The sequence below is a fragment of the Lacticaseibacillus sp. 30 genome, assembly GCF_053819265.1.
Genome location: NZ_JBSOQX010000011.1, coordinates 57,672 through 101,275, shown reverse-complemented (window position 1 = coordinate 101,275; position 43,604 = coordinate 57,672). Strand labels below are relative to the sequence as shown.

Below are 43,604 nucleotides of genomic sequence, written 5' to 3'. Positions count from 1 at the left end.
AAAGTACCAAGGACCCTGCACATTTAAACGAAACTTTGTTCAGTTTTCAAAGGACGACCTTGTCAAAAGACAACTTTGATATATTATCACAAGCAATCAATGCTTGTCAATAACTTTTTTTCATACCTGATCGGTAATCGTTGTTGCTCATTTACGACGCTTTTTATCATACCAACGGTTTGCGCCATCGTCAACAACTTTTTCAATTAAAAATTACTCTCCGAATGTTTGCGAATAATAGCACAATATTATCCGTGATTTGCGCCACTTATATCCTGGTGACCGTCATATCTTTCGGAAAATAAAAAATGCCGCCACAAGGGCGACATATCATGATTGGTTATGGCCGCAATGTTGGGAACAAAAGGACATCGCGAATGGATGGTGCATCAGTCAGCAACATGACTAAGCGATCAATCCCGATTCCGAGACCACCAGTTGGCGGCATGCCGTATTCCAAAGCTTCAACGTAATCGTCATCGATACCTTGTGCTTCGTCATTACCAGCACTCTTTTCAGCTGCCTGCGCTTCAAAACGCTGGCGTTGATCAATTGGATCGTTTAATTCTGTAAAGGCATTGGCGTATTCACCGCCACCAACAAATAGTTCAAAACGTTCAACAAACCGCGGGTCTTTTGGATTCTTCTTTGCCAGTGGTGAAACCTCGATTGGATGGCCCGTGATGAAGGTCGGCTGAATGAGCGTCTCTTCGACAAACTGATCGAAGAAGGCACTGATAATATGGCCCACCTTCCAATAAGGTTCATAGTGAACATCATGTTCATCGGCAAGTTTACGCGCATCATCGACACTCATTTCAGGCCAGAAGTCCACGCCAGTCTTGTCTTTAATGGCGTCCAACATATTAATCCGGGCAAACGGTGCGTCCAGATCAATCGCCATTCCCTGATAGGTGAGCTTCCCGGTATCTAGCACCTTATGCGCAGCAAACCGGAAAATCCCTTCAGTTTCGGTCATAACATCTGTCAAATCCCAGTAGGCGGCATAAGTTTCAAGTTCAGTGAACTCGGGATTATGCTTGGTATCAATCCCCTCATTCCGAAAAACTCGGCCAATTTCATAAACACGTTCCATGCCGCCAACAATTAGACGCTTTAAGTGCAGTTCAAGAGCAATCCGCAAATATAAATCAATATCAAGTGCATTGTGATGAGTCACGAATGGACGAGCATTCGCCCCGCCAGCCTGATTGTGTAAGACTGGTGTCTCGACTTCCAAGAAACCATTGTTGTCCAAGTATTCACGGACAGCACTGACAATCTTGGTTCGCTTAACAAAACGATCAAAGCTGTCCTCATTAGAAATAAGATCAAGGTAACGCTTCCGATACTTTTGCTCGACATCGGTCAGGCCATGCCACTTATCAGGTAATGGGCGGAGTGCCTTAGCAAGATGGGTCACATGGTTGGCTTTAACCGTCAGCTCGCCAGAATCAGTTTTCATGACTTCACCGCTGATACCAAGAATATCGCCAAGATCGGCCTTTTTGAAGATCATGTAGTTGTCATCGCCAACGACATCTTTACGTACATAGATCTGCATCTTCCCGCTACGATCACGAATATCCGCAAATCCAACCTTGCCTTTGCCACGTTTAGACATCATCCGGCCGGCAATTGTCACTTCTGGTTTTTCATCCAACAGTGTCTCTTTATCATCTTCACCGAATTCTTCGCGTACTTTCGCTGCGGTATGGGTCCGGTCAAATCGGTGCCCGAATGGATCGATGCCCACTTCACGCAAGGCTTCCATCTTTTCTCGCCGCGCAATCATTTGGTCATTCATTTCTGGTTGCTGTCCGTTATCCTTAGCCAACACATGTTCCTCCGTTTCAATTTTTACCACTCTTTGATGATGACAATTTTACATCCAAAAAGCAACCTACTCTAACAAAAAGACACTCGTCACTGACCAACAAAAGTGGACAGGCGTGTGTCAATGAAACACTGCTAATTTATGCTTTAGCTTGCCGTTCGCGAGCGCGCTCTTCGGTTTGTTCAACAAAATCATCAAAGATGTGATCAACCTCTGCCTGCGTATCAACCATGTTCACCGCGGCTTTGGTTTTAGCCGAGCGCGGAATTCCCTTCAAGTAGTAGGCTGCCTGCATCCGAAATTCCCGAACAGCCTGATGTTCGCCATGAAGGTCAACCAGCCGTTGTAATTGCAGCTTTGCTGTCGCAATTTTCTCGCGCGGTGTTGGTTCCGGGATCAATTCGCCGTCTTCCAGATAAGCCGACATCTGTTTCAATACCCACGGATTACCTAATGCCGCACGGCCAACCATAACAGCATCAGCACCAACCTCGTCTAACATCCGCTTAGCATCCTGCGGGGTACGAACGTCACCGTTGCCCATGAACGGAATCGTGAGGTGCTGCTTCACTTCTTTCAAAATGTTCCAGTCCGCATGACCAGCATAAAGCTGTTTACGGGTACGACCATGCATGGCAAGCGCCGCGGCACCGCCCCGTTCTGCAGCTAGGGCATTCTGAACAGCATAGACATGCTTCTCGTCCCAGCCAGTCCGCATTTTGACTGTCACTGGTTTAGAGACGGCATCTGTTACGGCTGCAACCATTTCATAAACTTTTTCAGGATCCAGCAGCCAGTGCGCCCCGGCATCTGTCTTCGTCACTTTAGGGACTGGGCACCCCATGTTGATGTCAATGATGTCGGCTGCCGTGTTTTGGTCCACAAACTTAGCCGCATTCACTAAAGTCTCTTTGGTACCGCCAAAAATCTGAATAGAAATCGGGTGTTCACGCGGATCTACAAATAACATATTCAGAGTTTTTTCGTTTTTATACATGATCCCACGGTCGCTGATCATTTCACAGACCACTAACCCGGCACCGAATTCTTTAGCCGTTACCCGAAAGGCCGCGTTAGTCACACCCGCCATTGGTGCAACAACTAAGCGATTCGGAATTTCAACATCGGCAATATGCCACATACAGGCCACCTCTTTCTTGCTTGCGCCTTGCTAACTTTACTTAAAATAAGTGTCAACTGCAACTATTCGTTTCGGGCCATCAAGGCTTCCAAGTCCGCCACACTATAATGATATTGATTGCCACAGAACTTGCACGTGGTTTCTGCACCACCGTCCTGATCAATCATTTCCTGTAATTGAGCATGCGGTAAAGTTGCCATAATATCGCCAAAATGTTCTTTTGAACAATTGCAGGCAAATTTTAACGGCTGCGCATCAAGAAATTGGACTGGTTCGTCACCGGCAATTCGCTGAATAATTTGCTCTGGTGTCAGGCCGCTTTTTAATAATTCAGAAACCAACGGTAATGTTTTGACGTTGGCTTCAAGTTCAGAGAGCTCCGCATCGTTGGCACCAGGCAAGGCTTGCAACATGAAACCGCCGGCCACCTGAATCGTGTTGTCGGCATTGACGAAGACTGACAGGCCAACTGCAGCCGGAATTTGCTCTGACTTGGCTAAATAATAGGTAAAATCTTCTGCCAACTCACCAGAAACCAAAGGAACTTGCCCAGTGAAAGGATCGCCGACGCCAATGTCTTTCGTCACTGCTAGTAAGCCACGTTTGCCAACAGCCCGCGCAACGTCGATTTTACCAACCAGATTCAGCGGCAAGTTAACGTGCGGTTCTTCAACATAGCCGCGTACTGTGCCAACATTGGTACCATCCGTGACGAGTGCGCCAACGGGACCGTCGCCTTTAATGCGAACCGTCAGCATATCGTCTGCGTTTTTCAGCCCGGAAGCCGCTAACAATGCTGTGGCAACAAGCGTCCGACCAAGTGCAGCCGATGAAGCGCTCCAAGTATCATGGCGCCGCTGCGCTTCACGCACTGTTTGAGTCGCATCAGCAGCGAAAATTCGAAAATGTTCATCACGCGACAATGCGCTCGCGATATAGTCACTCATGTAGGGTCCTCTTTTCTGAAAGGTAAACGTGGCTATTTTACCAGAGATGGGTGTTATTGAAAAGATGCGGCTATCGTAGTCGCCTGAACAAGCGTGGATAAACAACTTTTATATTTGACGCAAAGCTCTGTCCATTTCTTTCCATAAAAAATACCCCGCCTTTCTATCAGCGAGGTATTGATTGTTACTAATCAAAGCTTTGGTCACGTTCGGCCTATGTACCGGCCAAGTGAAAAGCTCAAGATGTCATTTGAATTTAGTTCAGGCCTGTTGCCAAAGTCCAAGTTAACGTGGTTTCGTACGTACCGTTATTAACGACTGATGTCTTAGGCAGAACCAGTTTGATATTGGTCTTGTCCCAGCCAAAGACGTTAGCGCCTTCACCTTCACCTGTAGCCGCATGTGCAACCTGATGATTGGTGTCAGTGCCACTCAAAGTCATCGTTGTTGTTTTGCTGATGTCAGTCAATGGTACCAATGCACCAACCGGCGTGAAGCCATCATCTTGCGATTCGTTGGTTAAACCGTAGACATTACCGGTCTGACCATAAGCCGTGTTCAGCATGGTCAATGTCGCATTGTCAATGGTCTTGCCAGTATCGGCACCATTATCGTCCTTCAATGAAAGTGGGCCATCTGCCTTGACGCTCAGTGTCCAATCCCCGGCTTTACTGTCAGTTTGGCCAGTTTTATCTTCAGCGTTCTCAGCATCAGTACGTGTCGTTTGCTTATCAACAACCGTTGTCCAAGCCTTGCCCTTAACATTAGCCAAAGCGGTGTCATCAGTATTAAGGACAGCGGTCAAGTTTGTATTACCGCTCTTATAACTTGGATAGCGAGTATTGTCAGCCCGCCCTGTGTTTTGTCCGTCAGCAGTGAAAACCGGGTAATCTGAGAAGAACTGTTCGTGGTTACCAAAGTCCAAAATCTTAGGAACCATTTGCAGTCGCAGGTAACCGGTGTTACCGGTTGGCGGCAGTTGACCAAAGGAAATCCCCGCGGTTGTCTTGGCGTCTTGCGGTAGTGCCTGACCACCGTTAACGCCTGCATTACCTTGAACAGTAGCTGCTTGCGTTGCCGCTGGGGCAGCGATTGCCAAACCGGCAAGTAAAGTTGCACCCGCGACCAACGCACTTGTCATTTTAGTGAATTTCATTTTGAAATTCCTCCTCTTAAAATTTTTTACATCATGGATTTATCCACGGTATAAAACAGTTTCAATAAGCGATAGCTTGACGATCAGAAAAGATTGACCGTCTTCCAGGTATTAAAATCGTTGTATGTCTTGATCGTAAAGACAAGACACGTCACAAAGGCGATGGGCAGCAGGATGGACAGACCAATCCAAAACCACTTGACGCGTCGGTAGGAAAATTTAGCGATCAGTGCTTTCAACAGCATCACCTCCTTTGCTGCGGCGAACGTGCCGATAAATAAAGAAACTAATCAGTAGTAAAACAACCAACACAATTACAAGCTTGACCCAAAGCCATTTTCGTTGGGCAATTTGGTAAGCAGTTGCCGAACTTGTAACCAGTTCCCCTGAACCAGTGATTTTGACGTACCGTGTGTCTTCTCGTACCTGTTTGCCTTGTTTCAGTCGACTCGTCAGTTTATATTCACCTGCCACTGATTTTTGTCCGGTTATCAGTCGTGTTACATCAAAGACTGTTTGTGGCGCGATTCGTGGCAACTCCCGGGTGACAGTTAATGAGAAAAAGCGACTCGTTGCGCTTGTCAGATTAATCTTGGCTGAAACATCCTTTAAAAAAATTCGCTTAGGATTTTGTACTTGAGATCGCAACTGAAATCCTGATCGTTTTTGTACCAAAGATATCTGCCCCATCCTTAAGTTGCTAACGCTGCCAGCAACATGACCGTTGTGCAAGACGAGGCCAAGCGTATAAGCAATTCGGTTTTGGACACTTGTATCTGTTGTTGATGGTGCTAAGGCTGACAAGCGAATTGCTGACAAATAAGTTCCTCGTGGCTGCCCTTTCCCCGGCTTCAAAACAATTGGCAGTTGTCGCGTTTCTCCCGGCTTGAGCTCAAATTGACGATCAATCTTCACTAAGTCACTCCCGGCGATCGGTAGATATTTACGATTCGCCTGAGTGGCTTTTACATAACTAACAACGCCATTAGCTCCTGTTTGCGCATCAAGAATTTCGGCATTCACTTTTAAGATTTGTGCGCTAGCGTTGTATGCCTGTACTGTAATGGTTCGTCGCTCACTTTTAGGAAGATCGAGATCGAAGTAGCCAGCGCCTTTACCAACATGATTGTCACTAGGTAAAACTGGCGCGACCATCAGTGCTTGCTGGCTGTTAGAGACGGCAGCGCTTACAAGATTTGTAAAAGTAAACATGTTCATCAAAGCAATACCAAGAACACCGATGAGGACTAATCGCAAGGCTTGCCAGTCGTTCTTCATCGTGGACGAAGCTTGAAAGTCCATAGCAGTCCCCCCAGACTGGCTAATAGCAAGACGCCTGTCCCGATCGTTGCATAAAGCCAGTGATTGACTGGTTTCTTGATAGCACGTTCGTTGATACTCTTAGCCTGAACGTTACTAACCTTCATCGTCTTCTTAAACGTCCAGCTCATTGGAAAACGATTTTGCGTGTTCAAGCCTTTGAGTGTGACCTTAATGTGATAGGTGCCGGGCTTCATTGATTCATAACTCCATGAGACTGGAAAGACCATCTTCGAGTTAGGCGCAATCATGAAATTATCAGCTTTGTAGGTTTTAACGTCGCCGCCGTCCATGCCGACTGCCACGCTGACATTTGCTTTTGAAATCGCCATCGGTTCGACATTACGCAACGTTACGCCAAGTGCGGGATGTTTTTGAAATAAGATTGGGTTTGTTTCGTCATACTTGACGTTCGGAAAAACTTCATAATTCTGCCCACGTAAAACCACTCCAACTGAGTAAGCATAGTTCGAGCCAACCGCGTTGCCGCCAGATTCGCCTTTATCGACATGTTCGATGAAATGCCAATCACCATAAATCATGCCATCATATCGCTGTTTTGGCATTTTGATGGTTGCACTGATGACCTTCATCTGTTTCGGTGCTAATTGAATCGTGGCGCCACCTTTGTCTAAGGTTGCAACGGTTGTAAATGGCGTTTTCAGACTTCGGTCAAGATTCTTCGTGCTCGGTGTAAAGTCGATACCGCCGCCATCTTGGGTATAGGCGTTTCGTAAGTCGCTCTTGACTGTGATGTTCTTATCAGAAATATTTTGAACTCGCATCTGGATGGTGTGCTTTGTATCTTTTGGATACACCAAATCAAAATAATTCAGTTTCATATTTGCTTGCGCATCAGGCAAAACCGGCTGCACTTCAAAGTCAGTTGTTTCGGTTTTACTGGCGGCGGCCACGCTTTGCGGTGCGAGACCGACCAGTATGCATGCCGCGGCAGCGATCAGCCACCGCCCTCGTTTCCATTGCAAAAGTTATTCCTCCTATGGTAAAAGCGACAAATTCCAAGTGAGCGTTGTATGATAGCGGGTCTGATACCGTGGTGTGCTTGCTGGCACATGTAACCCAACACTTGTCGCGCCGCTATCGTTGTCACCAAAGTTAATCCGCCATGTGCCATATCCGCTATTGTCATACAACGTCCCGGTCGGATCTTTATCAGTGCTGGCATCATTGCGATAATGACCACCCTTTTTAACTTGTGCTAAAACAGTTGGACTGGTGGCTGTCGGATTCAAGGAAAAATCGTCAGGTGCTTGATAATCCATCGTGTCTTCCTGCGCCCAAGTTGGATTTGAAGTTGCATCTGTTCGTTTCAGTTTAGGATTCATCAGATGCAGCGTCGCATCGGTCAAAGTTTGAGCAACCTGTAAGTTTGGATCTTGACTGTTTGGTTTCGGAGTTGACTTAAATTGACCGTCCTGTTGCACACTCAGTTGCCAACCTTTTGTGCCATAGTAATCTTCAACTGTGACGCCAAAAGGCAACGGTTGCTTAGTCGTGCTTTGGTTTTCACCAATGTAATAGGTTCGGTCAACCGACTTATTGTCAAACTGACCAAAATCAAGCGTTGGATCAACGGTCAGTTTCAACATTTGTTTCTCATAGCGATAAGTCACCACCAAATCGTCTTTACTGATCACTGGATCAACCACGCTGGCTTGATCAAAAGTCGCACTTGTGAGGTCAGTGGAAGTTGCCTGATCGACCACTGTATAACCATCAATTGCTTTTGGCCGAATCGGATCTGCGTTAATTTCCGATACGTGTTTACCGACATCACCACTCACTGTCACTTCGGGTGCGATCTCAGTTGGCTTTGCCATGTCACTTGCCCGATCAACATAGCGGAAAATAACCTTGCCTGTCGTCGCCGGTAAATGTATGGTCGTCTGATTCGAGAATAAGGTTCCCACACTAGCTTTGTTGGGAATCGTTTCGGCAGTATCTTTTCGATCAATTTTGGCTTTAAAACGAACTCTGAAGCCTTGACCATTCGGGATTGTATAAGGAAAGGCAATGGTGCCATTCGTCTTGAAACTCGTGTCGTCAACGATCACAAATTCGTTGTTCGTGTCAGCATCGGCAATCTGTAAGGAACCATCTGTATAAGTGGTATTCGGATCAAGCTGATCCTTGATACTGCCAGTGCCCATACCCGTCAAGTTGGTATATTGCAGTTGATATGTGACATCATCGCCATTTTGGCCGTTCGTCTCCGTCTTAAACTCAGTCTCGCCGGCTGTGTCATTGCGAACCGCCTTTTGAAGAACGAAATCTTCCGGCGGCTGACGCAATTGATACTGGTAGGTCACGGTGTAGGACGTTGTCGCAGAAAATTGGCCTGAATCTTTGCCATCAGGCGTATCAGCTGTGTACTTGCTAGCGTATTGATACCAATTATTTTGATATTGAATCCATTCTGGTCGTCTAGACGATGCGTCCCAACTGTTACCCGGATCACCGGGGATCGTGACTGGATCAGCAATTTGTTGGCCAGCAGAGTCGGTAAACTTAACAGTGACTGGTTTTGCATTCTGAGGTGTCTTAATGAGTGCAACCGCCTGAAAAGTAGGATTAGCGCCGCTAGCACCGGTGTATCCGTAATAGACTTTGTCTGATTTAAAGTAGTCTAGAACATTGTTAATGTGAAAAGTGCTTCCTTGCGTTGGGTCATCGTCAAGGTAATATTGCAAGTCGCCGCCTAAGATGCGTACCCCATTTTGATACGTCACAGACGGTGTCCACTTAACAACAAAGTGGCGAAACTTGCCATCCGAAAGCGGTTTATTTAACTGAATATATTGAAGATGTCCAACATCTTCTGATTTTTTGGTGGTTAGCGGTGTCTCACCCGGACGAACAACGCCAAGATGGCCGACCCCAAACGTATTTGGATAGTTCACATCAAATCGATCATCTGCGACGCCAGATCCGTTCCACCAGTTGTCCATTTCAACTGCAAGTGCGTTGCGGATATATTGCTTGATCATGTTGTTTTTGCCATCAGTCGACCACGGATAGGCGCCAAGTCCGCCACCTGGGGAGCCATAAGCACCTATCGTCAACGGATCGTTTTGCAGAACAAAGGCCATCCCATCAGCATCTACTCCAGGATGCGAGCCAAAGTAATGATAAGTGTCATATGTAAATGCACTATTCAGGTCAATCTTTGACTTAGACCACATACCGCCAATCTGCCAACTCTTCGTCTCGCGACTACCTGTGACAATAAGTGCCTGCGGATAAGCCTTGCTAAAAGCGGAGACGTTAGGGAAGTTTTTTGGGTCCGCTTGACTCCTAGTAAAGTAATCACTGGCATTCAACGTTGAGGCCGGTGGTGCTACCGGAAACCCATCTGCGGCACCATATGTTTTCTGAATAGGGAAAAGGCTTAGCGACAAAACTGAAATAATAAGTATCATCAACAACTTTGAAAAGCTTTTCACCTGAGTGCCCCTCCCTAATTAGTCCTCTTAATTATTTAATGTCCAATTTAATAACACTCTTTATTTCATGTTAACAATAGAGGTCTCAAAAAACAACAAATATTTTTATATATATAATATCTAACGATACGAATATAGCGCTTTAGCACTTCATAGTTAAGGTGTCAAGTCTCAAAAACCAGATGATTATTTATTAAAATATGATAATCCTTCTCTTCAAAGGTTAACAGTTCGTTATGTAATGCTTTTCATAAAAAGCATTAAAACCTCATTATTAACGAAAATAGATCGATCGGTCATTTTTTTAGCGCAATCTGACACACCTTTTAACTATACTTAACGAGATTTTTCCTGCTGCCATACCATCATTTGAATTTAGCCATGACATAAGAAGACGAAAAAAGTCCTTCTCAGCATCTCTGCTAAGAAGGACTTTTTCAAATCATTCAAATCTAAGCTTGCGGACCCTGCTGATCATCGTTGTTTGAAGATGAATTGTCAGTCGAAGTATCGTCTGGCTTTTCAACCTCATCAGAATCAGTATCGTCGTCACTGGCTTGCTGATCACCAGATTGTGGTGAATCAGTTTTACCACTGGCTTCTTCATCTGCTTGCTTTTCTTTATCTTTGTGTTCAAGGGCTGCTTTGGATTGCTCGAAAGTAGCGGCCTTTTCACTTGGAAATTCATCTTGGTCACGAGCAGGCATTTTGCCATCATTGAACAAGCTGAGGATTTCCTTTTCATTCAAGGTTTCGTATTTAAGCAGTGCTTCCGCAATCAACTTATGCTGTTCACGGTGGGCCTCAATGATTTCGTGAGCCTGTTTATGGGCATCGTCGATAATGCGACGAATTTCATCATCAATGGCTGTAGCCGTCGTTTCAGAATAAGGTGGTGTCTGACCATACTGTGCACCCAGGAACGGTTGGCCTTCAGTTTCAAGCTGAACCGTGCCGAGACGATCGGACATCCCATACTGCGTCACCATACTGCGGGCAATTTGAGTTGCCTGTTCAAAGTCATTGGATGCCCCAGTAGACTCAACGCCAAAAATAATTTCCTCAGCTGTTCGTCCACCTAAGAGTCCAACGATTTGTTCTGTCAATTCCTTCTTGGTAAGTAGGAATTGATCATCCTTTGGCAGCATGATCGCATAACCGCCAGCGCGTCCACGAGGAATGATCGTGACTTTTCGAACTGTCCGCGAATCGCTCAGAACCAAACCAACAATGGCATGTCCGGCTTCGTGGAACGCCACCATATTCCGTTCTTTCGGATTGATGACGCGGTCGCGCTTCGCTGGGCCAGCAATGACCCGATCTTCGGCTTCGTCCACGTCTGAGGCATCAATTGCCTTCTTACTTCGTCGGGCCGCGACTAAGGCAGCTTCATTCAGTAAGTTTTCCAAATCAGCCCCGACAAAACCAGGCGTCTGACGAGCGACTTCCTTAAGATCAACACTTGGTGCAAGCGGCTTGTTCTTCGCATGCACTTTCAAGATGGCTTCACGACCCTTAACATCCGGTCGGCCAACTAGAATCTTCCGGTCAAAACGACCTGGACGCAGCAAAGCAGGATCAAGCACATCAGAACGGTTAGTAGCGGCAATGACGATAACCCCTTCGTTACCGGTAAACCCGTCCATTTCAACCAGTAACTGGTTCAAAGTCTGCTCACGTTCATCGTGGCCGCCGCCCATACCGGCACCACGCTGGCGGCCGACAGCATCAATTTCATCAATGAAGATGATGGAAGGAGCAGCCTTTTTAGCCTGATCAAACAGATCACGCACACGAGAAGCCCCGACACCGACGAACATTTCAACGAAATCTGAACCTGAAATTGAGAAGAACGGCACACCAGCTTCACCAGCAACCGCTTTGGCAAGCAGGGTTTTACCAGTACCAGGAGGGCCTTCCAAAAGCACCCCGGCTGGAATTCGAGCACCTAATGCCGAGAATTTCCGCGGATCCTTCAGGAATTCAACCACTTCAACCAGTTCCTGTTTCTCTTCTTCAGCACCAGCAACATCGGAGAAGCGAACTTTGTTGGCATTTTTATCTGCCTGCTTCGCCCGTGATTTGCCAAAGCTCATCACCCGACCGGAACCACCGCCTTGGCCAGCCTGATTCATCATCATGTAGAAGAAGACCATCATGATCACAATCGGCACAACCGTAATCAGCAAGCTAAACCAGACGCCGGATTGTGATTCTTCCTGCGTGTCGGTTTTAACATTGTTAGCGCTGGTTGCCTTTTGGATCTGGCTCAAAGTCGCATCGTTCGTCGGAATATATGTCGAGAACTTCGTGACTTTGGTGCTCTGACTACCAAACAGACTCAGCGAGTTATTTGAACTAGAAGACTTCTGTGCCTTCTTGTATTCCCCACTGACCTTATAGACTCCGCCAGATGGCTGGAGTGAATAACTCTTGACGTTGTCTTTTTTCAACTCCGACAAGAACGTGCTGGTTTCAATCTCTTGGGACGATGTTGTCCCATTATCGCGCATATAATACGCAAAACCGGTGACCAATAGCACAAAAATAATGATATACGTTAATGTGCTACTGAACAGGCCGTTTTGTTTTTTCTTCATTTAGAACCTCCGGCAACATTCAATTAGTACCTTATATACTACCACAAACACAACATTCAGATCAGGATTTTGCTGCGTAGATTTCCGGTTTTAATACACCGATATAAGGCAGGTTTCGATAACGTTCAGCATAATCTAAGCCATAACCGACCACAAATTCGTTAGGAACAGTTGTCCCAACGTAATCGGCGTGCACATCAACGACGCGACCTTCTGGCTTATCCATCAACGCACAAATACGAACCGACTTCGCATGACGCGTTTTGAAAATGTCGGTCAGATATTTTAAAGTCCGGCCGGTATCAACAATATCTTCTACAATCAAGATGTCCCGATCCTTCACGCTGGCGTCAAGGTCCTTGATAATCTTGACTTCACCGCTAGACTCGGTCGCATCCCCATAGCTGGAAACGTCCATAAAGTCGAGTTCCATGTAATCATCGATCTCACGAACAAGATCTGTCATAAACATGATGGCACCTTTTAAAATGCACACCACTAAGGGGTTTTTCCCTGCATAATCGTGCTTGAGCTCAGCGCCAAGTCGTGCCGTGATGGCATGGATGTCGTCTTGAGAATACAACACCTTCAAAATATCGGAACTCATGATTTATCCTCACTTTTGTCAACATCTGGTGATTGCACCAGTACAACATGGAGTATATCAGTTTGATCTATGGCCGACAATCGTTCTAAAGGCTGACCTTCAACCCAAAACACTTGATGACCCCGAGCTAAAACCAATAATTGATCGCGCTGATAGGCTGGAATTTTTGTGTTAATCAAAAAACGCCGCAGTTTCTGAATCACGCCATTGGGTAATTGCACAACATCGCCAGCTTGCCTTGTGCGCAAAGTAATTGGCAGTTTCACTCTGACCGGCGTGCCTTTGTCAGCAGCAACGCTTGTCTGCAGGCTGAAAATGCCACGAGTGGTACGATGTTGCTGATCAAGCTTAGTGAATGTGACTGGTTTAACTGGCGCCTGCCGCGTTAAGCGAACAATTTGTTCACTCTGGACAGCAATTGAAATCCCGCCGCCCAGATCAAACCGCCGCTCTTTTGTCCCGCTTAGACTCGCTAGAACTGGCGAAAGTAGCTGGCGATCAACGTTGGGTTGCCATTGCTGCAGTATTTTTTTTAATAGCAGACGCTGAACAGCTTCCGGCTGCGGTGATGCGACACGCCAATTAACCGTCGCGTCATCAACCTGAAGGCGTTGAAGCCACTCAGCCAGTTGTGCTTCAGCCAACGCTAATAGGCCAGTCTGCTCCATCGTGAATGTTTGAATATGCGCCAGCAATTGCGTGTTTTGTTTTTTGAATGCAGGAATGACCTGATGACGCAACTGATTTCTTGCGTAATGCGGATCAGCATTGCTGGAATCTTCGCAAAACCTAACGTTGTGCTGATCAGCATAGGAGCGAATCATCGCCTTGCTGTAAGGCAATAATGGCCGCACTAACCGACGTCCATGCCAAGCTCGATCAGCGCGAATACCGATTAACGAGGCTGGATCGCCAGAGCGCGCCAGCCGAAACAAAATTGTTTCAAGTTGATCATCCGCATGATGAGCTGTCATGACAACCTCAGCATGCTGCTCAGCGGCAGTCGCGGCTAAGAAGGCATAGCGTGCTTGCCGAGCGGCCGCTTCACTGGTTGGCTGCCCATCAGATCGCCGCCATTGTCCAGTCACCACTGGCACCTGCAATTGTTGGGCAGCGGCGACAACAAAGGCTTGTTCTTGCTGACTCTCTGGTCGCAGGCGATGATCGAAGGTTGCCACCACCACATCTAAGTCAGCTGCTTTGACAGCCAGGTTCAACAACACCATCGAATCCACGCCGCCAGAAACCGCCACGAGCACACGAGTATGCGGTGCAAAGCCAAATCGTTGAAAAAGTTTCGGGCTCATGGGCATCCTCCACGCAATCCTGCAGAAACCAAGAAAATGGGCCTAGAACAAAATGTGCTTTGTTCCAGACCCGATTTTTAACTGCGGCGACCACCACGGCCGCCGCGTTTACCCTCGGTATTGCGGCGAAGAACGCTTAATCGATCTTCGCTTTCCTTCAAGTATCCTGACATCATCGCATCAAAATCATCTTTGGATGGTTGTGCTTTGTGTCCAAAATGATTGCCGCCGCCACTACGCGCACCGCCTTGATAGCGATTGCCGCTTGGCCGCGCAGATGGTGTATGATGACTCTCCCGATGACTATTTTCGTGTTCACTTTGCTGCGGTTTATCGACCGCTTTCCGGATAGACAGGCCAATCTTACCATCTTGGATCGAAAGTACTTTCACCGTCACCGGTTCGCCAACATGCAGCACATCATGAATATCTTTGACATAAGCATCAGAGACCTCGCTGATATGTACCAATCCGGTCTTGCCATCGCCTAATTCGACAAAAGCACCGAATTTTGTGATCCCGGTGACCTTACCAGTCACTTTCGTACCAACTTCAACTGCCATAAAAAAAGAAGTCCTCCTAGTTAAATGTACCTATTAGTATAGCACGGCAGAAAACCGACGCAAGAGCGCGAGCCAGCCCGGTTAGAAACCGGAGTGTAAGTGGCTTGGGTCGTGATGGCGGGGTTTTGGCCATTGCAACCAAAGTCCTTACACGCAGGTTTCTGGGCTGGCGAGCGCGTTTAAGCAAGAGCGCGAACAGACCCGGTTAGAAACCGGAACATAAGTGGCCTCAAGCCTAAATGGTTGGGCTTTAGCCATTTAGGCTTGAGGCCCTTATGTGCAGGTTTCTGGGTCTGTGAGCGCGTTTTAGATGCAACAGCGTCCAGAGCCTAGCCTTTCTATTTAGCTGTCCAAATCACTGATTCACATTCAAATCCGGAACCTTGTTGACCTTATCAGGCAAGTTAAAAATAATCTCTCCTTGCTTCGAATAGAGATATTTTTCGCGAATCAACTTAGCCGTGTAGTCATCATTGTGCAGTTGGTCGACCTGAACCTTGAGGGCTGACTTGTTGGCTTTTAATTTTGTCAAACTGCCCTTCGCTTTTTGGACGGCGTGGTTTGTCTCTCCTAACGCCATTTGCGTTCGAACTAAACTAAGCCCGCCGAACCCCAAAATGGCGACAATCACGATCAACAGATTCCGAATCCGCTTCATATGTACGGCGTGCGCCCGTGGATTGGGCGTACGTTTGTGCTTTTGTTCGTGCTCACGCGTATACGCATTATTCAATTGACTGATATTGTTCTTTGCCATTTGACCGCACCTTCGTTTTTCACCAGCCATTTACTTACATCCGTAAATCAATAAATCAAGTATAACAAATCCCGAGGGCTGCGAGCCAATAAATACGTATTAAAATGTTTCTTTATAATCCTCTTTCAAAACCGTGTACATCCCCGCTGCGTCATTTTTCTTGGTGGTTTCAACCAAATCATCCGCTCGGACAGTAAGCGTCTTGTTGCCAAAGTTAATCACTAACGTATCCCCCACACGAACATCAGAGCTTGACTTAGCTGGTTTATCATTGATCATAATTCGCCCTTTATCGGCAATTTCTTTGGCAACTGTGCGCCGCTTAATAATTCGAGAGACTTTTAAAAACTTATCTAATCGCATAACTTAATTACCTCGCTTTATCCGTTGTAAGAACTTCATATATAGTTTACCGCCTGGCAAATCGAGCATTTCTCGCAGCGTTAGCATTTTAAGCCACGTCCCTGCGGCTAAGAAAATGATGACCCCAAGTAATACCCCAACGACTGTCACACCCGCTGCCACCATCCGAGAGCTTAACGGAATCCAACCGACAGCGGCGTAGACTGCCGCGGCCATGATACCGGTCACGATGATTAACTTAGGGATGAATAGACGGATGGCACTAGCACCTTTGATCGTCTCAGGAACTGCATAATAAATCAAGCAAAGGATCAAGCCCAGTGAGAGAATCGTTGCACCACTTGCCCCGGCAGTACCGAACTTCACGACAAGCGGCTGGTTGATGACAGCTTTAAGCAATATGCCTAGCAACAGCGCGACGCTAATGCCGGCATACTGATCAAGACTTTGCAAAATAGCATTATAGGCATTGATCATGGCGACAACGACAATAGCAACCGCATATAGTTGCAGCGCAAATGTCCCGGCTGTGTCTCCAAACAGCAGCAAATCAATAGCCGGCATCAAAACAATCAAGCCAGCTGTCGCCGCCAATGCGAATGCTAAATTAAAATGCACCAATTCGGCACCGCTGCGAATAAACTGACGGCGTTGGCGGGCTTGGCGCGCCTGAGTCAGACTCGGTAAAAGCGTTGTCGACAAGGATGCCGCTACTACAAGGCCCAATTGCACTAAAGGCTGTGCCCGGTCATAAACCCCTTTAAGACTTTTCGCAGTCACCATGGCGATACCTGAAGCTGTGAGCCCTTTTGTAACCGTAAAGCTATCAATCAGCTGCAACAAAATCAACAAAGCTGCGTAAAGTGTGATCGCCCCGCCTTCACGGACAAACCGGCTAATGAGACGTACATAAGCCTGCATCCCCGGAAAACGAAAGTGCTGCTGACCAAACACTTGCCGATATGGCCGCCATAACGTCAATGCAGCCGCCGCGCCGCCGAAGAATGCACCGGTCATTGCCACAGCACCCATCTGATAAACGCTCCAATGATATTGCAAAAACCACCAAGCTGCTAGCAGAATTACAGCAACACGCACGACTTGCTCAACAACCTGACTAGTGGCTGTTTTAGCCATATCAAAAGTGCCTTGAAAATAACCGCGGCCTGTGGCCAGCAACGGCATCGTCAAGAACATGAAAGCCACAGTTTGAATCAACGGCAGCAATTCCGGATCTGCCATGGCTTGCGCGATCACGCCACCAAAGATTTGCAGGCCTAAAAACAATGCCCACGAGATCCATGTTAAAATCACGCGGCTTTGGTGCGCGACTGTTAGCTTGGCCTCATCGCTATCCGCTTCAGCAACTAGTTTAGAAATATAAACCGGGAACCCGGACAAAGCGAATGTCATGCCTAATCCGTAAATCGGGTAAATCTGTTGATAGGCATAGAAGCCGGTGTCACCTACCATGTTTTGGAACGGTACCCGATAAACGGCACTGAGTATTTTGGCGATTAGTGAGCTCAGGCTCAAAATCCACGCGCCGCGCATCAAGTGCTTCATTTCTTGGTTGTGCATGGGAGCCCTCCTATCACTATATCCACTGACACCGAAGTCTGCTTGAGCTGATTGATCATTGGCATGTCATCACAGCCAAGTTGGGTCAAAAACAATGAATGCCCCTACTTTTCACAGCAACTATGCCGATTTCTTTTCCGGTTGCGGATTGACAACAGTCAGTAATCCCTGCAAAAAGCCGGTCAATTGATCAAGCCAAGTCGCAGTCTTCATATCTTTTGGCAATGCTAACGTAACTGTCAGCTTGCCATCCGTGATCGCGACCTGCGCTTTCAATGTTGTCGCACTTAACGCTTTGAAAATCGGCTCGCCTTGTGCTTTAGCAGTTGCTTGCGGTGACAACACAACCGTCAATTTTTGCCCCGCCTTCGTTACGTGATTGACCCAAGCCAAGTCAGCAAACCGTTTGAGATGCGCAATCGCCAATAAATTGGTCACCGGTTGCGGATAGTCGCCAAAACGATCAATCAGATCTTCGCTGATCTCAGTTTCGGCTTCATCGCTGTCTGCTTCTCGAATGCGTTTATACAACTCGATCTTCTGACGGGAATCAGCCACATAATCAGTTGGCAGGTATGCTTCCAGCCCCAGATCAATTTCAGCATCCGTTTTCTCAGCCGATTTAATACCGCGCCGTTTATTAACAGCTTCTTGCAGCATCTGGGTGTAAAGATCATAGCCCACTGAATCGATGAAGCCATGTTGCTGCTTGCCAAGTAGGTTGCCAGCTCCGCGAATCGATAGATCACGCATCGCAATTTTGAAACCACTACCCAATTCCGTGAAATCTTTAATCGCCTGAAGCCGCTTTTCAGCAACTTCATTGAGCACCTTCATCGGCTGATACATAAAGTACGCATAAGCGACTCGACTTGACCGCCCAATTCGGCCACGCAATTGATAAAGTTGTGACAGGCCGTAATGATCGGCATTCTCGATGATTAAAGTATTGGCATTGGGCATGTCCACGCCAGTTTCAATAATGGTTGTGGTCACCAGCACATCGTAAGCACCGTGCAAAAAGTCATAAATGACGTTCTCCAACTGCGTCTCAGTCATCTGACCATGCGCATATCCGACACTTGCATCTGGCACCAGCTCCTCCAGTTGACTCACGGTACGTTCCATATCTTCCACCCGGTTATGCAGGTAAAAGACTTGACCGCCGCGTTCCATTTCCCGTTCAATGGCTTCGCGAATCACGCCTGGATTTTGCTCCATGACAAAGGTTTGAATCGGATAGCGATTCGTTGGCGGCGTTTCAATGACACTCAAATCACGCACACCTAGCATGGACATGTTCAACGTTCTTGGAATCGGAGTCGCCGTCAGCGTGAGCACATCGACATTACTCTTGAGTTGTTTGATCCGTTCCTTATGCTTAACGCCAAAGCGCTGTTCCTCATCAATGACCAGCAATCCCAAATCCCGAAAAGCGACATCTTTAGACAACAGCCGATGGGTGCCAACGACAATATCAATGGTGCCGTTCTTAAGCCCCTTAATCGTTTCCTTGTTCTGATGCGCTGTCTGAAATCGTGATAACAACCCGACTTTGATTGGAAAGTCCGCAAACCGTTCTTTCATCGTGTCAAAGTGTTGCTGGGCTAAAATCGTTGTCGGCACCAAAATGGCTGCCTGTTTGCCATAATCGATTGCCTTGAAAGCAGCACGCAACGCAACTTCGGTTTTGCCAAACCCAACATCGCCAACCAATAAGCGATCCATTGGCTTCGGCTTTTCCATATCATGCTTAATTTCTTTGGCTGACCGCAACTGGTCCGGTGTCTCAGGATAAGGAAACTCCGCTTCGAACTTGTGCTGCAGGTCATCATCCGGCCCAAATGCAAACCCTTTTTCTGCTTCACGCTTGGCATATAAATCAATTAATTCGTCAGCGATATCTTCAATTCGGGCAGCTACTTTGCGTTTGGTTTTCTGCCACTCAGCACCACCAAGTTTATTGACGCTTGGCGTTTTGCCATCTGCGGAGACGTATTTTTGGACTAGATTCAGTTGGTCAACTGGAATGAACAGCTTATCGTTGTTGCGGTAAACAATCGTAATGTAATCACGATGCACACCGTCAACTTCTAATGTCTCCATCCCGGTGTATTGACCGATCCCGTGATTAACATGCACCACGTAGTCACCAGGCTTGAGCTCGTTATAGCTTCGCAATCGCTCTGTATTCGCCAGTGTTTGGTGCCGTGCGTGACGACGTTGGCGAGCATTGAATAACTCGTGCTCGGTCACAACGACTAATTTCAAGTCGGGCAGCTCGAAGCCATTTTTCAGGCTGCCTTCTGTCAATTGCACCTGGCTTGGCAACAGCTTAGTCGGGGCTGTCATGACATTGCTAATTTCAAAATCTGACAACGTTTCGCTCAGCTTTTCCAGCCGATTTTTATCTGTGATCAAGAACACCACGGTTTGCTGCTGCTTTACCCAGCGATCGGTTTCTGTTTTGAGTAACGGCATCTGACTGAAAAATTGCTGCACGTTACGGCTGGGAATATTGGTCAAGCTGTCAAGTCGCAACTGCCCCATGCCTTTTTGAAAAAGGCTAAGGTAAAGCCGCGGGCGCTTATCTTGCTGTGCAAGTTCCTGAATCGTCAGGTTCGGCGTGTTAGGCAGCAGACGGCCTTCTTCTTGCAACTGTGAGTACCATTCTGCCGTATCCTGCACCAAGGTTGTATCGCTATCTAGCAAACGACTGTAATCATCGAATGCTACCAGTGCATCTGGTTGCAAATAGTCACTGATGCGTTGCTGCTCTGGGTATAGTTCGGCCGCATATAAAGCTAGATTTTCAGGACGCTCGTGTGCCGATAGCTGCTGGCCAGTCGTCAATAAACCATCTGTAACGGCCTGCTTAGCGGCGGCATTTTTCACTTTTGCCTTGTAGGCATTAGCTTGCTTGGTAATGCGCTCGCCAGCAGCGGCCAAAACCTGATCAGTCGCCACCATGTCGGTTGCCGGCGCAATCGTGATCTGCTGAAGTTTTTGCAGACTACGTTGGGTGGCAATGTCAAAGCTGCGGATGGAATCGATTTCAGTATCGAACAATTCAATTCGAATCGGATCGTCTTGATTCAACGGATAGACGTCAATGATGCCGCCGCGAATGGCAAACTGTCCCGGCGCGCTGACTAACGAATCACGTCGATAGCCCATGGCGACCAGCTGTTTGGCAACGGTTTGCGGATCAAGCTCGGAAGTCATATCAATGGCCAATTCACTAGCTGCCCAATCGGCTGGTGACGGCAAAAGCCGCTTATAACCGGCCAGACTGGTTACGATGATCCCAGGTTTGCCGCTTTGAATAAACGTCAAAGCATTAATACGATCGTTACGCGTCTCTGGCGAACTAACCGCGACTTCAGCTGCCAACACATCCTCAACTGGAAAATCGTAAACCACTGCATCTCCGAGCAAACTGCTTAAATCAGCAGCTAATTCATCGGCATGAAAGCGATTGTTTTCAACAATTAGAATCTGCTGCGGTCGCTGTTGCAATAGTGCGCCAAAAAAGACCGTCTTGGCTGAGCCCGACAGTCCCGTCACCAAATGGCGACCCGTTTTCAGCTTCGGCCATAATGCCGACAATGCTGGATCTGCCTGCACCATGTCGATCAAATTCATCGCGTCACCTGCTTCTTTCTTCTACTAATGTACACATGTGCTTCACCTTTTCGCCATGAAGTCACCTATCTTTTAATTAAACTTATTCATCAGCTGATCAAACGGCATCCCATTTAACCAATCTTCCAAGGCATCATCAGCCTTCTCAATCGCATCATCGATTAACGGCTGGTCAGTTTTGGAAAACGGCGTCAGTACCCAATCAACGACCCGTTGCCGCTGCGGATGCTGAATACCGATTTTTAGTCGACAAAACTCATCGCTGCCAGTGGCACTGATAATATCCTTGATGCCGTTATGGCCGCCTGCTGAGCCGCGTTTGCGTAAGCGCAATTTGCCTAAGGTTAAATCCATATCGTCTTGCACGACAAAAATTTCATCTAATTGTATCTGATAAAACATCATCAGCTCGCGGACGGCGCGACCTGAAGCATTCATAAATGTCTGTGGTTTAACAAGAAAGATCTTTTCGCCATTTAGACGGGTTGTCGCGGTAGCTGCATCAAACTCCAGCTTGTCAATCGTCAGGTTCAGTCGTTTGGCCAAGCCATCAACGACCATGAACCCCATATTGTGTTTGGATCCTGCATATTTCTGACCGGGATTTCCTAGGCCAACAATCATTTTCATTGGAACTTTTATCCTCCTTGGGGAAAACGCGTTTGTAGTTGTAAGGACTTTTTTTGTGAGTGTTTCTATATTCTGGCCGGACGAGCTAACTCGCTTATCTTCTGGTAGCGGCTGGTCACGCTTCGCTCGGAAACGCGCTCACAGGCCCAGAAACCTCCACATAAGGACCGGGGATCTGTAAGACTGCTTCGATAAGCATCGTGCCTTTGTGGTAGCGGCCTGTCACGCTTCGCTCGGAAACGCGCTCACAGTCGCAGAAACCTCCACATAAGGGTCTTCGACATAAATGGCCAAAGACCGGCCATTTACGTCGAAGACCGCTTATGCTCCGGTTTCTAAGCGCTCCTGTTCGCGCTTTAACACGAATAGACGGATTTTGCCTTTTCCGTCCAGAGCAGTATACCATACTGACGCCTTGCATCTGTGCGAGTTGACCGTGGGAACTGTTGAATTTCCCACATTCGTGAAAACAGATGCTGGAAACGCTTACGTTATTGGAAGCTTGCTTGAAACAGGATTCACAAGTCTTGCTGTAGTAAGGCTCGACGCCATTTTTTGACAATGGCAAAATCATGAAAAAGTCTATCAAATTTGTTTCAGGGAATTGATAATGTGTTATACTCAACGTGAAATGCAGTTTGCATGCACATAAGAAAGGATGATATCACCGTGGCAAGTATTACGGATAAGGATCACCAAAAAGTTATTCTCGTTGGTGACGGCGCCGTTGGTTCAAGTTATGCCTACGCAATGGTTTTGCAAGGTATCGCTCAGGAAATCGGAATCGTTGACATTTTCAAGGACAAGACAAAGGGTGACGCGATTGACTTGAGCAACGCGCTCCCATTCACAAGTCCTAAGAAGATTTATTCAGCTGAATACAGCGATGCTAAGGATGCTGATCTGGTTGTTATCACAGCTGGCGCTCCTCAGAAGCCTGGCGAAACTCGTTTGGACTTGGTTAACAAGAACTTGAAGATCTTGAAGTCCATTGTTGACCCAATCGTTGATTCCGGCTTTAACGGTATTTTCTTAGTTGCTGCCAACCCAGTTGACATTTTGACCTATGCAACTTGGAAACTTTCTGGCTTCCCGAAGAACCGGGTTGTTGGTTCCGGTACTTCACTGGACACCGCCCGCTTCCGTCAGTCCATTGCTGAAATGGTTAATGTTGACGCTCGTTCGGTCCACGCTTACATCATGGGCGAACATGGTGACACTGAATTCCCTGTATGGTCCCACGCTAACATTGGTGGCGTTACCATCGCTGAATGGGTTAAGGCTCATCCAGAAATCAAGGAAGACAAGCTTGTTAAGATGTTTGAAGACGTTCGTGACGCCGCTTATGAAATCATCAAACTCAAGGGTGCGACCTTCTATGGTATCGCAACTGCCCTTGCCCGGATTTCAAAGGCAATCCTTAACGACGAAAATGCGGTTCTGCCACTTTCCGTTTACATGGATGGTCAATATGGCTTGAACGACATCTACATCGGTACCCCAGCTGTGATCAACCGTAATGGTATCCAGAACATCCTGGAAATCCCATTGACCGATCACGAAGAAGAATCCATGCAGAAATCTGCTTCTCAATTGAAGAAGGTTCTGACCGATGCTTTCGCTAAGAATGACATCGAAACTCGTCAGTAATCATCACGATCACTGATAAGTAAGCAACCAGCCTAGTCGCTGGTTGCTTTTTTTGTGAGCGCGAGCAGGAGCGTCTAGAAACCGGAGCATAAGCGACCATGGCCGTGATGGTCGGGTCGGTTTTTGACCATTGCAGCCATGGTCCTTATGCGGAGGTTTCTGCGACTGCGAGCGCGTTATGGTGAGCGCGAGCAGGAGCGCCTAGCAAACCGCAAATATCTAAATGTTTTTTAATGATTCTGTAACACCACGGTAACACTTGATATTGTCACTCATGCCGCGTTTGAAACAGGTGATGTTGCTTTTAATTCGACCTTCAATACCTTATAATGGCGAAGTACAATGTCATCTTATTTGAGGAAGTGCTTGCCACGAAACAAGAACAAACGAAGAACAGGAGGCAGCGATCAGTGAAGAAAAACAAGCGATGGCTCCTCGTTGTTGGCGTCCTCGTCGTACTCATGGGCGGATTTTACATCATTCAAAGTATGCATTATCGCGACCATTTTCTGCCAAACACAGAAATTCTCGGTGTCGATGTCTCCGGCCAGACCGTCAACGCGGCTAACAAGAAATTGACCGACCAATTCGATCAACGTCAGTACACATTTGTTGAAAAGAATAAAAAGATTTTGAAAGTTAAAGGTGATGCTTTAGGACTTAGCCAAGATTTTAAAAAAGGCTTAACACAAATCCTTAACAAGCAAAATCCTTGGCAATGGACGACATCAGTCTTTGCTGGTCAAAAAACCAATGCTCAGGAAGACCCTACTATTAACACTGCTGCTCTGAAGCAATTCGCAACTTCGACGGCTGACAAGTTAAATCAAAATCGTCAGGAACCGGTCAATGCGAAGCTTGTGACAAGCGGTGATCAGTTCAAGATTCAAAAGGAAGTTAATGGTGATCAAATTGATGCCGACAAGCTGGCGACAACTGTCACAAGCGCACTTGATAACCATCGTCAAGTGATTGAACTAACAGATGCTTATAAAAAGCCAACGGTTAAAGCATCTGATCGCGACTTGCAGACAACTGAACGTGATATGAACAAACTTGCAAGCACTAAAGTCAGCTTGCAGATTCAAAGCACTACCGTCACGGTTCCGCAAGCAACTGTTTTGAGTTGGGTCACTAATGATAATGGTAAGGCAACGGTTTCTTCCCAAGCCATTACAAACTATGTCACGGCCTTGTCGCAACAATACAGCACCATTCACAAGACTCGTCAATTTAATTCCCAACAACAAGGTACCGTTTCCGTTCCCGCTGGCACTTATGGTTGGAGCATCAACATCAGCGCCACCTCTGCTATGATTCTTGCTAGCGTAAAAGCTGGCCAAGACTTGAATAAAGAAGTCAGCCACAGCGGATCTGGTTATACAACCACTGGCGACATCGGCAATACCTACGTGGAAGTCTCCAAAGAAAAACAACACGAATGGTATATTAAGGATGGCAAGGTCGTCATGGACTCTGACATCGTGACTGGTAAACCAGGCCAAGATACGCCGTCTGGTGTGTTCTATGTTTGGTCTAAGCAACGTAACGCTACCTTACGCGGGAAGAACGACGATGGCAGTTCTTATGCCAGTCCGGTTTCTTACTGGATGCCGATTGATTACACCGGTGTTGGTCTTCATGACAGTCCATGGCAACCAAAATACGGTGGTGATTGGTACAAAGAACATGGCTCTCATGGGTGCGTCAACAACCCACCAGACTTCATGGCGAAGTTATATGCAGCTGTTGACGAAGGCACACCTGTGATCGTGTATTAAAAATAGATTCGCTCGACCCATAACTATTCTTTTTAGCGTCACAAAAAGGCTTGATCCCGGATATCAAAGGATCAAGTCTTTTTTGTTTATTCTAAATTGTAAACATTAGCTGATCAGACGCGACTTTACGCCACTTGGCGCTAATGTTCCTTTGAGTCGTTTATCTTCATTGCCTCCGGAAACGGAATTCAAAAGATCTTTATCAACAAAACGCTGAAACAATTAGGCATTCGTAAGGCCAAGTGGTACAACTTCGGTAATATCAGTCATGCAACAAAAAAACAACGAACCCATTATTTAATGACATGTCAGGAACGGTCACTGCACTTTTAAAAATAATCGTTTCTGAATAGCATTGTGCAACAGATATAACATTACCTCTGAAAGTGATCTTCAGCATGAACAGTCCAGAAAAACGTTACACCGCCAGTGATCTATGGTATCATAAAGAAAGATTAGAATATTTTAATAAAGTGATACCTGTTTGATGGAGGAAAACGAATGTTAATTAAGTCGTTAGTATTAAAAAAGGAGTTCCTGACCACTGTCAAGGAAACGGTCACCCTTGAAGACGCGCTGAAGATCCTTGAAGACTCCGGCTTTCGTTGTGTGCCGATTCTGGATGAAAGCGGCACGATCTTCCGTGGCAACATCTACAAGATGCACATTTATCGGCACAAGTCTCAAGGCGGTGACATGAGTTTGCCAGTGACCTATTTGCTGAAGAATGCCACCAAGACGATTCCAGTCAATGCGCCATTCTTTAAAGTCTTCTTCAACATCAAGGATTTACCGTATATTGCTGTCCTTGATGAAAATGCCAACTTTTACGGTATCTTGACTCACGCTAAACTGCTTGGGATGTTGTCAGAAGCTTGGAACGTTGATGTTGGTTCCTACGTGCTGACAGTTATGTCGACTGGCGAGCGTGGCGATCTGGCCAAAATGAGCAAGATTTTGGCCAAGTATGTGTCCATTTCCGGGTGTATCACCTTGGATGCCAAACGCGACGAGTTCGTACGCCGCACCCTCTTTACATTGCCAGCCGGAACTGATGAAAACACATTGAACGAAATCGTTTCCCGGCTTGAGAAAAAAAGCTTCCGCGTTGTTGAAATCGATGACTTGCAATCAGGCCAACCAATCCGCATCGATGAAGATCTCTAATCTCCATGTAACGCTCACATAACCAAAAGAAGGTCGATCGTTTAATAAACGAATCGGGTTTTTTTTGTAAGCACGTGCAGAAGCGCTTGCAAGCCTGCAAGTGCCCTATGGTGGTGCGTGTGTTGGTGCATGATCTTGAACATGAAGAACCTGCCTTAAGAACGTTGCGCTTTGCGCGAAAGGTCTTTGCTGTCCACCTCATCAAAAATCCACTATAATATGGGATAACGCATTGCTTGTTGTTATCGCGCTGCATACTAAACGGGAGGAATAACGTGAAACGTATCACTCGTTTTTTCGATCAGATCGCGGCCAGCATCCACTTTTTTAAGACGCATCGTCTCAAGCGCAATTATCGACGAGCACTTTTATTCTTCGCGATATTGTTGCCAGTTTGTGTTGTCGCAATTATAGCAGGTCAACGGTTACATCAGCCGACACCGTCAAGTTCGAAAGCCGCTATCGCTCTATCAACCACAAAAAAGAAACAACAACGTCACAAGGCCACCAGTCATAAAACCAAGGTACATACAGCCCCGAAGAACATTGACTGGACAGCACCTTCCGAGAAACAGGCTTATCCCGACCTCACCCAGCATCCGAATATTACTTTAGATGTCAATCTAAAAAAGCAACGGGTTTTTATCAAGGAAGGCGACAAAACGCTATACACGATGTATGCGTCTACCGGTATTGATGACTCAACCCCACGAGGTGATTTTGCGATTCAAGACGAACGGGGTTATGAATTCTTCAATCCAAACGAACAAATGGGCGCCCATTATTATACAAGCTTTTATCTGCATGGAACTTATCTTTTTCATACCGTCCCGACAGATGTCGGCGGACAATACATCAAAAACGAGGCGGCTAAGCTTGGCAAAGAGCCTGGCTCTCATGGCTGCGTTCGGTTGAGTATTGCGGATGCTAAGTGGATATTCGAGCATGTGCCAACAGGGACGCCAGTTAAAATTCATTAGTTTAGTGCCTCAAAAACCAGAGAAACCTGTTAATCAATCGACTGACTAACGGATTCCTCTGGTTTTTGTGTAAGTACGTATCAATCGTCAGAATGGTGAGCATTACTTTTCGCCAATCCGCCAACTAGTTAAATTTTCTCACTGGCCAACGTTTGCAATGATGCATCAATTTTCTCCGCGCACATCCTGCCTTCATGAATCCCCCAGATAACTAAACTTGGACCGCGACGGCAATCACCGGCCACATAGATTTGCGTGTCATTGGTCGTGAAGTTATCATTTTTGGCAGTGATGCCAAATTGATCAAAAAGCCATTGTTCAGCGCCAGTAAAGCCCATTGCCAAAACCACAAGATCGGCCTTAATTTTCTTTTCGGTGCCTGCCACTGGTTTAAAGTGATCAACCTGACTAATTTCTGCTTCTTTGACTTGGCCATCTTTGCCGAAGAAAGCCGTCACCGTCGAGGCATAAGCGGTAATATCGCCAAACAATGCTTTAGCCTCTTTTTGCCCGTAGCCGGTTTTCAAAACCATCGGCCACTCAGGCCATTGATTTTGCGGTGTTCGTTCTGCTGGCAACGCTGGGGTGATTTCTAACTGGGTGATGTCAGCACATCCCTGACGAATCGCTGTGCCAATACAGTCATTACCAGTATCACCACCGCCAAGAACCAGAACATGTTTTCCCTTCAACTGATCATTTGCGGCTGGCCCATCTTTTAAAACTGTTTGGGTGGCTGCTTTGAGAAAATCTGTCGCTTGCATAATGCCTGAAAGTTCTCTGCCTGGCACCTTGAGATCTCGAGCTTCGCGCGCACCGGTGCAAATAACAACCCGGTCAAACGTTTTCTTCAGCTCATCAGCCGTGATGTCCTTACCAACCTCCGTGTTTGCAACCAGTTCAATCCCCACTTTAGTCAACGTATCGATGCGGCGCTGAACGACATCTTTTGGTAACTTCATATTAGGAATGCCATACATGAGAAAACCGCCAAAGCGATCATCGCGCTCAAATAAAGTGACGGCATGCCCGAGCTGGTTCAATCGCCAAGCTGCAGCAATACCTGCCGGACCACTGCCGACGACTGCAATTTTTTTACCAGTGCGATGCAGGGGCTTACCAGAGTCAACCACCCAGCCATGTTTGAATGCTTGCTCGATAATAAATTTTTCGTTGTTACGAATTGTAATGCCAGCGCCGTTGAGTGCCTGCACACAGGAAACCTCACAAGGTGCTGGGCAAACGCGTCCGGTCATATCCGGCAACATATTTGAGCGGCTCAATCGTTCAAACGCACGCTTATCCTGATCACGATAAACCAGATCGTTCCATTCAGGAATCAGATTATCGTTGGGGCAACCACTCACGGCTCGTCCGCCGCCAAAAAAGACGCCATGATGGCAGAACGGAATACCACAGTTCATACAGCGCGCTGCTTGCTTACGGCGTTCAGCCATGTCTAAATCAAGTTCCATCACATTAAAATCTTTGATACGCTGCATGATCGGCCGCATTGGATCGTCTTGTCTAGGGTATTTTAAAAACCCTTTTGGATCTGCCATGCTGTTCCCTCCTCGTAAACGCGTTCACCAGCCCAGAAATCTGCGTGTAAGGACCTCAAGCACACTGGCCAAAGCCCGGCCAATGCACTTGAGGCCGCTTATACTCCGGTTTCTAACCGGGCTGGTTCACGCTCTCTATTTCATTGCTTCATCAAAGGCTTTTTCAATCACTTGTTCTTCTGAAAGTCCCGGTTTGGTGTAAGCATCAATCAAGTCGCGCATTCGGTGATAATCGCGGGGATAGACTTTTACAAACGTACCTTTTTCCTTTTCCCAGTGATCCAGAATCATCTGGGCCGTTTCCGAGTGAGTATACTGGACATGCTTTTTAAGTAGTTCAATCAGAATACTGTCGTCTCCAGCTTCATCCAAATGATAAAGATCAACTAGGTCTTGACTACAATGCTTCGCAAAATCGTGTGTCCAGTCATAGACATATGCAATGCCACCGGTCATCCCTGCTGCAAAATTACGGCCGGTTCGGCCAAGGATGACGGCGACGCCTCCGGTCATGTATTCGCACCCGTTATTACCAACACCTTCAACAACAACATTGGCGCCAGAATTGCGGACACAGAACCGTTCGCCAGCACGGCCATTGAAATAAGCTTCGCCACCAGTTGCGCCAAAACACGCAACATTGCCGACAATCGGTGAATGGGTGTACAGTTCTCGAGCTTGTGGCGGTGCAGCAACGATCAAGCGACCGCCTGACAGGCCCTTGCCAACATAGTCATTGGCTTCACCGACCAACTTAATGGATAGTCCTTGGGTAATAAACGCTCCAAAACTTTGACCCGCCGTACCGTGATAGTTGAAGGCCAGTTGTCCCGGTTTTAATCCGTCATTACCAAAATGCGCCGCAATCCAGCCGCCTAAACGCGTGCCAACCGCGCGGTCCAAATTATTGATTGGTAGGTCAATGGTTGTGGTATTTTGATTTTTGAGACTAGTTTCAGCAAATCGGTCTAAATCCGGCCAGTCATACTTTGGCTTGAAAGGATTGGCCTTTTTACGTTCAATTGGAATCGTTTTGCCCAACATCCGATCATAGTTAAGGGTTTTGGCTTTCCCAAAAGGTACATACCGCGGCTTCAGATGCTCACCGTGACCCACCATTTGATCGACTGTGCGATAACCTAATGCCGCCATCTGTTCACGCAAATCTTCGGCCAAAAATTGCATCATGTGAATGACATTTTCGGGGCGTCCTGCATATAACTTTCGCAGCTCTGGATTTTGGGTAGCGATACCAACCGGGCATGTGTTGAGGTTACATTTGCGCATCATGACACACCCAATAGCAACCATGGTTAAGGTACCAAAACTGAATTCCTCTGCGCCTAACATAATCGCAACAGCAATGTCGCGCCCTGTTAATAACTTGCCGTCAACTTCCAATGTTGTGCGTTGGCGCAACTTGTTGAGCGCAAGCGTTTGATGGGCATCTGCTAGCCCCATTTCCCATGGCAACCCACAATCTCGGGTGGAGTTTCTTGGTGCCGCTCCAGTGCCGCCGTCATAGCCAGAGATCACGACCGTGTTAGCACCAGCTTTCACCACACCGGCCGCAATCGTACCAACCCCGGTTGAAGAAACTAATTTTACATTGATTTTGGCATACGGATTGACCTGTTTTAAATCATAAATCAATTGCGCGAGATCCTCGATGGAATAAATATCATGATGCGGTGGCGGCGAGATTAGCTGCACACCGGCAATCGAGCCGCGAATGCTAGCCACCCAAGGGTAAGCTTTCCCTGCTGGTAACTGCCCACCTTCACCCGGTTTGGCTCCTTGTGCCATTTTAATTTGGATTTCTTCAGCACTCATCAGATACTCTGTGTTCACGCCAAAGCGCGCCGTTGACACCTGCTTGATTTTGCTGTTGCGGTTCAGACCATCTGCACCGATATGAAATCGATTTCTGTTTTCTCCGCCTTCCCCGGAATTACTACGTGCACCCAACTTGTTCATGGCAATGGCAATGGTTTCATGCGCTTCTTCAGAGAGTGCCCCAAAACTCATCGCGCCGGATTTGAACCGTTTCACAATGGAACTCACCGGCTCAACTTCACTCAACGGCACCGGTTTACGGCCGTTTTGATCAATCGTCCACATCGATCTTAAGGTCACTGGATTTTCCTGTTCTTCGGCATCCAGCTCTGCCGTGTACTGTTGATAGGCCTGATAGTCGCCGTTCCTGACTGCTTTTTGGAATTGATAAATGCTCTTGGGATTGTACAGATGCTCTTCACCATCGGCCTTATATTGAAAACTCCCGCCAGAAGGCAAATCGTCAATCGCGTGATTGCTGAAGGCTCGCTGATACTTTTGGTAATACTCGTCTTCAAGCTGGTTAAGATTGATGCCACCTATCCGAGTTGGCGTTCCGGTGAAGTATTGGTCAATCAAACTATCAGCCAAACCAACTGCTTCAAACAATTGCGCCCCTTGGTAGCCGGCGGTTGTCGAAATCCCCATACGGCTCATGATTTTGATGATCCCTTTGGTCGCCGCTTGGCAGTAATCTGGCAATTGCGCTTCAAGGCCACGTTCCTTTAGCGTCAAGAAAGCGCCATACGGATGAATGGCAGCGGCACCGTAACCGACCAGACAGGCAAAATGATGAATTTCGCATGCCTCTGCCGTGTCAACGACGATAGACGCAGCAGTGCCTTTACTTTGCCGTACCAAATAATTATGCAAGCCTGATACGGCCAACAAAACCGGAATCGTCATCTGATTGTCAGCAACTGGTCGATCACTCAACACTAAAATCGTTGCACCGCCATCAATCGCGTTTTCCGCCTGCGTGAAAAGATCCTTGAGCACGTGCGCCAAACGATCGGGCGTATCCGTCAAATCATAAGCCAACGACAATTTAGCGACTTGTAACATCGGCAAATCCAAGTTGAGAATTTTAGCATATTCTTGATCACTTAAAATCGGGCTGTCAATTTTAAGCTTGTGACAATTTTCAGCAGTATCGCGCGTACAATCGCCATCGCGACCTAAAAAGCCAAAAGTCCCAATGACTACTTTTTCCCGTAATGGATCAATTGGCGGATTCGTCACTTGGGCAAACGACTGCTTAAAATACGTGAACAAAGATTGCGATTTTTTACTCAAAACTGCTAAAGGCGAATCAAAGCCCATGGCAATGACCGGTTCGCCACCATTTTGCGCCATTGGCAACAACGCTGTTTGAATGACTTCGTGGGTATAGCCGTTGCGCAGCCAAAGTTTTTTCAAACTGTCGATTGGCATACTTTCATCTGATTTAGCGTCAGGTAATTCCCCCAACGTTAATCGGTTGGCATTGAGCCATTGCTGATAAGGATGCGCTTCGGCACAAGCCCGTTTCAAATCACGAGTCTTCGAAATGCGGCCGGTACTGGTGTCAACTAATAACATCTCAGCAGGCGCCAAAATGCCTTTCTCGACAATATCGCCGGGGTCGACATCCACCACCCCTGATTCTGAGGCAACAACCAACTGATTATTTTTCATTAATGTGTAGCGCGATGGGCGCAACCCATTACGATCCAAAAAGGCACCAACTTGAATGCCGTCTGTAAAGCACAAGGCAGCTGGGCCATCCCAAGGGGCCATGAAAGTAGCATTGTATTCGTCAAACGCCCGTTGTTCATCAGACATTTCGGTACCTTCGCCCCAAGCTTCCGGCACCATCATCATCAACGCTTGCGGAATGGATCGGCCATGCCGATAGAGATATTCCATACAGTTCTCTAACTTGGCGGAATCAGAGTCAGTTTCATCATAAATTTCAATACCATGACTGGTCATCCAATTTTCGGCGCCCTTTAACGTGTTGATTTCCCCGTTATGCGCTAAAAACCGGAACGGTTGAGCACGATCCCAACTCGGAAACGTATTCGTGGAAAAACGGGAGTGAATCAAGCAAATGGCACTTTTCATTTGCGGGTTATGTAAATCCGGGTAAAAAAGACTTACTTGGTAAGCATGAAGCATGCCTTTATAAACGATGGTGCGGCTTGAGAAAGAACAGATATACATGGCTTGCCGATCAAAGGTTTTCTCTAACTGCCGTCGCAATGCATAAAGATGATCCTCAAAGTCCTGCCCTGCCTGTGTGTCTGTCGGCCGTTGGACCACAACCTGAACAAAGCCCGGCATAGCTTGTTGAGCCGCGGGACCACAGTTTTCGTAAACAAACGGAACATTGCGCGTCCAAAGAACCGGAAAGCCGGCTTCATCGATTTGACTCACGACCGCCTTTAACATGGCGGCCTTTTCTTCTGCATCATGCGGCAAAAAAAGCTGAGCCACTGCATAGTCACCTTGCGCCGGTAACGTTAATTCATAGCGGTGCATTTCGTCACGGAAAAAAGCATCCGGCATTGCCATTAAGATACCGGCGCCATCACCTGTATCAGGTTCAGCACCGGTGCCGCCGCGATGATTCATGCGTTGTAGCATGGTCAACGCTTTTTCCACAATTTCGTGGCTAGCGTGACCATCCACTTGCGCAATAAATCCCATACCACAGGCCGCATGCTCAAATTCCGGCAGGTACATTAATTTTTTGTCATGTGCTAAGTGATCCATGAAATCCCCACCTTATTAGTTAACATCAATGTCTTGAGCCTAAAGATATTGGTCTCATAGTATTCTAATAATGACAAGATTACAATGCTTTTTTCTTTGTCTGCCGTTTCACATTTGGCTCCGAAGTCTATCAAAGCTTGCAGAATCCGCCATCTGGTCACAATCAAAAACAGTGCATCAGACTGATTTAATAGGAAATCAGACTGGTGCACTGTTAGTCATGGTCGGTTGCAAGATCTTTTTTTATTTTTTAGTTGTTTAAGATAACTGCCATCATTTTCTCACGATGGCGGCGTGAAAGTGGACGATTTTATCAAGTCCGTACATGATCGGCGCAGAAATCGTCATGATAATGAACTCGGAAAGCATCAACGAAACATAGGTTGGTAAAAACATTGTGGCGAAACTTAAATGCCCCGTCCACACAATCTCAACGGCAATCAAGGCCATCGTGATCGTCATGACAGCGATATTTAAGGCAAACCGGGCCCAGAGCTGACGCAATTTCGGCGCCACCCACCCGACCAACAGCAAACCGAGCAAACTTTGACCGCCGCCAAAGACCACGTCAAGCCAACCAAGCGGTGAGAAGATAGCATTGAAAATCACGACTCCTGTCACAACACCCACAATATATTTACGATCAAACACGACCAAGTGATTCAAACTTTCAGACAAGCGGAATTGAATCGCGCCACTGGCCAAATTAAGGCTCGCGGGACCAATTGATAGCACAATATAGATAGCAGCGACCAAAGCATTAAGTACCCAACCGCGTGTTTTTAGATTTGTCATGAAAGTCCTCCATTAAAAGTCACATTATTTCGTCATAGCGCGTTTGCCGGAGCAGAAACCTGCGTAAAAAGACAGCGAATGCAGTAACCCAAGCCCCGTCATCACGTTTGAGGCCGCTTGTCTCCAGTTTCTAACCGCTCTGGCGAACGTTCAACAAAAAACGCGCTGTTAAGCGCGTTGCTGTTAATTCTTATTATATGTTTTGGGCTTGGGCAAACTAACCAAGCCCACTGAAATCGCCAACGCGCGGTCGACTGCTGCCATTTTGGTGCTTGACAGAGCTGTCACGCGGGCTTGTAGCCGTTGCTTGTCAATCGTGCGAATTTGCTCAAGTAAAATGACTGAGTTGCGTTCAACGCCATCTTGCTTGGCCCGTAACCCGACATGCGTCGGCATCTTGGGTTTTTGAATCTTGGAGGTAATGGCTGCCACAATCACTGTGGGACTGTAATGGTTGCCAACGTTGTTTTGAATAATAAGTACTGGCCGGTTGCCGCCTTGTTCGGAGCCGACAACCGGAGACAGATCGGCGAAAAAAACATCGCCGCGTTTTACGGACACATCCATGCTTTTGCCCCCTTATCGCTCATCGAATATGGGCGTATGCCTCGCTCTCGCAGGCAGAGAAAGCATGACTGATCTCTGTATTGATCTGGCCCATTGCTACATAGCCAGAAATCAATTGGTTGATTTCGGGAGCCTGTGACTTCAAAAATGTCGCCACCGCCTCCGTAATCACAGCCTGAGCGTCAATGTCATTCAATTCACAATAGGCATCCAACCGCGCCTTAATGGCATCATCAAACGTTACCGCTACTGACGTTTGCTTTTTCATGACAACTTCCTCCAACTTCCCAAGTTCATGTTGTTACTTTAGCACAAAATGAGCATACGAGCCACCATCAATCGACCGGATTCACGCTCTGTCGCTTCAGGCGCGGCGTTAAATTGCAGGCGATTTCGTAATGAATTGTCTTGCTATATTTAGCAACGTCCAACAACGTAATCTCCTGATCGCCACTTTGCCCAACCAAAACTACCTTTGTGCCAGCTGGATATGCTTTGGGCAAACGAATCATAAACTGATCCATGCAGATACGGCCAACAATTTCACAATACTGACCATCAACAAGGACATGAAAGCCCTGTAGGCGCCGCAGCCAGCCGTCTGCATAGCCAATCGGGACAGTCCCGATGAATTCATCTCCTTTGGCGCGATAGGTCACACCGTACGAAATACCGTCACCAGCATGCACCTGCTTGCAATAGGTCAACTCACTTTCCAATGACAACGCTGGTTCCAGTGGAAACGGTGTGGTTGGAATCGCGTCCCCAGACGGATTTAAGCCGTAAATAGCCACCCCATACCGAATCATATTGCCATTGCAAGCCGCATGCCACAAGCTGGTAGCCGAATTAGAAACATGCACATAACGCGGCCGACTTGGTAAAAGATTGACCAGATGATTGAACTTGTCAACTTGCTGTTTGAAATAAGTATCATCAGGAGCATCTGCCGTTGCAAAGTGAGTGAAGACCCCCTCAATGACAAATTGCTTGGGATGCGCTTCAACAAACGCAACTGCCGTCTTGAGTGCTTGATCTTCGGTAAACCCGATACGACCCATGCCGGTATCTAAGGCCAGATGAATACGCAACGGCGGCAGCTCTGGCTGTGCTTCTAACACTGGCAAAGCCTGTTCAAGCCATTCGGTGCTGCTGACAGGCAATGATATTGTTTGGGCAGCAGCAATGGCCGCATACTGACTCGGTACGATGCCCAACACCAATACTGGTTCATTATAATCGGCCTTGCGCAACCCCAATGCTTCATCCAAGATCGCCACACAAAAACCGGTTGCACCAGCTGCTTTAGCAACCCGCGCCACCCGCAACATACCGTGACCATAAGCATCAGCCTTGACCACAGCGAAAAGCTGCGTCTGCTTTTTTAATCGTGCGACCTCATGCTGGATATTATGCAAAATGGCTGTTTCATCTATTAATACCGTTGCTGGTCGAAAGTTACCGATCGTCACGTTCAGGACCTTCTTTTTCTAAAATTACCTCGGTGAAGACCAAGGTTTCACTGTGCGAAATGGAGACAAAAGCCTGACCGGAAAAAGGATGCTTCGTCAGAATAGGTTTGCCCAACTCATTATTGAGAATTTCGACATCCTGTAAGGCAACTTTTCCTAACCCAGTACCAAATGCCTTTGAGTACGATTCTTTGGCAGAGAAACGGCCGGAAAGATATTCAACGGCGCGGCGGCCATCAAGTTGTTGATAATTTGCTAATTCAGTCGGCGTCAAAATTTTAACCGCGAAGCCGCTGTTTTTTTCCTGTGCCGCCTGAATTCGCGCCAAATCTGTGACGTCCACCCCAATACCGTAAATCATGGGTTGCCTCCTTAACCGCGTTGACATCGCCGGAACTAACCACTGTTCCTGCTCACGCTTTGTCATAAAGTTATTCTAGCATGCTTTTACAGAAAACGGGTGTTTGGTTGAAGCAAAAAAGACCCCAGGACGTTTAACCTGAGGCCTTTTGAACGCTTTAATTAAAAATCATTCGCCATTACGGATTTTGAAACTACGCTTAACATTCTTGCGTTTATCGCTGAAGTTGCGTTTTTTGTCGTAACTACGCTTATTATCACGGTTGCCTTGATAGCCGCCTTCGCGACGCTTACCCTTGTAACCGCCTTTATAGCCGCCACGATTATTGCCGTGACCGTGATTGCTGCGACCGCGATGTGGCAGCGGACGTTCTGGCGTGATTTTAACCGGAACAGCACTGGCATCATCCGGGCTGACTGCCTTAAGATAAGCGGAAACCAACTGTAACGGGGTATAGTTTTCCAACAAGGATTCAGCCATAGCTTCGTACTTTTCAGTATCGTTAGCTTCGACTTGTGCCTTGATCGTTTCTAAACCGCTGGAGATCTGGCCCATCAATGCTTCTTCTGCTGTTGGTGGTTTCATCGGCAGCATCCGCTTCTTGGTCAAGTCTTCGATCGTGTGCAAATATTCGATTTCGTTTGGGGTGACGAAGGTGACGGAAACACCCTTGTGACCTGCACGACCGGTCCGGCCGATACGATGAACATAGGAATCAGGATCTTGCGGAATGTCATAGTTGTAAACATGGGTGACACCGGAAATATCCAGACCACGAGCGGCGACATCAGTAGCCACTAGGAAGTCCAATTGGCCACTCTTGAACTGGCGCAAAACGCTCATCCGTTTTTGCTGTGTCAAGTCACCATGAATGCCTTCTGCCCGATAACCACGCGCCTTTAGACCACGGGTTAGTTCATCAACACGACGCTTGGTCCGACCAAAGATCAAAGCCAAGTCTGGGTCTTGAACATCGAACAGACGAGTCATGACATCGAACTTTTCGTAGTCTTTTGCACGGACATAATACTGTTCAACGGTATCAGCTGTGAGTTCCTTTGCCTTAATCTTAACGGTGACCGGTTCATGCATGAACTTATTGGTCAAACGCATGATGGAAGCAGGAATCGTTGCAGAAAACAGCAAAGTCTGACGCGCGGTTGGCATTTGTTCAACAATCTTTTCAATGTCATCGATGAAGCCCATGTCGAGCATTTCATCTGCTTCGTCTAATACCAAGACTTTAAGATTTTGCAACTTCAGGGTGTGACGGCCAATATGGTCAAGGATTCGACCTGGTGTCCCCACCACAATTTGCGGGTGTTCTGATAATTGGCGAATTTGCCGGCGAATGTCGGCACCGCCGTAGACTGCCTGGACCTTGATTTTCTTATCTTGGCCTAAACGATAAAGTTCTTCTTGGGTCTGAATCGCCAATTCCCGAGTTGGGGAAATGACCAATGCTTGGATACTCCGGTCAGCCTTATCGATGTTTTGCAGGATCGGCAAGCCAAACGCTGCCGTTTTCCCGGTACCGGTCTGTGCTTGACCGATCACATCTTTGCCTGCCAGAACCAGTGGGATCGTCTCCGCTTGAATCGGCGTCGCTTCCTCAAAACCTGACTGGGCGATTGCCTTTAAGAGATCATGATCCAAACCTAGTTCTTTAAACTTCAAATGAGTTCCTCCTTGAGAATTCCTGCACGCGTTTACCCAAGCGTGTTTTCAAAGGAATCCGCGGGCATCACGTGCATTTTCAGTAAATAACAAAAAAACATATCCGAACAATAGTATCATGCTCACTATAAAAAAACAAGTGCCGAGATTCGGCCAAATCTTGCATAATCACCAAAAGCTTCAGTCAACACATACTTATTTAAGCCTAAACTGACATTTTTAAAAGAATAAAAACCGTCAAAACATGCTAAAAGCCGTTTCATTTTCATGGAACGGCCTTTATGCTTACAACGCTAGTATTAAGCACGACCACCAGCGACCAAAGCTGACAAAACGGTTTCCAGATGCAATCCGTGACTCGCTTTCAACAAAACCATATCGTCATGGTTAACATCGTTTTGTAAGTCGCGCGTCATCTGTTCCTTGTCATCAAGCGGATAATAGTGCAACTGATCGGCTGGATATTTTGCTGCCAATGCATCGGCAAGTGCTTTCATATCGCTACCGTATAGATAAACAACCTGTACTTCCTTAGGATCGAGTGCCTCTGACAGACCTGCATGCAACGCGGGACTTTGTTCACCAAGCTCCAGCATGTCCCCTAGCACTGCAATGTGACGGCCAGTTGCCGTAAATTCGCTAAAATCATGAATGACGGCTTTCATCGCGGTCGGGTTGGCGTTATAAACATCGCTTAGAATCTGTTCACCCACATCCCCGATCAACCACTGTGTCCGGTTAGCTGTCACCTGAAAATGAGCCAATGCCTTTTGCATGATTTCGGGTTTGACATGGAATTTGCGGCCAACTAACAGGGCTGCTAACGCATTGACAACATTATATTCACCCATAATCGGAATCGAGAACGTCAGATCAGGCCAAGCTTCAACTGTGAACTCAGTGTGGTTACGATGCCCGCTGATTGAATGGGCAAATATCGTATTTTCAGGATGCAAGCCAAAAGTTTCGCGCTCCTGCGTGATCTTCTTCGCCCGTTCCTGCAACAATGGTTCGTCACCATTAAAAATAAACGTACCATCATCCTTTAGGCCATCAGTGATTTCCATTTTGGCATCGGCAATTTTATCCCGGGTCTTGAAAAATTCAATATGTGCTTCCCCGATCATCGTAATCACGGCCACATCCGGTTCAGCTAAGGTTGACAGTGCATGTAATTGCCCTGGCCGATCCATCCCCATCTCAAGAACCAAGACTTCGGTATTGGGTTCCATGCTGAGAATAGTCATTGGCACGCCAATTTCATTATTATAGTTATCAGGGGTTTTAACGACGTGATATTGTGTGGCCAAGATCGCAGCGGTCATGTCCTTCGTTGTCGTTTTGCCATTGCTGCCGGTGATCGCCACCACTTTGGGATTCACTTTCATCAACAGATAATATTGTGCCAATTGTTGCATCGCTTTCAACGGATCCGGCACCACCAGCGTAATCAGCTTGGTGGTGACAGGTAAATGATCAGCTGCAACAAATGTTGCCACTGCGCCAGCCGTAGCAGCCGCCGGAATAAATTCGTGACCATCACGTTCACCGCGTAACGGCACAAACAGCATACCCGGCTTCAATTTGCGTGAATCAAAAGCCAGTCCGGTCACCACATGCGACCCGTCTGCTTCAGAGAGCGGTTGAGCTTTCACAACTCGCGCAATCTCTGCCAATGTCATCTTCATAATTAATTCGACTCCAATTCTTCAACTTCATCCTGTTTAAGAACAGGTTAAAACAGTCCATTATTGGCGATGATCGGCAGATGCAGCATCATCAATCATCATCCACTGATTCTTTTGCCGCATCAAAACAAGCATTCCCAATCGCCGGACATCTGTATCCGTCAAGATACCATCAGGAACGAACCGAGCTTTCGGTACCAAAAGTGGCACACTGATTTTTTCACGAGAAAACCGGACATTCCGGAAATCAAATACCACGCCATCTTCCAATAATGGTAAAAACTGTGTATAAACGGCATGTGACACGCGAGAAAAGTGCTGTTGCCGTAAGCGTAACCAGAATGGTTCCTCATTAGCAATTCGCCGCATATACTTGTTAATGGCGTTTGCTAAGAAGGTCGCAAATAAAGATTCGTTACGCAGATACATATTCACCATACCGTTTCGCAATGGCAGGTAAACCAACTCGTTTTGCAATTTGTAGTAAAATGGCGAACTTAAATGCGTTTTGGCATGTCCTAAGTATAGCAGTTCCGCAATCTCGTTAGGCGTGAGTTCCTGCAAAAATCGCGGGCTTGAATAATCTAGCCAGCAACGCGTCTGACCCGCTTTACTCCGCAAAAAGTCCTGAACCTGATCCGCGCCGTCGATAATATTGAACCAAGTATGCGGATCTATCTGTTCCTGCTCATCCACAGGGGGCAGCAATAACAGATGCTTCGGTACTTTTAGATGGTCGCTCAGCAAATCACTTGCTGAAATGCCATATGTCAAAAACAAATGCGCCAACGGTTCATGGCGCACATAAATCATCGCATTTCGCACGTTTAAAACCCCCTCAATACTCCCGACTTAATTATACGACTTTCACGGCATCACATGCGTTAAGATTAAGAGCGTGAGCCAACCCGCTTAGAAACCGGAGCATAAGCGGCCTTGAACGTGATGGCTGGGCCTTGGCCATTGCGTTCAAGGTCCTTATGTGCAGGTTTCTGGGTTGGCGAACGCGTTTCAATCAGAGCGTGAGTTGGCGCGGTTAGAAACCGGAGTGCAAGTGGCCTTGGTCGTGATGGCCGGGCTTTAGCCATTGCGACCAAGGTCCTTACACGCAGGTTTCTGCGCCAGCGAACGCGTTTCAATCAGAGCGTAAGTCAACCCGGTTTCTGCACTAGCTCTCCTCATTCTATCTAAGAAAGGGTGACCTATGATGTTACAACCATGGCCTAATCTTATCCCTCGTCCTGATTTGCCAACGATTCCAAAAACAGCAGCCATTCCGCCTGCTTATTTTAAGCTCATTCAAACAGGTATTTTACCGATGAATTGGTGGCTTCCGACTAAGGAGCCGACGACTGATGCCATTGCCGGCGTGGGTATCCACGCCTTTGCAACTGTTGGCCCAGCCATGACTTCAAGCGATTTGCCAGCACATTTTTTGCCATTTGCCAAAACCGGGCACCAATATTTTGGCTTCGATCTCCAGCAGGAGCCACGCCAGATTCGATATATTGATACCGAAGTCGACCAGTGGCTGACAGTGGCGATGGATTTGCCAGCTTTCATGAAGCAATTGCAGCCTCATAAAGCAAAGTTGCCAGAAATTTCAGTCGATCCGCAGATTTTTGGACATATGGCCGTCATCGCGACAGCGGCTGAATGGCCAGCGCTGTTTGATTACGCGCGCGAATTCATGGCCGGCCAAGCAATTGGCCCATGGCTGCGATGGCTCGCCCAATCAAAAGAGGAAGCTAAGCGGCAAGTCGGGATGGAAGAATTTCATTTTCTCACCCGTTACCAGCCCAACTTCCTCACACCCAACGACACGCTGACACTGCAGCATGTATTCGGCTAATGGTTAACCGACTTATGGTCAGGTTGGAATGCGAAGGTGTCCAACCAACGTAGATCCCGTTTGATTCCAAAATAACCAAACAAAGCAAGTCCCAACGAACCAAAGAAGTCCATAAACAAATCACCCATCGTGTCCATTAATGCCGCCCGGCCACGCAGTAGCTCGCCGCCAGTCGCCATGTACCGCTGCATATTCAATCCTAACAACCCATCAAAGGTGAACTCATAAAATTCCCAGAGCACGCCGATGGTGGTGCCAAAAGCTAGTGCAAACAAGGCCATCAACAACGGGCTTGTTGATGTCAACCGTTTTTGCGGGGTCAATGCCGCAAAAATAGCAAATCCTAAACCGGCGAGCATCGCGGCACTGAATAAATGTTCAAACTTATCCCAATAAGGCACACTGTAGCATTGCAATCCTGTCCCCAGTAAAACGCTTAAAAAAATAAAGATCTCGAATAAGTAAATTAAAACCGGTGGAAATCTAAAATGCCACCACCGCTCCATCAATCGCGGTAAGCTGACAATCAATATGCCGGACGCAACCTGCGCCAATAACATCATCTGACCATGAAATAACGAGCGGCCGCTGATATAAAGGCCACCAACAATCAATAAGTAAAGCAGGTCGCCACCGACATTCAGCCAGTATAAAAAGTTAGATCGTTTTGTCATTGTTTTTGCCCCTTTTCCTTAATGTAACATGACGCGGCAAGTCATTTACTACCTCTTTGTAAGCGCTTGGTGTAGACTCAAAGATAGGAGGTGTTATCTATGCCGATCAAAACATTACCTGAAGATCAACTCGTCACTATGAGTCAATTTGTCGTGAAAGATGTCGCTAAAGCTTTTGACTTTCCCTATTATGTCAATGATCTCACACATGACGCAAATTTTGACACTGAGCACACAGCAACCAAGTTAGAATTTGAGCTCACCCTGTTGAATGATCCTGATCCAGAACGGACCATCAGCTTTTACAGTGATGCCAGCGCTGACCCGATTATGGGTGGTGCTGCATCAGCACAGGTCATCGTTGAGTCAGGGATTACCTTCGTTTATTTAAATGATGGTTACAAGGATTCCTACCTCATTATCATTCGTGATGGTAAAGTGGTCCAAAACCTTAAGCTTGAACAACAAATTCTGTCCGGCCCAGAGGTAGAAGATTTGATTGATAATGTGATGCCAAAAGCGAAATGATTTTTGATGTCAAAAGGCAGCCGGATTGCGGCTGCCTTTTTGGTCGCTTGTGATGCGTCAAACTGATGATCGTGCAGATAATGACAAAGCGCTGATAGCCTCTGAAACGTGAGAAAAGGCACAACGCAACCAAAGGTAACTTTTCTTGCTCAACAAAAAAACCACCACGAGGGTGGAAAAGTTTGGGGGAACTTTTTTGGGAGTGTAAGTTAATGTGTAAGCTTAAGGCTGAAATACATCTGCCTTATTGACCTAAGTATAGCAATTCACTAACTCTTAGGTGGTTCCATTTTCAACAACAATTCTGTTCATTTTATAAATCCACTTATATATTCATAA

35 protein-coding genes and 1 pseudogene are annotated in these 43,604 nt (G+C 47.0%); 7 read left to right on the top strand and 29 right to left on the bottom strand.

Annotated features, from left to right (window positions below):
• Positions 1-340: 340 nt before the first annotated feature.
• The 17 genes from lysS to pth all read right to left on the bottom strand — a co-directional run bounded on the left by lysS (position 341) and on the right by pth (position 21,918).
• A complete protein-coding gene (gene lysS, locus ACWPAB_RS08880; protein WP_016381899.1) occupies positions 341-1,837 on the bottom strand; it encodes a lysine--tRNA ligase in 1,497 nt (498 codons plus the stop codon).
• Between the two features lie 139 nt (positions 1,838-1,976).
• Positions 1,977-2,978: a tRNA dihydrouridine synthase DusB gene (gene dusB, locus ACWPAB_RS08875; protein ID WP_003581048.1), complete on the bottom strand. Its 1,002-nt coding sequence runs from the start codon at positions 2,976-2,978 to the stop codon at positions 1,977-1,979.
• Positions 2,979-3,040: 62 nt separating this feature from the next.
• Complete coding sequence (gene hslO, locus ACWPAB_RS08870; protein WP_003581050.1) at positions 3,041-3,925, bottom strand: Hsp33 family molecular chaperone HslO; 885 nt, start codon at positions 3,923-3,925, stop codon at positions 3,041-3,043.
• A gap of 256 nt (positions 3,926-4,181) precedes the next feature.
• A complete protein-coding gene (locus ACWPAB_RS08865; protein ID WP_016381900.1) occupies positions 4,182-5,081 on the bottom strand; it encodes a WxL domain-containing protein in 900 nt (299 codons plus the stop codon).
• Between the two features lie 83 nt (positions 5,082-5,164).
• Positions 5,165-5,320, bottom strand: coding sequence for a hypothetical protein (locus ACWPAB_RS08860; protein WP_016380388.1), 156 nt, complete (start codon positions 5,318-5,320; stop codon positions 5,165-5,167).
• On the bottom strand, positions 5,301-6,383 hold the full coding sequence (locus tag ACWPAB_RS08855) for a WxL protein peptidoglycan domain-containing protein (RefSeq protein ID WP_003581056.1): 1,083 nt from the start codon (positions 6,381-6,383) through the stop codon (positions 5,301-5,303). Before ACWPAB_RS08855 ends, ACWPAB_RS08860 begins: the two co-directional genes overlap by 20 nt.
• Positions 6,356-7,387 (bottom strand): DUF916 and DUF3324 domain-containing protein, encoded by a 1,032-nt coding sequence (locus ACWPAB_RS08850; RefSeq protein ID WP_003581058.1) that lies wholly within the window; start codon positions 7,385-7,387, stop codon positions 6,356-6,358. The genes ACWPAB_RS08855 and ACWPAB_RS08850 overlap by 28 nt, the downstream gene beginning before the upstream one ends.
• 12 nt (positions 7,388-7,399) lie before the next feature.
• A complete protein-coding gene (locus ACWPAB_RS08845; protein WP_076665386.1) occupies positions 7,400-9,865 on the bottom strand; it encodes a lectin-like domain-containing protein in 2,466 nt (821 codons plus the stop codon).
• A gap of 452 nt (positions 9,866-10,317) precedes the next feature.
• Complete coding sequence (gene ftsH / locus ACWPAB_RS08840) at positions 10,318-12,465, bottom strand: ATP-dependent zinc metalloprotease FtsH (protein ID WP_003567624.1); 2,148 nt, start codon at positions 12,463-12,465, stop codon at positions 10,318-10,320.
• A 61-nt stretch (positions 12,466-12,526) separates the two neighbouring features.
• On the bottom strand, positions 12,527-13,072 hold the full coding sequence (gene hpt / locus ACWPAB_RS08835; RefSeq protein WP_003567626.1) for a hypoxanthine phosphoribosyltransferase: 546 nt from the start codon (positions 13,070-13,072) through the stop codon (positions 12,527-12,529).
• Complete coding sequence (gene tilS / locus ACWPAB_RS08830; RefSeq protein WP_016380390.1) at positions 13,069-14,379, bottom strand: tRNA lysidine(34) synthetase TilS; 1,311 nt, start codon at positions 14,377-14,379, stop codon at positions 13,069-13,071. The genes hpt and tilS overlap by 4 nt, the downstream gene beginning before the upstream one ends.
• A 77-nt stretch (positions 14,380-14,456) precedes the next feature.
• Positions 14,457-14,942, bottom strand: coding sequence for a S1 domain-containing RNA-binding protein (locus ACWPAB_RS08825; protein WP_003567630.1), 486 nt, complete (start codon positions 14,940-14,942; stop codon positions 14,457-14,459).
• Between the two features lie 355 nt (positions 14,943-15,297).
• The gene (locus tag ACWPAB_RS08820; protein WP_003567632.1) at positions 15,298-15,699 is read right to left on the bottom strand and encodes an FtsB family cell division protein; all 402 of its coding nucleotides are present in this window, start codon (positions 15,697-15,699) and stop codon (positions 15,298-15,300) included.
• A gap of 99 nt (positions 15,700-15,798) precedes the next feature.
• Complete coding sequence (locus ACWPAB_RS08815; protein WP_003567635.1) at positions 15,799-16,062, bottom strand: RNA-binding S4 domain-containing protein; 264 nt, start codon at positions 16,060-16,062, stop codon at positions 15,799-15,801.
• Positions 16,063-16,065: 3 nt separating this feature from the next.
• Entirely contained in the window at positions 16,066-17,643 is a 1,578-nt protein-coding gene (locus ACWPAB_RS08810; protein WP_003581069.1) for a polysaccharide biosynthesis protein, read from the bottom strand.
• A 120-nt stretch (positions 17,644-17,763) separates the two neighbouring features.
• Entirely contained in the window at positions 17,764-21,288 is a 3,525-nt protein-coding gene (gene mfd, locus ACWPAB_RS08805; protein ID WP_003581070.1) for a transcription-repair coupling factor, read from the bottom strand.
• 72 nt (positions 21,289-21,360) lie between these two features.
• Positions 21,361-21,918 carry an aminoacyl-tRNA hydrolase gene (gene pth / locus ACWPAB_RS08800; protein WP_003567642.1) on the bottom strand — a complete coding sequence of 186 codons (558 nt, stop codon included), beginning with the start codon at positions 21,916-21,918 and terminating at the stop codon, positions 21,361-21,363.
• 642 nt (positions 21,919-22,560) lie between these two features.
• On the opposite strand from pth, the gene ACWPAB_RS08795 reads away from it, so the two are divergent.
• From ACWPAB_RS08795 to ACWPAB_RS08775, 5 genes and pseudogenes are all read left to right on the top strand, one after another.
• Positions 22,561-23,568: an L-lactate dehydrogenase gene (locus tag ACWPAB_RS08795; protein WP_003662706.1), complete on the top strand. Its 1,008-nt coding sequence runs from the start codon at positions 22,561-22,563 to the stop codon at positions 23,566-23,568.
• A gap of 410 nt (positions 23,569-23,978) precedes the next feature.
• On the top strand, positions 23,979-25,349 hold the full coding sequence (locus tag ACWPAB_RS08790; protein WP_003571470.1) for a L,D-transpeptidase family protein: 1,371 nt from the start codon (positions 23,979-23,981) through the stop codon (positions 25,347-25,349).
• A 174-nt stretch (positions 25,350-25,523) separates the two neighbouring features.
• Positions 25,524-25,682 (top strand): annotated as a pseudogene (locus ACWPAB_RS08785) (NAD(P)H-dependent oxidoreductase); the annotation flags it as partial.
• Between the two features lie 168 nt (positions 25,683-25,850).
• Entirely contained in the window at positions 25,851-26,516 is a 666-nt protein-coding gene (gene cbpA, locus ACWPAB_RS08780; RefSeq protein WP_003567650.1) for a cyclic di-AMP binding protein CbpA, read from the top strand.
• A 275-nt stretch (positions 26,517-26,791) separates the two neighbouring features.
• The gene (locus ACWPAB_RS08775; protein WP_003567652.1) at positions 26,792-27,496 is read left to right on the top strand and encodes a L,D-transpeptidase; all 705 of its coding nucleotides are present in this window, start codon (positions 26,792-26,794) and stop codon (positions 27,494-27,496) included.
• Between the two features lie 128 nt (positions 27,497-27,624).
• On the opposite strand, the gene ACWPAB_RS08770 is transcribed toward ACWPAB_RS08775, so the two are convergent.
• The 11 genes from ACWPAB_RS08770 to ACWPAB_RS08720 all read right to left on the bottom strand — a co-directional run bounded on the left by ACWPAB_RS08770 (position 27,625) and on the right by ACWPAB_RS08720 (position 41,036).
• Complete coding sequence (locus ACWPAB_RS08770; protein WP_003567654.1) at positions 27,625-29,058, bottom strand: glutamate synthase subunit beta; 1,434 nt, start codon at positions 29,056-29,058, stop codon at positions 27,625-27,627.
• Between the two features lie 135 nt (positions 29,059-29,193).
• A complete protein-coding gene (gene gltB, locus ACWPAB_RS08765; protein ID WP_016381901.1) occupies positions 29,194-33,651 on the bottom strand; it encodes a glutamate synthase large subunit in 4,458 nt (1,485 codons plus the stop codon).
• Positions 33,652-33,924: 273 nt separating this feature from the next.
• On the bottom strand, positions 33,925-34,446 hold the full coding sequence (locus ACWPAB_RS08760) for a QueT transporter family protein (RefSeq protein ID WP_003567657.1): 522 nt from the start codon (positions 34,444-34,446) through the stop codon (positions 33,925-33,927).
• A gap of 183 nt (positions 34,447-34,629) precedes the next feature.
• Complete coding sequence (locus tag ACWPAB_RS08755) at positions 34,630-35,013, bottom strand: type II toxin-antitoxin system PemK/MazF family toxin (protein WP_003567661.1); 384 nt, start codon at positions 35,011-35,013, stop codon at positions 34,630-34,632.
• Positions 35,014-35,032: 19 nt separating this feature from the next.
• Positions 35,033-35,281 carry an antitoxin gene (locus ACWPAB_RS08750; protein ID WP_003567665.1) on the bottom strand — a complete coding sequence of 83 codons (249 nt, stop codon included), beginning with the start codon at positions 35,279-35,281 and terminating at the stop codon, positions 35,033-35,035.
• Between the two features lie 67 nt (positions 35,282-35,348).
• Positions 35,349-36,485: an alanine racemase gene (gene alr, locus ACWPAB_RS08745; protein WP_003581082.1), complete on the bottom strand. Its 1,137-nt coding sequence runs from the start codon at positions 36,483-36,485 to the stop codon at positions 35,349-35,351.
• Complete coding sequence (gene acpS / locus ACWPAB_RS08740) at positions 36,472-36,846, bottom strand: holo-ACP synthase (RefSeq protein WP_003567669.1); 375 nt, start codon at positions 36,844-36,846, stop codon at positions 36,472-36,474. The genes alr and acpS overlap by 14 nt, the downstream gene beginning before the upstream one ends.
• A 168-nt stretch (positions 36,847-37,014) precedes the next feature.
• Positions 37,015-38,523, bottom strand: a complete 1,509-nt coding sequence (locus ACWPAB_RS08735; RefSeq protein WP_003567670.1) for a DEAD/DEAH box helicase — start codon at positions 38,521-38,523, stop codon at positions 37,015-37,017.
• A 125-nt stretch (positions 38,524-38,648) separates the two neighbouring features.
• The gene (locus ACWPAB_RS08730; protein ID WP_016380391.1) at positions 38,649-38,792 is read right to left on the bottom strand and encodes a hypothetical protein; all 144 of its coding nucleotides are present in this window, start codon (positions 38,790-38,792) and stop codon (positions 38,649-38,651) included.
• Between the two features lie 30 nt (positions 38,793-38,822).
• Positions 38,823-40,211, bottom strand: a complete 1,389-nt coding sequence (locus tag ACWPAB_RS08725) for a UDP-N-acetylmuramoyl-tripeptide--D-alanyl-D-alanine ligase (protein WP_003581096.1) — start codon at positions 40,209-40,211, stop codon at positions 38,823-38,825.
• Positions 40,212-40,271: 60 nt separating this feature from the next.
• A complete protein-coding gene (locus ACWPAB_RS08720) occupies positions 40,272-41,036 on the bottom strand; it encodes a hypothetical protein (protein ID WP_003581098.1) in 765 nt (254 codons plus the stop codon).
• Between the two features lie 379 nt (positions 41,037-41,415).
• On the opposite strand from ACWPAB_RS08720, the gene ACWPAB_RS08715 reads away from it, so the two are divergent.
• The gene (locus ACWPAB_RS08715; protein WP_016381902.1) at positions 41,416-42,063 is read left to right on the top strand and encodes a hypothetical protein; all 648 of its coding nucleotides are present in this window, start codon (positions 41,416-41,418) and stop codon (positions 42,061-42,063) included.
• Here ACWPAB_RS08715 and ACWPAB_RS08710 read toward each other — a convergent pair.
• Entirely contained in the window at positions 42,060-42,737 is a 678-nt protein-coding gene (locus tag ACWPAB_RS08710; protein ID WP_052916118.1) for a hypothetical protein, read from the bottom strand. The genes ACWPAB_RS08715 and ACWPAB_RS08710 overlap by 4 nt on opposite strands.
• 99 nt (positions 42,738-42,836) lie before the next feature.
• On the opposite strand from ACWPAB_RS08710, the gene ACWPAB_RS08705 reads away from it, so the two are divergent.
• Positions 42,837-43,265, top strand: a complete 429-nt coding sequence (locus ACWPAB_RS08705) for a hypothetical protein (RefSeq protein WP_003567685.1) — start codon at positions 42,837-42,839, stop codon at positions 43,263-43,265.
• Positions 43,266-43,604: the final 339 nt, after the last annotated feature.

Excerpts from the sequence above, each read along its gene's own strand:
- ACWPAB_RS08795 (WP_003662706.1), top strand. The coding sequence starts at position 22,561 with ATGCACATAAGAAAGGATGATATCACCGTGGCAAGTATTACGGATAAG.
- hpt (WP_003567626.1), bottom strand. The coding sequence starts at position 13,072 with ATGAGTTCCGATATTTTGAAGGTGTTGTATTCTCAAGACGACATCCAT.
- ACWPAB_RS08865 (WP_016381900.1), bottom strand. The coding sequence starts at position 5,081 with ATGAAATTCACTAAAATGACAAGTGCGTTGGTCGCGGGTGCAACTTTA.
- ACWPAB_RS08760 (WP_003567657.1), bottom strand. The coding sequence starts at position 34,446 with ATGACAAATCTAAAAACACGCGGTTGGGTACTTAATGCTTTGGTCGCT.
- cbpA (WP_003567650.1), top strand. The coding sequence starts at position 25,851 with ATGTTAATTAAGTCGTTAGTATTAAAAAAGGAGTTCCTGACCACTGTC.
- ACWPAB_RS08815 (WP_003567635.1), bottom strand. The coding sequence starts at position 16,062 with ATGCGATTAGATAAGTTTTTAAAAGTCTCTCGAATTATTAAGCGGCGC.
- ACWPAB_RS08710 (WP_052916118.1), bottom strand. The coding sequence starts at position 42,737 with ATGACAAAACGATCTAACTTTTTATACTGGCTGAATGTCGGTGGCGAC.
- ACWPAB_RS08750 (WP_003567665.1), bottom strand. The coding sequence starts at position 35,281 with ATGAAAAAGCAAACGTCAGTAGCGGTAACGTTTGATGATGCCATTAAG.
- mfd (WP_003581070.1), bottom strand. The coding sequence starts at position 21,288 with ATGAATTTGATCGACATGGTGCAGGCAGATCCAGCATTGTCGGCATTA.
- ACWPAB_RS08810 (WP_003581069.1), bottom strand. The coding sequence starts at position 17,643 with ATGCACAACCAAGAAATGAAGCACTTGATGCGCGGCGCGTGGATTTTG.
- ACWPAB_RS08715 (WP_016381902.1), top strand. The coding sequence starts at position 41,416 with ATGATGTTACAACCATGGCCTAATCTTATCCCTCGTCCTGATTTGCCA.
- ACWPAB_RS08730 (WP_016380391.1), bottom strand. The coding sequence starts at position 38,792 with ATGAAAATGAAACGGCTTTTAGCATGTTTTGACGGTTTTTATTCTTTT.
- hslO (WP_003581050.1), bottom strand. The coding sequence starts at position 3,925 with ATGAGTGACTATATCGCGAGCGCATTGTCGCGTGATGAACATTTTCGA.
- ACWPAB_RS08770 (WP_003567654.1), bottom strand. The coding sequence starts at position 29,058 with ATGGCAGATCCAAAAGGGTTTTTAAAATACCCTAGACAAGACGATCCA.
- gltB (WP_016381901.1), bottom strand. The coding sequence starts at position 33,651 with ATGGATCACTTAGCACATGACAAAAAATTAATGTACCTGCCGGAATTT.
- ACWPAB_RS08725 (WP_003581096.1), bottom strand. The coding sequence starts at position 40,211 with ATGAAGATGACATTGGCAGAGATTGCGCGAGTTGTGAAAGCTCAACCG.
- tilS (WP_016380390.1), bottom strand. The coding sequence starts at position 14,379 with ATGAGCCCGAAACTTTTTCAACGATTTGGCTTTGCACCGCATACTCGT.
- acpS (WP_003567669.1), bottom strand. The coding sequence starts at position 36,846 with ATGATTTACGGTATTGGGGTGGACGTCACAGATTTGGCGCGAATTCAG.
- dusB (WP_003581048.1), bottom strand. The coding sequence starts at position 2,978 with ATGTGGCATATTGCCGATGTTGAAATTCCGAATCGCTTAGTTGTTGCA.
- ACWPAB_RS08755 (WP_003567661.1), bottom strand. The coding sequence starts at position 35,013 with ATGGATGTGTCCGTAAAACGCGGCGATGTTTTTTTCGCCGATCTGTCT.
- ACWPAB_RS08820 (WP_003567632.1), bottom strand. The coding sequence starts at position 15,699 with ATGGCAAAGAACAATATCAGTCAATTGAATAATGCGTATACGCGTGAG.
- ftsH (WP_003567624.1), bottom strand. The coding sequence starts at position 12,465 with ATGAAGAAAAAACAAAACGGCCTGTTCAGTAGCACATTAACGTATATC.
- ACWPAB_RS08825 (WP_003567630.1), bottom strand. The coding sequence starts at position 14,942 with ATGGCAGTTGAAGTTGGTACGAAAGTGACTGGTAAGGTCACCGGGATC.
- ACWPAB_RS08855 (WP_003581056.1), bottom strand. The coding sequence starts at position 6,383 with ATGGACTTTCAAGCTTCGTCCACGATGAAGAACGACTGGCAAGCCTTG.
- pth (WP_003567642.1), bottom strand. The coding sequence starts at position 21,918 with ATGAAAATGATTGTTGGCCTAGGAAATCCCGGTCAGAAATATGCAGGA.
- ACWPAB_RS08705 (WP_003567685.1), top strand. The coding sequence starts at position 42,837 with ATGCCGATCAAAACATTACCTGAAGATCAACTCGTCACTATGAGTCAA.